46 protein-coding genes (1 of these 46 running past the window's edge) are annotated in these 57,671 nt (G+C 69.3%); 37 read left to right on the forward strand and 9 right to left on the reverse strand.

Translation table 11 applies throughout. The annotated features are described in order from the left end of the window. The 20 genes from VFK57_02955 to VFK57_03050 form a co-directional block, all read left to right on the forward strand. Positions 1-905, forward strand: a 905-nt coding sequence (locus VFK57_02955) for an ATPase, T2SS/T4P/T4SS family (protein ID HET7694639.1), incomplete at its 5' end; no start/stop codon positions are given. Positions 906-1,082: 177 nt separating this feature from the next. After that, entirely contained in the window at positions 1,083-2,222 is a 1,140-nt protein-coding gene (locus VFK57_02960) for a type IV pilus twitching motility protein PilT (protein ID HET7694640.1), read from the forward strand. A 71-nt stretch (positions 2,223-2,293) separates the two neighbouring features. Further along, positions 2,294-3,514: a type II secretion system F family protein gene (locus tag VFK57_02965; GenBank protein ID HET7694641.1), complete on the forward strand. Its 1,221-nt coding sequence runs from the start codon at positions 2,294-2,296 to the stop codon at positions 3,512-3,514. A 40-nt stretch (positions 3,515-3,554) separates the two neighbouring features. Further along, positions 3,555-5,285: an ATP-binding protein gene (locus VFK57_02970; protein HET7694642.1), complete on the forward strand. Its 1,731-nt coding sequence runs from the start codon at positions 3,555-3,557 to the stop codon at positions 5,283-5,285. Between the two features lie 2 nt (positions 5,286-5,287). Next, positions 5,288-6,727 (forward strand): sigma-54 dependent transcriptional regulator, encoded by a 1,440-nt coding sequence (locus tag VFK57_02975; protein HET7694643.1) that lies wholly within the window; start codon positions 5,288-5,290, stop codon positions 6,725-6,727. A gap of 261 nt (positions 6,728-6,988) precedes the next feature. Beyond that, positions 6,989-7,504 (forward strand): prepilin-type N-terminal cleavage/methylation domain-containing protein, encoded by a 516-nt coding sequence (locus VFK57_02980; GenBank protein HET7694644.1) that lies wholly within the window; start codon positions 6,989-6,991, stop codon positions 7,502-7,504. Between the two features lie 270 nt (positions 7,505-7,774). Then, the gene (locus VFK57_02985) at positions 7,775-8,296 is read left to right on the forward strand and encodes a prepilin-type N-terminal cleavage/methylation domain-containing protein (protein ID HET7694645.1); all 522 of its coding nucleotides are present in this window, start codon (positions 7,775-7,777) and stop codon (positions 8,294-8,296) included. A 151-nt stretch (positions 8,297-8,447) separates the two neighbouring features. After that, a complete protein-coding gene (locus VFK57_02990) occupies positions 8,448-10,877 on the forward strand; it encodes a YfhO family protein (protein ID HET7694646.1) in 2,430 nt (809 codons plus the stop codon). 5 nt (positions 10,878-10,882) lie between these two features. Next, positions 10,883-13,882 carry a prepilin-type N-terminal cleavage/methylation domain-containing protein gene (locus tag VFK57_02995; GenBank protein ID HET7694647.1) on the forward strand — a complete coding sequence of 1,000 codons (3,000 nt, stop codon included), beginning with the start codon at positions 10,883-10,885 and terminating at the stop codon, positions 13,880-13,882. A gap of 15 nt (positions 13,883-13,897) precedes the next feature. Further along, a complete protein-coding gene (locus VFK57_03000) occupies positions 13,898-15,118 on the forward strand; it encodes a vitamin K epoxide reductase family protein (protein ID HET7694648.1) in 1,221 nt (406 codons plus the stop codon). Then, positions 15,119-16,075, forward strand: a complete 957-nt coding sequence (locus VFK57_03005; GenBank protein HET7694649.1) for an ABC transporter ATP-binding protein — start codon at positions 15,119-15,121, stop codon at positions 16,073-16,075. Next, on the forward strand, positions 16,072-16,878 hold the full coding sequence (locus VFK57_03010; GenBank protein ID HET7694650.1) for an ABC transporter permease: 807 nt from the start codon (positions 16,072-16,074) through the stop codon (positions 16,876-16,878). The genes VFK57_03005 and VFK57_03010 overlap by 4 nt, the downstream gene beginning before the upstream one ends. Continuing rightward, positions 16,875-17,705, forward strand: a complete 831-nt coding sequence (locus VFK57_03015) for a hypothetical protein (GenBank protein ID HET7694651.1) — start codon at positions 16,875-16,877, stop codon at positions 17,703-17,705. The genes VFK57_03010 and VFK57_03015 overlap by 4 nt, the downstream gene beginning before the upstream one ends. Then, on the forward strand, positions 17,705-18,481 hold the full coding sequence (locus VFK57_03020; protein ID HET7694652.1) for an A24 family peptidase: 777 nt from the start codon (positions 17,705-17,707) through the stop codon (positions 18,479-18,481). The genes VFK57_03015 and VFK57_03020 overlap by 1 nt, the downstream gene beginning before the upstream one ends. A gap of 6 nt (positions 18,482-18,487) precedes the next feature. Then, the gene (locus VFK57_03025; protein HET7694653.1) at positions 18,488-19,750 is read left to right on the forward strand and encodes an ATP-binding protein; all 1,263 of its coding nucleotides are present in this window, start codon (positions 18,488-18,490) and stop codon (positions 19,748-19,750) included. A 142-nt stretch (positions 19,751-19,892) separates the two neighbouring features. Next, positions 19,893-20,303, forward strand: coding sequence for a prepilin-type N-terminal cleavage/methylation domain-containing protein (locus VFK57_03030; GenBank protein HET7694654.1), 411 nt, complete (start codon positions 19,893-19,895; stop codon positions 20,301-20,303). Continuing rightward, positions 20,303-21,112, forward strand: coding sequence for a prepilin-type N-terminal cleavage/methylation domain-containing protein (locus VFK57_03035; GenBank protein HET7694655.1), 810 nt, complete (start codon positions 20,303-20,305; stop codon positions 21,110-21,112). Before VFK57_03030 ends, VFK57_03035 begins: the two co-directional genes overlap by 1 nt. Beyond that, positions 21,112-21,720 (forward strand): hypothetical protein, encoded by a 609-nt coding sequence (locus tag VFK57_03040; protein HET7694656.1) that lies wholly within the window; start codon positions 21,112-21,114, stop codon positions 21,718-21,720. Before VFK57_03035 ends, VFK57_03040 begins: the two co-directional genes overlap by 1 nt. Positions 21,721-21,755: 35 nt before the next feature. Then, positions 21,756-22,313, forward strand: coding sequence for a hypothetical protein (locus tag VFK57_03045; GenBank protein ID HET7694657.1), 558 nt, complete (start codon positions 21,756-21,758; stop codon positions 22,311-22,313). 14 nt (positions 22,314-22,327) lie between these two features. Continuing rightward, entirely contained in the window at positions 22,328-23,704 is a 1,377-nt protein-coding gene (locus tag VFK57_03050; GenBank protein HET7694658.1) for a sigma-54 dependent transcriptional regulator, read from the forward strand. Positions 23,705-23,888: 184 nt separating this feature from the next. On the opposite strand, the gene aroB is transcribed toward VFK57_03050, so the two are convergent. Further along, entirely contained in the window at positions 23,889-24,971 is a 1,083-nt protein-coding gene (aroB, locus tag VFK57_03055; protein HET7694659.1) for a 3-dehydroquinate synthase, read from the reverse strand. Between the two features lie 19 nt (positions 24,972-24,990). Here aroB and nadB point away from each other — a divergent pair, with 19 nt between their 5' ends. Genes nadB through VFK57_03070 form a run of 3 tightly spaced genes read left to right on the forward strand, consistent with a single transcriptional unit; the run spans position 24,991 to position 29,319 of the window. Continuing rightward, positions 24,991-26,478, forward strand: coding sequence for an L-aspartate oxidase (gene nadB, locus VFK57_03060; GenBank protein HET7694660.1), 1,488 nt, complete (start codon positions 24,991-24,993; stop codon positions 26,476-26,478). 5 nt (positions 26,479-26,483) lie between these two features. Further along, positions 26,484-27,947, forward strand: a complete 1,464-nt coding sequence (proS, locus tag VFK57_03065) for a proline--tRNA ligase (GenBank protein HET7694661.1) — start codon at positions 26,484-26,486, stop codon at positions 27,945-27,947. A gap of 22 nt (positions 27,948-27,969) precedes the next feature. Then, positions 27,970-29,319, forward strand: a complete 1,350-nt coding sequence (locus tag VFK57_03070) for a hypothetical protein (protein HET7694662.1) — start codon at positions 27,970-27,972, stop codon at positions 29,317-29,319. 6 nt (positions 29,320-29,325) lie between these two features. Here the strand turns inward: VFK57_03070 and VFK57_03075 are convergent, their stop codons facing one another. The 4 genes from VFK57_03075 to VFK57_03090 form a co-directional block, all read right to left on the reverse strand. Further along, positions 29,326-30,336: a hypothetical protein gene (locus VFK57_03075; GenBank protein HET7694663.1), complete on the reverse strand. Its 1,011-nt coding sequence runs from the start codon at positions 30,334-30,336 to the stop codon at positions 29,326-29,328. Between the two features lie 93 nt (positions 30,337-30,429). Continuing rightward, positions 30,430-32,154, reverse strand: a complete 1,725-nt coding sequence (locus tag VFK57_03080) for an OmpA family protein (protein HET7694664.1) — start codon at positions 32,152-32,154, stop codon at positions 30,430-30,432. 141 nt (positions 32,155-32,295) lie between these two features. Continuing rightward, on the reverse strand, positions 32,296-33,099 hold the full coding sequence (gene tatC, locus VFK57_03085; protein ID HET7694665.1) for a twin-arginine translocase subunit TatC: 804 nt from the start codon (positions 33,097-33,099) through the stop codon (positions 32,296-32,298). A 9-nt stretch (positions 33,100-33,108) separates the two neighbouring features. After that, complete coding sequence (locus VFK57_03090) at positions 33,109-33,420, reverse strand: TatA/E family twin arginine-targeting protein translocase (GenBank protein HET7694666.1); 312 nt, start codon at positions 33,418-33,420, stop codon at positions 33,109-33,111. A 43-nt stretch (positions 33,421-33,463) separates the two neighbouring features. Between VFK57_03090 and VFK57_03095 the strand changes: the two genes are divergently transcribed. The 5 genes from VFK57_03095 to VFK57_03115 all read left to right on the forward strand — a co-directional run bounded on the left by VFK57_03095 (position 33,464) and on the right by VFK57_03115 (position 45,531). Then, entirely contained in the window at positions 33,464-35,089 is a 1,626-nt protein-coding gene (locus tag VFK57_03095; GenBank protein HET7694667.1) for a S41 family peptidase, read from the forward strand. Between the two features lie 248 nt (positions 35,090-35,337). Beyond that, positions 35,338-39,033 (forward strand): chromosome segregation protein SMC, encoded by a 3,696-nt coding sequence (gene smc, locus VFK57_03100; protein ID HET7694668.1) that lies wholly within the window; start codon positions 35,338-35,340, stop codon positions 39,031-39,033. Positions 39,034-39,046: 13 nt separating this feature from the next. Next, positions 39,047-40,093: a M48 family metallopeptidase gene (locus VFK57_03105; protein ID HET7694669.1), complete on the forward strand. Its 1,047-nt coding sequence runs from the start codon at positions 39,047-39,049 to the stop codon at positions 40,091-40,093. Positions 40,094-40,146: 53 nt separating this feature from the next. Beyond that, complete coding sequence (locus tag VFK57_03110; protein HET7694670.1) at positions 40,147-42,720, forward strand: M14 metallopeptidase family protein; 2,574 nt, start codon at positions 40,147-40,149, stop codon at positions 42,718-42,720. Between the two features lie 120 nt (positions 42,721-42,840). Continuing rightward, positions 42,841-45,531 carry a M14 metallopeptidase family protein gene (locus tag VFK57_03115; GenBank protein ID HET7694671.1) on the forward strand — a complete coding sequence of 897 codons (2,691 nt, stop codon included), beginning with the start codon at positions 42,841-42,843 and terminating at the stop codon, positions 45,529-45,531. Between the two features lie 17 nt (positions 45,532-45,548). On the opposite strand, the gene VFK57_03120 is transcribed toward VFK57_03115, so the two are convergent. Then, entirely contained in the window at positions 45,549-47,696 is a 2,148-nt protein-coding gene (locus VFK57_03120) for an LpqB family beta-propeller domain-containing protein (protein HET7694672.1), read from the reverse strand. A 193-nt stretch (positions 47,697-47,889) separates the two neighbouring features. Here VFK57_03120 and VFK57_03125 point away from each other — a divergent pair, with 193 nt between their 5' ends. The 9 genes from VFK57_03125 to VFK57_03165 all read left to right on the forward strand — a co-directional run bounded on the left by VFK57_03125 (position 47,890) and on the right by VFK57_03165 (position 56,240). Further along, positions 47,890-48,630: a radical SAM protein gene (locus VFK57_03125; GenBank protein ID HET7694673.1), complete on the forward strand. Its 741-nt coding sequence runs from the start codon at positions 47,890-47,892 to the stop codon at positions 48,628-48,630. A gap of 103 nt (positions 48,631-48,733) precedes the next feature. Next, on the forward strand, positions 48,734-50,233 hold the full coding sequence (locus VFK57_03130) for an amino acid permease (GenBank protein ID HET7694674.1): 1,500 nt from the start codon (positions 48,734-48,736) through the stop codon (positions 50,231-50,233). A 59-nt stretch (positions 50,234-50,292) separates the two neighbouring features. Beyond that, positions 50,293-50,481: a hypothetical protein gene (locus VFK57_03135; protein ID HET7694675.1), complete on the forward strand. Its 189-nt coding sequence runs from the start codon at positions 50,293-50,295 to the stop codon at positions 50,479-50,481. Between the two features lie 197 nt (positions 50,482-50,678). Then, positions 50,679-52,082, forward strand: a complete 1,404-nt coding sequence (gene lysC, locus VFK57_03140) for a lysine-sensitive aspartokinase 3 (protein HET7694676.1) — start codon at positions 50,679-50,681, stop codon at positions 52,080-52,082. Continuing rightward, positions 52,079-52,795 (forward strand): dihydrodipicolinate reductase C-terminal domain-containing protein, encoded by a 717-nt coding sequence (locus tag VFK57_03145; GenBank protein ID HET7694677.1) that lies wholly within the window; start codon positions 52,079-52,081, stop codon positions 52,793-52,795. The genes lysC and VFK57_03145 overlap by 4 nt, the downstream gene beginning before the upstream one ends. Beyond that, positions 52,792-53,691, forward strand: a complete 900-nt coding sequence (gene dapA, locus VFK57_03150) for a 4-hydroxy-tetrahydrodipicolinate synthase (GenBank protein HET7694678.1) — start codon at positions 52,792-52,794, stop codon at positions 53,689-53,691. Before VFK57_03145 ends, dapA begins: the two co-directional genes overlap by 4 nt. Next, positions 53,688-54,539, forward strand: a complete 852-nt coding sequence (locus tag VFK57_03155; GenBank protein ID HET7694679.1) for a 2,3,4,5-tetrahydropyridine-2,6-dicarboxylate N-succinyltransferase — start codon at positions 53,688-53,690, stop codon at positions 54,537-54,539. The genes dapA and VFK57_03155 overlap by 4 nt, the downstream gene beginning before the upstream one ends. Beyond that, positions 54,527-55,570, forward strand: coding sequence for a M20/M25/M40 family metallo-hydrolase (locus VFK57_03160; GenBank protein ID HET7694680.1), 1,044 nt, complete (start codon positions 54,527-54,529; stop codon positions 55,568-55,570). The genes VFK57_03155 and VFK57_03160 overlap by 13 nt, the downstream gene beginning before the upstream one ends. A gap of 109 nt (positions 55,571-55,679) precedes the next feature. Then, a complete protein-coding gene (locus VFK57_03165) occupies positions 55,680-56,240 on the forward strand; it encodes a hypothetical protein (protein ID HET7694681.1) in 561 nt (186 codons plus the stop codon). Here the strand turns inward: VFK57_03165 and VFK57_03170 are convergent. The 3 genes in view from VFK57_03170 to VFK57_03180 are tightly spaced (at most 9 nt apart) and all read right to left on the reverse strand, a layout consistent with a single transcriptional unit that may run on beyond the window. Continuing rightward, positions 56,175-56,975 carry an urease accessory protein UreD gene (locus VFK57_03170; GenBank protein HET7694682.1) on the reverse strand — a complete coding sequence of 267 codons (801 nt, stop codon included), beginning with the start codon at positions 56,973-56,975 and terminating at the stop codon, positions 56,175-56,177. The two genes, VFK57_03165 and VFK57_03170, sit on opposite strands and share 66 nt — an antisense overlap. Then, entirely contained in the window at positions 56,972-57,610 is a 639-nt protein-coding gene (ureG, locus tag VFK57_03175; GenBank protein HET7694683.1) for an urease accessory protein UreG, read from the reverse strand. The genes VFK57_03170 and ureG overlap by 4 nt, the downstream gene beginning before the upstream one ends. Before the next feature lie 9 nt (positions 57,611-57,619). Continuing rightward, positions 57,620-57,671, reverse strand: partial view of an urease accessory UreF family protein gene (locus VFK57_03180; GenBank protein ID HET7694684.1) — the 3' end only. The gene runs 617 nt beyond the window's last position; the window shows 52 of its 669 coding nt (coding positions 618-669); its start codon lies off the right edge, out of view — the gene reads right to left on this strand; it ends in the stop codon at positions 57,620-57,622.

Consider the following 57,671-nt stretch of genomic DNA (forward strand, 5'->3'; position numbering starts at 1 on the left):
AGGAGATCGACTTCCGCGTCTCGATCCTGCCGACGCTGTTCGGCGAGAAGATCGTCATGCGCCTGCTCGACAAGGACAAGCTGATGCTCGACATGACGAAGCTCGGGTTCGAGCCCGACTCGCTTCGCAAGCTCGAGATCGCCATCGCCAGGCCGTGGGGCATGGTGCTGGTCACCGGCCCGACCGGCAGCGGCAAGACCAACACGCTCTATTCGTCGATCGCCAAGATCAACACGCCGGAAACCAACATCATGACGGCGGAAGACCCCGTCGAGTTCAACCTCGTCGGCGTCAACCAGGTGCAGGTGCGCGAGAACATCGGGCTGAACTTCGCCGCCGCGCTGCGCTCCTTCCTTCGCCAGGACCCCAACATCATCCTGGTCGGCGAAATCCGCGACTTCGAGACGGCGGAAATCGCGGTGAAGGCGTCGCTGACCGGCCACCTCGTGCTCTCGACGCTGCACACCAACGACGCGCCGAGCACGATCAGCCGCTTGATGAACATGGGCATCGAGCCGTTCCTCGTCGCCAGCTCGGTGAACCTGATCTGCGCGCAGCGCCTGGTGCGCCGCCTGTGCACGGAGTGCAAGACCGATCACCCGCACGATCCGCAGGCGCTGGTCGCCGCCGGCTTCACCGAGGAGGAGGCGCACCGCGTCATCCCGAAGAAGGGCAAGGGCTGCGAGCGCTGCAACAACACCGGCTACAAGGGGCGGGTCGGCCTCTACGAGGTGATGGAGATCACCGACGAGCTGCGCGAGCTGATTCTCGTCGGCGCGTCCGCGCTCGAGTTGAAGAAGAAGGCGGTGGACGAGGGCATGATCACGCTGCGGCGCAGCGGGCTGCACAAGGTGATGGAAGGCGTCACGTCGATCGAGGAAGTCGCGAGGGAGACGGTGAAGTAGCAGTGCGCGGTGCGCGGTGCGCGGTGCGCAGTGCGCAGTGCCAGTGCGCAGTGCCAGTGCGCAGTGCCAGTGCGCAGTGCCAGTGCGCAGGCGCAGTGCGCAGTGCCCGGCGGCCGTTGGGAGAGCGGAGAGCGGAAAGCGGAGAGCTGCTACTGAAAGCAGATAACTGAGACAAATATGGCAACCTTACCCGAACTGCTGCAGACGCTGGTCGAGAACAGCGGTTCCGACCTTCACATCACCACCGACACGCCGCCGCAGATCCGTGTGCACGGGCATCTGAAGCCGCTGGACCTGCCGCCGCTCGGGCCGGCCGACACCAAGTCGCTCGCCTACAGCGTGCTGACCGATCAGCAGAAGAAGCGGTTCGAAGAGGCGCAGGAGCTGGACTTCTCGTTCGGCATCCGCGGCATCGCGCGCTTCCGCTGCAACGTCTTCAACCAGCGCGGCGCCGTCGCCGCCGTCTACCGCGTCATCCCCGAGCAGATCAAAGGGTTCCATGAACTCGGCCTGCCGCCGGTGCTGGCGACGCTGGCGGAGCGGCCGCGCGGGCTGGTGCTCGTCACCGGGCCGACCGGATCGGGCAAGTCGACGACGCTGGCGGCGATGATCGACAAGATCAACACCGAGCGGCACGAGCACATCCTCACCATCGAGGACCCGATCGAGTTCGTCCACCCGCACAAGGGCTGCCTGGTCAACCAGCGCGAGGTGCACCAGGACACGCAGGGGTTCGCCAACGCGCTGCGCGCCGCGCTCCGCGAGGATCCGGACATCGTGCTGATCGGCGAGCTGCGCGATCTCGAGACCATCGAATCCGCGCTGCGCATCGCCGAGACCGGCCACTTGACGTTCGCGACGCTGCACACCAACTCGGCGGCGCAGACCATCAACCGCATCATCGACGTCTTCCCGGCGCACCAGCAGGGGCAGATCCGCACGCAGCTCTCGCTCGTGCTCGAAGGGATCGTCTGTCAGGCGCTGCTGCCGCGCGCCGACGGCAAGGGACGCGTCGTCTCGCTCGAGATCATGGTGCCGAACCCGGCGATCCGCAACCTGATTCGCGACGACAAGGTGCACCAGATCTATTCGACGATGCAGACCGGGCAGGAGAAGCTCGGGATGCAGACGATGAACCAGTCGCTGGCGACGCTGTATCAGAAGCGACTGATCACCCTCGAGGCGGCGATGAACGCGTCGTCGCTCAAGGACGAACTGGAGCAGATGATCAATCGCGGCGCCGGCGTGGTCGCGGGCGCCGGCATGGGACACCGGCCGGGCGCTGGTCTTCCGAACCGGCCGCCGGTCGCCCGGTAGCTTTGGGGTTGGGCTTTGGGATTTTCGAACCTCGAACCTCGAACCTCGGACCTCGGTAATCGGAGCATGTGATGCCTACTTTTGCGTATAGCGGACGGACGCGGGCCGGACAGACGGTGACCGGCGAGCGCGTCGCGGAGACGGTCGACGCGGCCATCGCGGCGCTGCGCCGCGAACAGATCCAGGTGACGCGTATCGATCCGGCGAAGGCCGCCGCCGAGCCCAAGGTGAAGGCCAAGAGCGGGGCAAAGGGGGCCAAGGCGCCGGCGAAGAACCTGGCGATCTTCACCCGGCAGTTCTCGGTCATGATCGACGCCGGGCTGCCGCTCGTGCAGTGTCTCGACATCCTCGGCAAGCAGGAGCCCGACAAGGGGTTCTCCGGCGTGATCCTGCAGGTGCGCTCCGACGTCGAATCGGGCGCGGCGCTGGCCGACGCGATGAAGAAGCACCCGCGCGCGTTCGACGCGCTCTACTCGAACATGATCGCGGCGGGCGAGGCCGGCGGCATCCTCGACACCATCCTCAAGCGGCTGGCGGTCTACATCGAGAAGAACGTCAAGCTGAAGGGGCAGGTCAAGTCGGCGATGATCTACCCGGCGGCGGTCATCATCATCGCGACGATCGTGGTGGCGGCGATTCTGTGGAAGGTCATCCCGACCTTCGCGCAGCTGTTCGCCGGCCTCGGCGCCCAGTTGCCGCTGCCGACCCGCGTGGTCATCGCCGCCAGCGACAACCTCGTGGCGTACGGACCGTTCATCCTCGTCGGCCTCGGCGGCGTCGGCTTCGCCATCAAGAAGTACTACGAGACCCCGGCGGGGCGCTATCAGATCGACGCGCTGGTGCTGAAGATGCCGATTCTCGGCATGATCATGCGCAAGATCGCGGTGGCCCGCTTCTGCCGGACGCTGTCGACGCTGCTCTCGTCCGGCGTGCCGATTCTCGACGGCCTCGACATCACGGCGCGCACCGCCGGCAACGCGGTGGTGGAGGAAGCGATCCAGAAGACGCGCTCCAGCATCGAGCGCGGCGAAACCGTGTCGGCGCCGCTGCGCGAGACCAACGTATTCCCGTCGATGGTGGTGCAGATGATCAACGTCGGCGAGACCACGGGCGCGCTCGACGCGATGCTGGCGAAGATCGCCGACTTCTACGAGGAGGAAGTCGACACCGCCGTGGCCGGACTGCTGACGCTGATGGAACCGATCATGATCGCCGTCCTCGGCGGCGTGGTCGGCGGCATCGTCATCGCGATGTACATGCCGATCTTCGACCTGATCTCGAAGTTGACGTAGGCACCGGCATCCAGAATCCGACGAACCGAAAGCACCAGGCATGACAGGGCCAACGAGCCGCGCGGGAGAGTCCGAGGGACGAAGCCCCTCGGCCGAGCACGCCGCACGGCGGCATCGGCTGTTGTGGCTGATCGCCGGCCGCGCGGCGGCGATCACGGCGCTCCTCGGCTCGGCGATCCTCGTCGAGTACCGCGGGCTGGGGGTGTTTCCCATCGACCCGTTCTTCGGGCTGCTCGGCCTCACCTACGCGCTGACGATCGTCTGGATCCTGACGCTGCGGTTCGTCGATCGCCACCCGTGGCTGATCGACGTGCAGCTGGCGTGCGACGCGCTGATCGCGTCGGCGATCGTGTATCTGACCGGCGGCGTGGGGAGCTACTTCTCGACCCTCTACACGCTGCCGATCATCGCCGCGAGCATGGTGCAGTCGTGGCGCGGTGGGCTGACGGTCAGCGTGCTGAGCGCAGCGATCTACTCCGCGCTCGTCATCGCGCAATACCAGCACGTGCCGCTGCCGCTGGTGGTCCCGCCCGAGAGCCTGCCGGCGCCGCGGATGGCGTTCTACTCGGTGGGGCTGAACGTCTTCGGGTTCCTCGCCGTCGCCGCGCTGAGCGGCTACCTGGCGGAGGGCCTGCGGCGGACCGGGGCGCAACTCGCCGAGACGTCGACGCAGCTCGCGGATCTCCAGGCGTTCAACCAGCACGTCATCGACAGCCTGACCAGCGGCCTCGCGACCTGCGACGTGCAGGGACGGCTGCTGACCTTCAACCACGCGGCCGAGGCGATTACCGGCGTTCCCGCGACTGATGCCGTCGGCGCCGACGTGCTGGCCGTGCTGCAGCTGCCGCCGCCGTTCCGCGCGCTGTTCGATCCCGGCCCGCGTCCGGTGCTGAAGCGCCGGGAGTACGGCTTCACCCGACCAGGCGGGCGGCCGATCGAGCTGGGCATCACCGTGGCGCCGCTGATCACGCCGCGCGGCGAGAGCGGGTTCCTGTTCACGTTCCTCGACGTGACCGAGCTGAAGCGCAAGGATCGCGAGGCCCGCGTGCAGCAGCGCCTCGCCGCCGTCGGCGAAATGGCCGCCGGCATCGCGCACGAGATCCGCAATCCGCTGGCGTCGATGGCCGGGTCGATCCAGATCCTGCGCGACGAGCTGCCGCTCACCAGCGAGCAGTCGCAGCTCATGGACATCGTGCTGCGCGAGTCGGACCGGCTGAACGAGACGATTCGCAACTTCCTGGCGTTCGCCAAGCCGCAGCGCTCGGCGGCGACCGACTTCGACGTCCGCCGCGTGGTCAGCGACGCGGCGCGGCTGCTCGAGAACAGCGCCGACGTCACCGCCGCCCACGCCATCGTCGTCGACGTGCCGCCGGATCCGGTGATCCTGCACGCCGACGAAGCGCAGATCCGGCAGATCGTGTGGAACCTCGCCACCAACGGGCTGCGCGCGATGCCCTCCGGGGGCCGGCTGCGGCTCGAGGTCCGGCGCGCGGCATCGGACGCCGCCGAGGGGGACGTGATCGTGGCGGTGCGCGACGACGGGGTGGGAATCGCGCCGGAAGACATGGACACCATCTTCCAGCCGTTCCGCGGCGGTTTCAGGGGAGGGACCGGGCTCGGACTCTCGATCGTCCACCGTATCGCGAGCGACTACGGCGGCGAAGTCCGCGTGGCCTCGGAGAAGGGGAAAGGCACCAGCGTGGAAGTGGCACTCCCGGTCGGCAGGCAGACCACACCGGAATGGGCGGCACCCGCCCGGGAGGAGGTCTGATCATGGCTACGGTGACCGCCGAACGCGCGGCTCCCGTCGAATCGGCCCGCATCCTCGTCGTCGACGACGAGCGATCGATGCGCGAGATGCTCGCCATTCTGCTCCGGCGCGAGGGGCACGAGGTGGCCGTCGCCGAGAACGGCCGCGGCGCGATCGAGCTGCTCGACCAGCGGCCGTTCGATCTCGTCGTCTCCGACGCGCGGATGCCCGACGTCGACGGGCTCGAGGTGCTGCGGCACGCGCGCAACATCAACCCGTCGGTGATCGCGATCATGGTGACCGCCTACGGCTCGCCGGATCTGCTGCGCGGCGTGGCGCAGCTCGGCGTCAACGACTACGTCGAGAAGCCGTTCAACACCGAGGTGCTGCGCTTCCGCATCCGCAAGGAGCTGGATCGCAAGCGGCTGCAGCAGGAGAACGTGCTGCTGAAGCGCGCGATGCACTCGGCCAACACCTTCGAGAACATCATCGGCAACAGCAGCGCGATGCTGCAGGTGTTCGAGCTGATCGAAACCATCGCCTCGACCGGCAGCACGGTGCTGATCACCGGCGAGTCGGGCACCGGCAAGGAGCTGGTGGCGCGCGCCATCCACGTGCGCTCGCCGCGGAGCGATCGGCCGTTCGTCGCCGTCAACTGCGGCGCGCTGACCGAGACGCTGCTCGACTCGGAGCTCTTCGGCCACATGCGCGGCGCCTTCACCGGCGCCGACGGCAACAAGAAGGGGCTCATCGAGGTCGCCGACAAGGGCACGATCTTCCTGGACGAGATCGGCGAGATGAGCGCGATGCTGCAGGTGAAGATCCTGCGCGTGCTGCAGGAACGGAAGTTCCGGCGCGTCGGCGGCACCGAGGAAGTGGACGCGGACATCCGCATCATCGCCGCGACCAATCGCGACCTCGGCCGGATGGTGGCGGAGGGGCAGTTCCGCGAGGATCTGTTCTACCGCATCAACGTCATTCCGGTGCGGCTGCCGTCGCTGCGCGAGCGCGCCGAAGACGTGCCGCTGCTCGCCGAGCACTTCGTCGCCCGGTTCGCCGCGCAGATGAAGAAGCCGATCACGGGCATCTCGGGGGCGGCGATGGCGTGCCTGCAAGGCTATCCGTGGCCGGGAAACGTCCGCGAGCTCGAGAACGCGATGGAGCGCGCGGTGGCGCTCGAGCGCACACCGTCGATCCTGCCGGAGAGCCTCCCCGAGACGGTCCGCGGGATGGAGCGGCCGATCGCGGCGCCGTCAACCGCCGGCGCCAGCGAAATCGCCGCCGGCCCGCGCGTGCTGCCCGAGAAGGGCTTCGACCTGGAGAAGCACGTCCAGCACCTCGAACGGGAGTACATCGCCGACGCGCTCCGGCAGGCCGGCGGCGTCAAGGTGAAGGCGGCCGAACTGCTGGGCATGAGCTTCCGGTCGTTCCGCTATTACATGAAGAAATACAATTTGAAGTGAGCCATCCGATATGACAATAGCTGACAGTTTAGGGCACGGAATCCGCGCCACGAACTGTCAGGTCTGACAAATATTGGCAACATTTTCTGGCACCCCACCCGGCCGGCGCCCTCGCACCGTCGTCCTAATTGCAGCTGCTGCAACACTTAGGCGAATCCGGCGGGCACCGGCGGCCGCGGCACCTGCCTTGCTCAGTCCGGGACCGGCGCAACCAGCGTTGCGAGCTTCCGTTTCTCAAACTTTGGAGGAAGAGGGTTTCACATGCGCAATCAGAAGGGTTTCACGCTCATCGAGCTCCTGATCGTCGTCGCGATCATCGGCATCATCGCCGCGATCGCGGTCCCCGGCCTGCTCCGCGCCCGTATCTCGGGTAACGAGGCCTCCGCCATTGGTTCGCTGCGCGCGGTCAGCAGCGCCCAGTCCACGTTCGCGGCCTCCTGCGCCAACGGCATGTATGCGCAGAGCCTGACCACGCTGGGCAGCGGCCCCTCGGGCGGCTCGGCGTTCATCAGCCCGGACCTCGGCGCGAGCGCGACGGTGACCAAGAGCGGCTACTCGGTCTCGATGACCGGGACCGCGGCGACCGGCACCACGGCGTGCAACGGCGCCACCGGCCTGGCCTCGGGCTACCACGCCTGGGCGGATCCGGTCTCGACGTCGACCGGCACGCGCTACTTCTTCACCAACACGACGGGCACGATCTGGCAGGCGACCAGCTCGATCGGCTCGGGCGGCAGCGACACGGCCTCCCCCTCGGGCGGCACCGCGATCCAGTAGTAACGGACCTCACCTCACTCTGAGGACGGAAGCAAGCCGGGTTCGCCGAGAGGCGGACCCGGCGTTTTCGTGTACCGGTCCGCGCCGGTCCTGCCGACTGCGTCCCCCCGGACGACAATTGCTGTCATGACGCCGCTGGTTGTCACCTCCGACAACCCTGTAAGACCGCTAAGTTCAAGCCGATACGTCTCTTAGCGAGCTTCGGTGCGAACGGCCGGGCTGGCATCGCCGTTGCTCATCCATGTGCATCCTCTTTTCAGGAGATGCAGAATGAAAGTCCGGAATCAGAACGGGTTCACACTCATCGAGCTGCTGATCGTCGTCGCGATCATCGGCATCATTGCGGCGATCGCGGTCCCCGGTCTGCTCCGGGCCCGCATCTCCGGCAATGAGGCGTCGGCCATCGGATCGCTGCGCGCCGTGAGCAGCGCGCAGTCCACGTTCGCGGCGTCCTGCGCCAACGGCATGTATGCGCAGGACCTGACCACGCTCGGCAGCGGCCCCTCGGGCGGTTCGGCATTCATCAGCCCGGACCTCGGCGCGAGCGCGACGGTGACCAAGAGCGGCTACTCGGTCTCGATGACCGGGACCGCCGCGACCGGCTCCACGGCCTGCAACGGCGCCACCGGCCTGGCCTCGGGCTACCACGCCTGGGCTGATCCGGTCTCGACGTCGACCGGCACGCGCTACTTCTTCACCAACACGACCGGCACGATCTGGCAGGCGACCAGCTCGATCGGCTCGGGCGGCAGCGACACGGCGTCCCCCTCGGGCGGCACGGCGATCCAGTAACAGCTGGAGGATCGGGTGATCGGGTGATCGGGTGATCGGGTGATCGAGCGATCGATCACCCGATTTTCCGTTCATGCGATTCGATCGATCCGCCGATAATCCGATCGCCCGATAACCCGATCGCCCGATCACCCGATCGCCCGATCACCCGATGTTCAAGTTCGCTCGCAGCCGCTGGCTGCTTCTCGCCGTCGCCGTGGCGACCGTTCCGGTCGCCGGCATGTTCACGCTTTCGAAGATCTTTTTCGTCCGCGACCTGACGATGGCGTTCCGGTCGCGATTTCTGTTTCTGCGCGACAGCGTCCACTCGGGCACGTTTCCGCTCTGGGATCCGTATCCGGCGCACGGCCAGCCCGCCGCGAACGACGCGCTGTATCAGTTGTTCCACCTCCCGTCGCTGCCCATCCGGCTGCTGCTGCCCGACGTCCTCGCCTACAACCTCTGGATCGCGCTCCCGATCCCGCTCGCCGCCGCCGGCATGTACCTGTTCCTGCGCCGCAGGCTGGGGCCGCAGGCCTCGGCGTTCGGCGCGGTCGCGTTCGCGGTGTCGGGACCGATCGTCTCGACGACGAATTTCCCCAACATGTCGTGGTCGGTCGTCGCCGCGCCGTACGTGTTCTGGGCGCTCGAGCGGCTGTTCGTCGAGCGGACCGCCAGGGCCATGACGGTGCTGGCGACAGCCATCGCGTGCCAGGCGCTGGCCGGGGAGCCGGTCTCGCTCGCCGCGACGCTGGCGATTGCCGCCGGCTATGTGCTGTTCCCGCAGGCGCGGTGGCGCGATCGCCGGCTCGCGATCGTCGCCGCGGCAGGCATGGCCGCCGGACTGCTCCTCGCCGCGATCCAGTACGTGCCGCTCGTCGCCGCCACCCGCGAGTCGATCCGCGGGACGATGGCGCCGAGCGATTTCTGGGCGTTCCATCCGCTGGCGCTGCTCGAGCTGCTGGTGCCGCACTTCTTCGGCGACTACTTCAACTCGAACCTGCGCGAGCTGGTGTGGATGCTCGCCCTCAACAGCCAGCGGGATCCGTTCTACTACACGATGTACGTCGGCGTGCCGATCGTGCTGCTCGCCGGCGTGGCGATGCTCTCGGGACGTCCGGGGACGCGGTTCTGGACGGTGGTGGTCGCCGCCTGCGCGATCGCGTCGCTCGGGCCGCATACGCCGCTCTATCCCGCGCTGCAGGAAATCGTGCCGCCGCTCAAGAGCTTCCGCTTCCCGGTGAAGTACCTGTCGCTGGCGGCGCTGGGAATCGCGACGCTCGCCGCGATGGCGTTCCAGTGGCTGCTCGATCGGCAGGTGCCGCCGCGCGCGCTGCGCCGCGTCCTGATCGTGACCGGGATCGCGGCGGCCCTCACCTATGGGCTGATCGCGTGGGTCCTGATCGCGCCGGAGTTGCCGATTCGCGGCTTCTTCCGCCTGGCGATCTGGGCGCACGTGCCGGCGCCGATTCAGGGAGCCGAGTTCCTGCTGTTCCGGGCGCGCCCGCTGCTCACCTCGCTGCTGTTGAAGATGCTGTGCGCGTCGTTCCTGCTCTGGCTCGCGGCTTCGGCGCGGCGCGAGCGGCGCACGGCGCTGGTCGTGTTCGCCGTCTTCGCGGGAATCGATCTGCTCGCCTCGAACTCCAGCGTGAACCCGACCACCGATCCCACGCTGCTGGAGAATCCGGAATGGTCGCGCAGCATCCCGAAGGACCTGCACGAGCGCGTCTACGTCGGCGGCCGGCTCGAGGGCTACGTGAACACGACGGACGTGGACGCGCCGAAGTACGCTCGCTACCTCGACGAATACACCGAGCTCGAACAGCGGTATCTGATCGTCGGCCAGTTCATCTTTCATCCGTCCGGCCACCGCATCCGCGAGTCGATGTCATACGATCTGCCGGTGCTGTGGCCGACCGACTTCGCGCGGGCCGGAGGGTGGTTCAGGATCGCTCCGCGCGCGGATCGGCTGCGCTTCCTCTCGCGGGTGGGAACGCGCTTCGTGGTGCTGCCGACGCCTCCGTATCCCGGGGCGCAGCCGCTGGCGCGCATGATCGGCGCGGAGCAGCTGCAGCTCTATGACTTCAACCCGAACGCGCGCCGGGCCTACGTCGTCCCCGACGCGCTCATGGGCCCCGACGTGAACTGGCAGATCCAGGGGCTGTTCATGGAGCGCTTCGATCCGGCGCGCGGTGTGCTCGTCAGCGAACCGCCGCCTCCGCCGGCCGGCGTGCCGGGCCGTCCGGTTCCCGCCTCGGCCACTTTTCTCGAAGACGGTCTTCAGCGGGTGGTGATCAAGGCGGGAACGCCGGGGGACGGCTACCTGGCGTTGTCGGACACGTACAACACGGACTGGCGCGTCGAGGTCGACGGGCGTCCTGCGCCGATGATGCGCGTCAACGGGCTCTTCCGCGGCGTGCACCTCACCCCGGGCGAGCACGTCGTCACGTTCACCTACCGGCCGCGGAAGTTCTATCTCGGCGCGGCGGTCAGCGCGCTCGCGGCGCTCGGCCTGGCGCTGGCCTGCGCGATCGAGCCGCGGCTCCGGCGCCGGCGCGCGTCAGCGCACCTGCAGCCAGACGCGGCTCCGGCGGCGCCCTGACGCGCATGGATGCGCGAACCGGCGGCCGCCGCTGGATTCCGCTCGTCGTCGCGCTGTCGCTGCTGCCCGTGCTCGGGCTCTTCACGACCCACCGCATCTTCTTCGTCCGCGACCTGTCGTTCTTCTTCTGGTCGCGGCACCTGTGGCTGCGCCACACGCTCGCCTCGGGGGAGGCGCCCTGGTGGGATCCGTACGTCGCGGCGGGGCAGTCCGCCATCGCGGACGCGCTGAATCAGCTGCTGATGCCGATCACGCTGGCGATCCGGCTGCTTCCTTCCGACGTGATCTCGTTCAACCTGTGGGTGGCGCTGCCGCTGCCGGTCGCGGCGGTGGGCACGTTCCTGTTCCTGCGCTGCCGCGACCTGCCGCCGGCGGCCGCGGCGCTCGGCGCCGCGGTCTTCGCACTGTCGGGACCGTCGGTCTCGATGCTCAACGCGCCGAACCTGTCTTGGTCGGTGGCGCTGCTGCCCTGGGTGCTGTGGAGTCTGACGCGCGGCGTCGGCGCGACCGCCATCGCGTACGCCCTGCAGGCGCTGTGCGGCGAGCCGGTGACGTGGGTGACGACGGGGTTGGTGGGGGGACTGTGGATCTTCCGCCTGAAGGCGGAAGCCGCCCACGGTTCTTTCCGCGCGCTCGCCGGGCTCGTCGCCGGCGCGCTGCTGGCATCGGCGCAGCTCGTCCCGACCGTGCTGGCGGGATTGCGCGCGCAGCGCGGCGCGCTCGCGACGCCCGATTTCTGGTCCGTACATCCCATCGCCTTGTGGGACGCCGTCGCGCCGAACGTGTTCGGCAACTACTACGACGCGTTCCTCGCCGACCTGCCGTGGATGGCCGCGCTCAACTTCGGCCGCGATCCGTTCTTCTACTCGCTGTACGTCGGACCGATCGTGCTCCTGCTCGCGGTCATCGGCACCGCGTCCCGGCTGCGAAGAAACGCGTTCTGGGCTGCCGTCGCGCTCGTCGGCATCGTCGCGGCGCTGGGCGGGTACACGCCGCTGTATCCGTTGGCGCGGAAGCTGATTCCTCAGTTGATGTACTTCCGCTTTCCGGTCAAGTACCTGGTGTTCGCGGTGTTCGCGGTTGCGGTGCTCGTTGCGGAAGGATGGACCGCTCTCGCGTCGCGCCGGCACGACTCCGGTGCGGTTCGCACCGTGCCGCGCGCGGCCGCGCTGCTCGGCGCGGTCGGACTCGCCGCCGCGGCGCTGTCGTTCTTCACGCCGGACCTGGTCTGGCAGGCGGCGCACTGGCTCGCGTCGGCGGCGCATCTGAAGGACCCGCCGGCGGGCGCGGCATTCCTCGCGCGGACCGCCCCGCCGCTCGCCGTTCGCGCATTCGCGCTGCTGCTCGCCGGCGCCGTCCTCGCGATCGCCGCCGAACGGCGGCCGCAGGCCTTCGCCGTGCTGTTCGTCGCCGTCTGCGCCGATCTGGCGGTGACCAACGGCGACATCAATCTCACCATGGACGCGAAGCGCCTGGCGCCGCCGGACTGGTATCTCGCCGCCGCCGGGCCGCAGCGCGTCTACATCGGCGGCCGGATGCGCGGCTTCATGAACGCCGCCGATCCGGACGGCGTGAAGGAATGGCAGATCCCCGCCGAGGCCACCGCCGTGGAGGGGCGCATGCTGCTGAACGCGCAACTGCCGATGGCGCCCTCGGGCTGGCGCGTCCGCGAAGCGCTGTCCTACGACTTGCCATACCTCTGGCCGGCGGAGTACGAAGCGACGCTGCGGCGCTTCGAGGAAGCGGAGCGCGACGCGCGGGCGGCGTTTCTGCGGCGGAGCGGCGTGCGCAAATGCGTGCTTCCGGAGGACGAGCCGCGCCAGTACTCTCCCGTCGCCGCGGTCCCGGACTGGAACATGATCGTCTTCCAGTGCGATCCCGGGGCCCGGCGCGCGTTTCTGCCTCCCACGGTGGAGGTCGCGAACGATCCGGACGACCTCGCGTGGCAGCGGGAGGCGTTGTTCGATCCGGCGCTGTGGGACGATGTCGCCAGGGTGGACCGCATGCCGGCGGTCGCCGGGCGGCCCGGGCCGCCGGAGCCGCCGTCGGTCCGCATCGTCCACGACGGCGCCAGCACGGTCGTGCTCGAGGCCACGCTGAACCGGCAGGGGCTCGTGGTGCTGCGTGACACCTACGATCCCTCCTGGCGCGCCGAGGTGGACGGGCAGCCGGCGGAGATCGCGCGCGTGAACGGACGGTACCGCGGCGTGTCGCTGCCGCCGGGACGCCACGTGATACGGTTGGTCTACCGGCCGCGCGACTTCACAACAGGTCTAATCCTTTCAATGATTGCAGCAACCGGGCTCGGGCTCGGACTCGGGTTCTTCGGGTTCCTCGGGTTCTTCGGGTTCTCCAGGTTCCTCGGGTCGAACCCGAAGAACCTGAACCCGGAGAACCTGAACCCGGAGAACCTGAGGAACCTGAAGAACCCGAAGAACCCGAACAACCCGAACAACCCGAACAACCCGAACACCCCGTCCCCCCCGGTGGACCGCGGCTTTACGCTGATGGAACTGATGATCGTGCTGGCGGTGATCGGGATCCTCCTGACGATCGCGTTCGTTCAGTATCGCGGCATGCAGGCGCGCGGGAACGATGCCTCGGCGGTCGCGTCGCTCCGCGCGATCGCGGCGGCGCAGTGGCAGTTCGCGCTCACCTGCGGGAACATGAAATACGCGACGGTGCTGCCGGATCTGGCCAAACCGGTGCCCGCGACGGGCGAGGGGTTCCTCAGCCCGGACCTCACGACCGCGGACACGTTCGAGAAGTCCGGCTACATGTTCACGATGACAGGCAAGCCGCTGGACGACGCGCCGGCCGCGTGCAACGGGGCTCCCGTGGCCGCCGGGTACGCGGCCACCGCCGACCCGGTGCGGCCCGGGGTGACCGGCAACTACTTCTACGGCGTGAATGCCGACCGCATCCTGTTCGTCGACGAGCAGGAGACCTACACCGGGAACCTGGGGGAATCCGGGGCGGCGGGGCACGGCGGAGAGGTGCGGTAAAATACGAGGGTTCTCATGACATCCCTGTCCCGGAAGCTGCTGGTTCTGTGTGCGCTGCTCGGCCTCGGGGCGTCGAGTGCGGCCACCTACGTCCACTACAACCTGATTCGCAACCCTGACTACTCCAGCTTCTGCGACATCAACGCGACGGTGTCGTGCAAGGCTGCCTATCTGAGCCAGTACGGCTCGGTGATGGGGGTGCCGGTCGCGGTCGGCGGCATCGTTTTCTTCGGGTGGGTGCTGTTGATGCTGTGGGGGGCGGCGGGGAAGAGCCGCATCAAGGACAGCGCGCCCGCATACATCTTCGCGGGATCGACGCTCGCCCTCGCCATCGTCCTGTATCTCGCCTACGCGTCGTTCTTCGTGCTGAAGGAAGTCTGCCCGCTGTGCGTCGCCACCTACGTCGCGGTGATCGGGATCTTCATCGTTTCCGGAGGAGCCAGTTCCGTGCCGATGTCCTCGCTGCCCAAGCGCGCCCTTGCCGACATGCGCGTCCTGATTGCCACGCCGCTGGCGCTGGTGATCGCGCTCCTGTTCGTCGCCGGCACGGCTCTCGGCCTGACGACGTTCCCGCGTGAAGCCGCCTCGGGCGGAGGTGCGGTCGCGTCGGTCGCCGCGGCGGCCGCCGCGCCGGCGGCGCCGCTCACCGCACAGCAGCAGGAGGAGCTCCAGCGCTGGTGGGCGATGCAGCCGGTCTCGCCGGACTTCCCCTACCCGAACGAGGGGGCGAAGGTCCTCATCGTGGAGTTCGCCGACTTCCAGTGCCCGCATTGCCGCCAGATGTATCTGGCCTACAAGCCGATCCTCGACAAGTTCCAGGCGCAGTATCCCAAAGACGTGAAGTTCGTCTTCAAGACGTGGCCGATCAGCTCCAAGTGCAATCCGACGGTGCCGGGGATCAATTTCGTGGCGACGTGCGAAGCGTCGGCGGCGTATCAGATGGCGAAGAAGAACGGCACCGACGATCGGATGAAGGACTGGTTCTTCGTCAACCAGGAACAGATCAGCGTCGCCACCGTGAAGCGCATCGCCGGCGAGATGGCCGGCGTGAAAGACTTCGAAGCGGAGTATCAGAAGGTGATCGGCCAGGTCCGATCCGACGCGGAGGCCGGCTCGAAGCTCGGCGTCAACTCGACCCCGTCGTTCTTCGTCAACGCCAGGCGCATTCCCGGCGGCGGGATGCCGCCGCAGTATTTCGAGGCCCTGCTCGATCTGGAGTTGAAGAAGGCGAAGTAGTTGACGTCCGCCATCCGCATCCGCGAGCTGAGCAAGGACTTCTACGTCGGCTTCTGGCGCCCCCGCCCGTATCGGGCGCTGGATCGGCTCTCCCTCGACGTCGCGCCGGGCGATGTCTTCGGCTTCCTGGGCCCCAACGGCGCGGGCAAGACCACCACACTCAAGCTGCTCATGCAGCTCGTCTTCCCGACGAGCGGCGACGCCGAGATCCTCGGGCGGCCGCTGGGCGACGTCGCGGTGCGCCGGCGGATCGGATACCTGCCGGAGAATCCCTTCTTCTACGACCATCTGACCGCGGAGGAACTGCTCGACTACTACGGCCGGCTGTTCGGCATGCCTGCCGCGGATCGGCGGCGGAAGATCGCGGCGACGCTCGATCGGCTCGGCATCGGCGCCGAGCGCCGGCTGCCGCTGCGCAAGTACTCGAAAGGGATGCTGCAGCGGACCGGGCTCGCGCAGGCGGTGCTCAACGATCCGGACGTGCTGTTCCTCGATGAGCCGATGTCGGGGCTCGATCCGCTCGGCCGCCGCGACGTGCGCGCGCTGATGCTCGAGCTGCGCGATCAGGGCCGGACGATCTTCTTCAGCTCGCACATCCTCTCGGACGCTGAAGCGCTGTGCAGCCAGGTGGGGATCGTCGCCAAGGGACGGCTCGCCGCCGCGGGGCCGCTCAACGAGCTGCGCGAGTTCGCGGTCCACGGATGGGAGCTGGTCATGGCCGGCGTTCCCGCCAGCGCGCTCGACCGCCTGCGCGCGCGCGCGCAGCGCCTCCACGCGATCGCCGGCGATCGCTACGTCATCGAACTCCCGCCGGACGGGCGGCCCGAAGAACTGCTGCGCGAGCTCACCGGCGCGGGGGCCGCGCTGGTCTCGCTGAACCCGCTGCGCGAAACGCTCGAGGACGTGTTCGTCCGCCGCGTCGCCGAGATCGGCGACGGCGCGAGGGCGCAGTCGTGAACACGGCGCGCTGGGTCGCGCTCGCCGTCTTCCGCGAGTCGGTGCGCGACCGCGTCTTCTACAACCTCGTGCTGTTCGCGCTCCTGCTGATCGGCGCGTCGATTCTCATCGGACAGCTGACGGCCGGGCAGGACGTCAAGATCATCAAGGACCTCGGGCTGGCGGCCACGTCGCTGTTCGGGCTGTTCATCGCCATCTTCGTCGGCATCAACCTCGTCTCGAAGGAAGTCGACCGGCGCAGCGTCTATCCGCTCTTCGCCAAGCCGATCCGCCGCTCGGAGTTCATCGCCGGCAAGTACGCGGGCCTCCTGCTCACGCTGTTCGTCAACGTGCTGGTCATGACCGTCGCGCTCTACGTCGTCCTCTTCTTCCTGGCGCGCGGCGTGCCGGAAGAGATTCAGCGCGCCTGGGATGCGCCGGCCCTCGATCCGGCGCTGCTCAAGGCCTTCGCGCTGATCTACGTGAACCTGGCGGTGGTCACCGCGGTGGCGCTGTTCTTCTCCAGCTACTCGAGCCCGATGCTCTCCGCCGTCTTCACGCTCGGCGTCTACGTCGTCGGGCAGTTCAACGCCGACCTGAAGAACTTCGAGAGCATCGTCGACTCGCCGGCGGCGGTCGCGCTCGCGCGGGCGTGCTATTACCTGCTGCCCGATTTCGCGCGCTTCGACGTCAAGCTGGCCGTCGTGCACGGGATCCCGGTATCAGGGGCATATCTCGCGTCCACGGCCGCGTACGCCGCTCTCTACATCGCGGCGCTGCTGTTCGGGGCGATGGTGATCTTCGCGCGGAGGGACTTCAAGTGAAGCCGGCGATCGGCGCGGTGGTGTGTCTCACCGGCGCCGTTTCCCTGCACGCCGTGCAGGATCGCTGGCCGGCGCCCGCGGTCGACCGCCCCGAGCTCCTCTACGTCCGCTCGCCGGCGGCCATGAAGCGCGCGCTGCTCGGGTACGACGCGTTCGCCGCCGACGTCTATTGGATCCGCGCGCTGCAGCACTTCGGCAGCGAACGCCTCTCGCCGCCCGGGCACGTCCGCACCTACTCGCTGCTGTATCCGCTGCTCGACCTGACGACGACGCTGGATCCGTATTTCAGCATCGCCTACAGGTTCGGCGCGATCTTCCTCGGCGAGCCGTATCCCGGCGGGCCGGGGCGGCCGGACCTCGCGATCGCGCTGCTGAAGAAGGGCATCGCGGCGCAGCCCGGGAAATGGCAGTACCTGCAGGACCTCGGGTTCGTCTACTACTGGCACCTGCGCGATCACAAGACCGCGGCGGCGACGTTTCAGCAGGCCTCCGGGATGCCGGGCGCGCCCAACTGGCTGCAGCCGCTCGCCGCCGTCACGCTCGCCGAAGGCGGGCAGCGTGACGCCTCGCGCGCGTTGTGGCAGCAGCTCGCGAAGGCCGACGAGCCGTGGCTGCGCGACTCCGCGCACCTGCGCCTGACACAGCTCGACGCGATGGAGATCATGGACGCCTGGTCGCGGGTCCGCCGCGAGCGCGGCATCACCCCGCCGATGCCGCTCGACCCCACCGGCACCCCCTTCGTGATCGATCCCGCGACCGGGGGGATCACCATCGCGCGGGAGTCGAAGCTGTTCCCGCTTCCCGGTCAGCTGCAGCCGCCGCGATGATGCCGCCCTCCGGGACCGTCGAGATCGTCCTCGCGCTCGCGGGACTCTGCATCGGCAGCTTCCTCAACGTCTGCATCCACCGCCTGCCGCTGAAGCAGTCGGTCGTGCATCCCGGCTCGCGCTGCCCGGACTGCGGCTACGCGCTGCGCTGGTACGACAACGTGCCGGTGCTCAGCTACGCCATGCTGCGCGGCCGCTGCCGATCCTGCTCGCGCCCGATCTCGCTGCAGTATCCGCTCATCGAGGTCGCGACCGCCGCCATCTTCGTCGCGCACTGGTACGCGTTCGGCCCGACGGCGATGCTGCCGGTGCGGCTGGTGTTCGCGTGCGCGCTGATCGTGCTGTTCATGATCGATCTCGAGCATCAGATCCTGCCCGACGTCATCACGCTGCCGGGGATCGTCGCCGGCGTGATCGGCAGCCTCTTCCTGCCGCCGGGCCCCATGATGTCGGTGCTCGGCGTGGTCGCGGGCGGCGGACTGCTCTGGGCGATCGCCGAGGCCTGGTACCGGCTGCGCAAGGTCGACGCCATGGGGTTCGGGGACGTCAAGATGCTCGCCATGGTCGGCGCCTGGCTCGGCGTGAAGATGGTGCTGGTCACGTTCGTGCTGTCGTCGATGCTCGGCGGCCTGGTCGGCGCGCTGCTGATCGGTTCGCGCCGCGCCGACATGGCCACCAGAGTGCCGTTCGGGACGATGCTCGCGGTCGGCGCGCTGGTCGCGAGCATGTACGGGGAAGCGCTGCTGTCGTGGTATCTCACCACGCTGGGGGGCTGACCGCGCATGAACCGCGAAGCGATCGTCCTGCTCTCGCTGACCGCCGTGGTCGCCGCGCTGGCGGCCGGGCTCGCCTTCGTCGTGCTGCGCCTGTTCGCCGCCGCCAAGGGCTTCGGCCGGACGCAGCACGATGCCGGCGCGGAAACCGCGTTCGTCACCGCGGCGATGGAGGAGGCGGTCGCGCGGCTCAAGCTGCGCGAGCAGGCGATCGTCGCCCGCGCCGAAGCGAGCGAGCGCCTCAGCGACGAGATCATCGCCAGCCTGACCTCCGGCCTGCTCGTCGTGGACGACGACCGGACGGTGAAGTCGCTCAATCCGGCGGGGCGCCGGATGCTCGGACTGCCGGAGAAATACGCCGGCGGCACGATCGACGCGCTGCTCCGCAACGCGCAGCCGCTCGCGCAGGTGATCGACGAGTGCATGACGTCGGGGCAGCCGATCCGGCGCCGGGCGGTGCGGATCGAGCCCTACAACGATCGCCCGACGCACCTCGGCGTCACGGTGTCGCCGATCGGCACCGACCCGAGCGTCCAGCACGGCGCGATCTGTCTGTTCAGCGATCTGACCGACGTCGTGGAGCTGGAGGAGCAGCTGCGCCTCAAGGACGGCCTCGCGCAGGTCGGCGAGCTCACCGCGGGCATCGCGCACGAGTTCAGAAACGGGCTGGCGACCATTCACGGCTACGCGCGGCTGCTCGATCTCGATCGGCTGCCGCCCGACATGCGCGCCTACGTGACCGGCATCCGGGAGGAGACCGACACGCTCGGCGCGGTGGTGCGGAACTTCCTCAACTTCGCCAAGCCGACCGAGCTGGTCCTCGGCAAGGTGGACATCCGCGCCGTCGTCGAGCGGGCCGCGGAGGACATCCGCGCCGAGGCGACCGCGAACGGCGGCAGCGTCGCCGTGCGCGGCGAGTTCCTCCGGGTCCAGGGCGATGAGGTGCTCCTGCGCCAGGCCTTCAGCAACCTGTGCCGCAACGCGCTCGAGGCGTGCCGCGAGGCGAAGATCCCGCCGCAGATCCTGATCGAGGCGGCGCACGATCCCGGTCAACCGGTGTTGCGCATTTCGGTGATCGACAACGGTCCCGGCGTCGACCCGGGACTTGCCTCCCGGATCTTCCAGCCGTTCGTGACCACGCGCGCACGAGGCACCGGCCTCGGTCTCGCGGTCGTGCAGAAGATCATCGTCACGCACAACGGCCGCGTCACCGTGCAGGCGGAACCCGGCGGCGGCACGCGCTTCATCGTCTCGCTCCCCGCGGTCGGCTGAGGCCTCGGATGACACGGACGGCCACGGACCACACGGAGCGCCACGGATCGTCGTGACGTCACTGCCGTAGTCCGATCGCTCCGACTGCGCTCCGGGATCCTGGCGGTGCAATCCGCGGCGCGCGCCTTGCACGGCCAGGCGCATGGCCCGCGATCGCCAGGGTTTCACGCTCGTCGAATCACTCGTCGCAATGGCGCTGGTCGTCACCATCGCGCTGGGGACGGCGCAGCTCTTCTCGATCGCGCTCGCCCGCAACCTCTCGGCGCGCGAACAGCTTGCGATGACGCTGCTGGCGTCAACCAAAGTGAACGATCTCGCCGGCGCGGCGGCAGACGGCACGATCGCCATCTCGCCGTCCGATTCGCTCGACTGCGTCAGCGCCGGGTACACCGACACGGTCGTTGACAACGGCCGCCCGTACGTCCGCTGCTGGCGCGTCTCGCGCGTGCCGGGCTTTGCAGACGACGTGGTGGGGATTGCGGTCAGGGTGGCGCCGGCCGGGGGCGTGGGCGACGTGCGCGTCGCGACGATTCGCGAGTGGCGGCGGCCGTGATGCGCGCGGGCCGAAACGAGCGTCCGCCGTCGACGGCGGAGCGGCGGGAAACGGGGTTCAGTCTCGTCGAGCTGCTGATCGCGATGGCGATTACGACCGCGGCGGCAGGCACGCTCCTGTCGCTGGTGCTCGCCGGGCAGTCAATCGCACGTTTGCAGCCGGAGGCGGCGGATCTGCAACAGCGCGCGCGGATCGCGACCCAGGTCATCGGCGCCGAACTGGCGCGTGCCGGTGCGGGGGTCGACGCGGGGGCGCTTGCCGGTCCGCTGGTGCAGCGCTTTGCTCCGATCTCCGTGTCTCCGGCCGGCGAGTTGACGATCTGGTACGTGTCGGCGCGAGGCGCGCGGGGAACGCTGGCCGCCCCGCTGGCGGCGGATGCACTGGCCGCGACGATCGCGCTCGACCCTCCGTGTGCCGGCGCGTGCGGCTTCGCCGCTCAGACGACCGCCATCATTTTCGACAACTCCGGTTGTCACGATTTCGCGAGAGTCGAAGACGCGACGTCCTCGGGGCTGGTGCTCGCGGCGGCCGCGCCGCGCAGCTGCGCGTATCCCTCAGGCGCCGCGATCGCTCAGGGGGAGGCGTGGACGTTCCATGTCGACGCCGCGGCCCGCCAGTTGTTGCGCCGGGACGAGGCGACGGGCATCTCCGTGCCCGTGTCCGACAACGTCGCGGCGATGAGCGTCGAGCCGCTCGACTCAGGACGCCGGATTCGCGTGCGTCTCCGGTTCGTCCCCGCGTTGCTGCGCGAGGTGCCGGATTTCGAGGCCTCGCTCGACGTGCGGCCGCCGAATCTTCAGGTGCCCTGATGGCTGTTCTGTCCGCGATGCTCGCCACCGTGCTGTTGATGGGACTCGGCATGGCCGTCGTGTTGATGGGGACGGCGGAGTCGGAGCTGGCGGCGCACGACCGCGCGGCGCGGCTGCTGCGCGAAGCATCGCTGGCCGCGGCGCACCTGGCAGTGGCGGACTTGCGTCAGCAGCCTTCCTGGTCGGCCGTCCTTGCCGCGGGCGCCGCACCTCTGTCGGCCGCGCCGGGCCGGGCGGTCGACGCCACGGCGACGCCCGCCCCTCCGTGGGGCGGGCCGCCGCTCGATCTGCGGCGGCTCACTGTAGACGTCGCGGCCGAAGCCGATACCGGGAGTGGAGACCCTCAGGCGTGGCGGCTCTACGAGTCCGGGTCGCTCCCCGGGCTGGTGCCGGGGGCGTCTGTGCCGGTATACGTCGCTGCCTGGGTGGCAGACGACCCGTCCGACGGCGATGGCGACCCGCAGGTCGACAGCAACGGCATCCTGTGGGTCCGCGCCGCGGCCTACGGGCCGGGCAGCGCGCGTGCGGTAACGGCTGTTTCCGTCCAGAAATCGCCGCCGCCGGCGGGTCCGGCGGTCCGGATCCTGACCATCCGGCCTCAGCCGTGACGTGCTAAACTATGGATACCCAAGGAGAAAGGTCGATGAAGCTGTCCTGGACGCTGCTTGCCGCCGCGCTGCTCGTTGCCATGCCGGCGTCTGCCCAGTCGCTCGGGGAGCTCGCCAAGCGGGAGCAGGCGCGGAAGAAGACCACGCCGCCCGCGAAGAAGACCTACACCAACGACGATTTGAAGCAGGTGCCGCCGCCGTCCGGCACGCCGGGCAAACCGGCGGACGAAGCGGCGAAGGCCGACGCCAAAGCCGGAGAGGCGAAACCCGAGCCGCAGAAGGTCGACGAGAAGAAGCCCGCCGAGCCTGCGAAGGACGAAGCCTACTGGCGCGGCCGCATCACCGCGGCGCGTGAGGACATCCGGCGGAACGAAGCCTTCAAGGAAGCGCTCCAGTCGCGCATCAACGCGCTCACCGCCGATTTCGCCGCCCGCGACGATCCGTATCAGCGCGCCAAGGTCGCCGACGACCGGCAGAAGGCGCTCGCCGAGCTGGCGCGCGTCTCTGAAGACATCGAGAAGGCGAAGAAGCTCATCGTCGAAATCGAAGAGGAAGCCCGCCGCGCGGGCGTGCCCCCCGGCTGGCTCCGCTGAAAGCGCAAATCCTCATCGTCGAGGACAAGGACTCGCTCCGGACCATGCTGCGGCATGCGCTGGAGCGGCAGGACCATGCCGTCCTCGAAGCGCGCGACCAGCCTGAGGCCGTGCGTCTGCTCCAGCAGGCGCAGCCCGCCGTCGTCCTGTCCGATCTGCGGCTTCCCGAGGGGGATGGCTTCGGCGTGCTCCGCGCCGTCAAGGAGGTCGACGCCGACATCCCGGTCATCGTGATGACCGCGTACGGCAGCATCGAAGACGCGGTCGCGGCGATGAAGGAAGGGGCGATGGACTTCCTGGCCAAGCCCGTCGACCCGGACCACCTGATGCTCCTGGTGTCGCGCGCGCTCGAGCAGCGGCGCATCGTCACCGAGAACCTCCTGATGAAGGAGGAGCTCGCCGTGCGGCGCGGCGCGCCGCAGATGGTCGGCGAGGATCCGGCGCTGCGGAAGATCTTCGCGTCGCTGCAGCGGGCCGCGGCGACCGACGCGACGGTGCTGCTGGAAGGGGAGAGCGGCACCGGCAAGGAAGTGTTCGCGCGGTCGCTGCACGCGCTGAGCCCCCGCGCCGACGCGCCGTTCGTGGCAATCAATTGCGCCGCCATCCCCGAAAACCTGCTCGAGACCGAGTTGTTCGGCTACGAGAAGGGGGCCTTCACCGGCGCGGTGCAGCGCAAGCTCGGCAAGTTCGAGATGGCGCACCGGGGCACGCTGTTCCTGGACGAAATTGGCGACCTGCCAATCGGGCTGCAGGCGAAGATCCTGAGGGCGCTGGAAGAGCGGCGATTCGAACGCGTCGGCGGCACCGCGAACGTCCAGGTCGACGTCCGGCTCGTCGCCGCCACCAACAAGGGGCTGCGCGCGGCGGTCGCGGCAAAGCGGTTCCGCGAGGATCTCTACTTCCGTCTCTCAGTCTTCCCGATCACTGTTCCGCCGCTGCGCGATCGCGCCGGGGACATCCCGGTGCTCGCGCGGTTCTTCGTCGAGCGGTTCTGCCGCGATCTCAAGAAGAGACCGCTCGCTCTCTCGCCCGAAGCGCTCGAGGTGCTGACGACCTATCGGTGGCCGGGGAACGTGCGCGAGCTGCAGAACTGCATCGAGCGCGCGGTAATTCTCGCCGACGGCGACACCGTCTTTCCGCGGCACCTGAATCTCTCGTTTGCCGCGCCGGTCCAGCAAGAAGAGGAGTCGGTGTCTCCGTGGGCGCACGTCGATCTGTCGGGGTCGCTCGGCGAGGTGATCCGGCGCGTGAGCTCGCAGGTCGAGAAAGCCAAGATCGAGGCGGTGCTGGCGGAGGCCGGCGGCAACCGCGGGCGCGCCGCCGAACTGCTCCAGATCGGCTACAAGGCGCTGCTCGCGAAGCTGCGGGAGCACGGTATTCCGGAGAACTGAGTACGTGCGGAGGTTGTCCGCTGCCCAACGGAGGTTGTCGGAGGGAACGGCATTACCACCGGAGGAACGAAGGCAACGGAGGTCAACGGAGGCTCATTAGTTTTTTTGATCTCCGTTTCCCTCCGTTGCCTCCGTTCCTCCGGTGGTAATGCCGTTCCCTCCGTCAGTAATGCCGTTCCCTCCGTCAGCCTCCATTCTCCGTTCCCTTCAGGGTCCGCAGCGCGCGCTCGATCTCCGTTTTCGTCACGTCGGGGACGACCTCGCAGGCGCCGAGCCCGGTCGGCAGCACGTAGTGCAACTGCCCGGCGACGATCTTCTTGTCGTGCGTGATCGCCTCGAGGATCTCCTCGACGGGGATGTCGGCGATGGCGGGCAGCGGCCCCATCTTCACAATCAGCGCCGCGAGCGCTTCGCGGTCGGCGGCGGGCATGGTCCCGCGCGCGACGGCGATCTCGGCGGCCACGAGCATCCCGTAGGCCACCGCTTCGCCGTGGCGGAAGCGCCGGTACCTGGTGACCGCCTCGAGCGCGTGGCCGGCGGTGTGTCCGAGGTTCAGGGTCCGGCGGATGCCGGTCTCGTGCTCGTCCTGCTCGACGATGGCGGCCTTGATCCGGCAGGACTCGGTGACGACGGGCATCAGCGCGTCGGGATCCCGGTTGAACAGCGCCGGCAGCGTGCCGGCGACCCGCTCGAAGAGCGAAGCGCTGGCGATGACGCCGTACTTGATCACCTCGTAGAGACCGGCGCGGAACTCGCGGCGGGGCAGCGTCGCCAGCAGCAGCGGATCGATCACGATCGCGGCCGGCGGATGGAACGCGCCGATGAGGTTCTTGCCCAGCGCGTGATTGACGCCGACCTTCCCGCCGATGGCGCTGTCCACCTGCGCGAGCAGCGTCGTCGGGACCTGCACGACGGGTATGCCGCGGAGGTAGGTCGCGGCGGCGAATCCGGCGGTATCGCCGAGCACGCCGCCGCCGACGGCGATGAGCGTGCTGGCGCGATCCGCGCGGGCGCGAATCAGCGCGTCGTAGATCCGGCCCACCGTCTGCAGCGTCTTGTACCGCTCGCCGTCGGGGAGCAGGATCGGCTCCTCGGGGGTCACGCCGGCGAACGCCGGCTCGTGCAGGCGCCAGACCGTGGTGTTCGAGACGATGAACCGGCGCGCCGGCACGCGCGCCTCGGCGAGCCGCGCGGCGAGGGTGGCGGCCGCGCCGGGCTCGATGTGAATGCCGTAGCGCCCGCTGCGGCTGCCGACCTCGAGAAGCACGGATGATACGATACTGAAATTGCGGGCCGATTTTCTGATTATCGGCAGCGGGATCGCGGCGCTGCGCGCGGCGGCGGCGCTCGACGGCGCCGGCGATGTGCTCGTCCTCACCAAGGCGGGCCCGCGCGCCGGCAACACCGGATATGCCCAGGGCGGTATCGCGGCGGCGGTCGGCCGTGACGACAGTCCGGCCAGGCATCACGCAGACACGATTGCGGCGGGGGACGGGTTGTGCGACGAGCGCGCGGTCGCCGTGCTCGTCGAGGAAGGCCCGCGCTACGTGCGCGAGCTGATGGACTGGGGGGCGCGATTCGATCGCGGCCCCGACGGCGAGCCGGCGCTGGCGCTCGAGGCGGCGCACAGCGAGCGCCGCGTGCTCCACGCGCAGGATGCGACCGGACGCGAGATCGGCCGGGCGCTGTGGGAGCGCGTGTCCGCGATCGCGAACGTCCGCATCCACGCCCACGCGCGTGCGGTGTCCCTGATCGTCGAGAACGGGCGCTGCGCCGGCGTGGAGTTCGTGCAGGAGGGCGGGGGGCGCGCCGCGGTGCGGGCGCCGCGCGTCCTGCTCGCGACCGGCGGCGCGGGCCAGGTGTTCAGCGAGACGACCAATCCGGCCGTCGCCACCGGCGATGGCGTGGCGATGGCGTATCGCGCCGGCGCGGCGGTCGCGGACCTCGAGTTCGTGCAGTTCCACCCGACCGCGCTGAAGATGCCGGGGCAGCCGCGGTTCCTGCTCTCGGAGGCGCTGCGCGGAGAAGGAGCGCGTTTGATCAACGCGGACGGCGACGCGTTCATGACGCGGTACGAGCCGGCCGGGGATCTCGCGCCGCGCGACCGTGTCGCGCGCGGCATCGTCCGCGAGGCGCAGCGCACCGGGCGCGATGTGTACCTCACGCTGCAGCACCTCGACCCGGCGTTCGTCCACGCCCGCTTCCCGCTGATCTCGGAGGCGTGCCGCGGCGCCGGCCTCGATCTGGCGACCGACCGCATTCCCGTCGGACCAGCCGCCCATTACCTCATGGGCGGCGTGGTGACGGACGTCGACGGGCGCACGACGCTGCCGGGATTGTTGGCCGCGGGCGAGGTGGCGTGCACGGGGGTTCACGGGGCGAACCGCCTGGCGAGCAACTCGCTGCTGGAGGGCCTGGTGTTCGGCGCGCGCGCGGGGCTGGCAATGCGGGCGGCAGCCGGCATCGGCAGCGCGGCCGGACTGGAGGCCGCAGGCAGCTCCAGCCTTCAGGTGGGCGATCGGCCCGACGCGGAATCAGCCCGTACGCTGATGTGGGAGCACGCCGGCCTGTTCCGCACGGCGAACGGGCTCCGGACCGCGCTCGAACGGTTCGGCGCGATGCAGGCCGACGAGGACCCGGTCATCACCGTCGGACGGCTCATCGCGCGGGCGGCGCTCCGACGCGAGGAGAGCCGCGGCGGACACTTCCGGCTCGACTTCCCGGACCGGGACGATTTCCGGTGGAAGCACCGGATCATGGAGACTGTTGGCTGAGACTTATGGCAGATCAGAAACAGGGAGAGCAGAAGGGCGGGGTGACCGAGATCACGCCGCAATCCGAGAACTTCTCGCAGTGGTATCTCGACGTCGTCCGCCGCGCCGAGCTGGCGGACTACACCGAGGTGAAGGGCTGCATGGCGATCCGTCCGTACGGATACGCGATCTGGGAGCTGATCCAGCAGGCCTTCGACCAGCGGTTCAAGGAAACCGGCCACGTCAACGCCTACTTCCCGCTCTTCATCCCGTCATCGCTCCTGATGAAGGAAAAGGAGCACGTCGAGGGCTTTGCGCCGCAGGTGGCGTGGGTCACCAAGGGAGGCGATGAAGTGCTCGCCGAGCCGCTCGTCGTGCGTCCGACGTCGGAAGCGATCATCGGCACGCTCTACGCGAAGTGGATCAAGTCGTGGCGCGATCTGCCGGTGCTGATCAATCAGTGGGCGAACGTCGTCCGCTGGGAGAAGGTCACGCGCCCGTTCCTGCGCACCACCGAGTTTCTCTGGCAGGAAGGGCACACCGCGCACGAGACCGCCGAGGAAGCGCAGGAAGAGACGCTGAAGATCCTGGCGCTCTACAAGGAGTGCGCCGAGACCGAGCTGGCGATGCCCGTCGTCGACGGCCAGAAGAGCGAATCGGAGAAGTTCGCCGGCGCGTCGCGGACGTACTCGATCGAGGCGCTGATGGGCGACGGCCGCGCGCTCCAGGCGGGCACCTCGCACAACCTCGGGCAGAACTTCGCCAGGGCGTTCGGTATCCAGTTCCAGGGGCGTGACAAGACGCTGCAGCACGCCTGGACGACGTCGTGGGGCGTGTCGACGCGGCTGATCGGCGGCGTCATCATGACGCACGGCGACGACAACGGCCTGATCCTGCCGCCGCGCATCGCGCCCTATCAGGTGGTGATCGTGCCGATCCCCCGCGGCAACTGGCAGGAGACGGTGCTTCCCAAGGCCAGGGAGCTGCAGGCCGCGCTGCGCGGCCGCGGCGTGCGGGTGTTTCTCGACGACCGCGACTCGCAGACGCCGGGCTGGAAGTTCGCCGAATGGGAGCTGCGCGGCGTTCCGCTGCGGATCGAAATCGGCCCCAAGGACATCGAGAAGTCCGCCGTGATGGTGGCCCGGCGCGACACGCGCACCAAGGAATCGTTGCCGATGGCAGGGCTCGCCGACGCGCTCGCCGCGAAGCTGGAGGAGATCCAGGCGGTGCTGCTGCAGCGCGCGCGCACCTTCCGCGACGAACACACCACGCGGGTGAACGGCTACGACGAGTTCAAGAGCGTGATGGACGGCCGGCCCGGCTTCGTGATTGCCGGCTGGTGCGGCAGCGCGGACTGCGAGGCGCAGATCAAGGCGGACACGCAGGCGACGCTGCGCAACATTCCGTTCGCGGGCGCAGAGGTGCGCGGCACCTGCGTGAAGTGCGGCAAGCCGTCGCCGGCGGAGGCCTGGTTCGCCAAGGCGTATTAGGAAACCGTCGTGGACGGCGGCGGTGCGTGCGGCGCTGGGCCTGCTGGCCTGCGCCCTCGCCGCGCTGGTGTATCAGAACGCCCTCGACATCCCGTTCGTGTTCGACGATCGGGACACGGTCCTTCTCAACCAATCGCTGATCGCGCCGTGGGACTGGCGCGCGGCGCTGCTCTACAACGCGGCGCGGCCGGTCACCAATCTCTCGTTCGCGGTCGATCGCGCGTTCTGGGGCTTCAGCTCCTTCGGCTTCCACGTCACCAACACCGTCCTCCACATCGCGGTGGTCGCCCTCTTCTACGGCTGGTGCACCCGGACGCTGGGGGCGGCCGCTCAGACCGGGGACAGATCCGGGACTGCCGCGTTTCCGTCGCCGGACTGGGCGGCGTTCTTCGCGGCGGCGGTGCTCGCGGTGCACCCGGTGATGGCCGCGGCTGTCGGATACGTGACCGCCCGGTCTGAACTGCTGGCGGCGGCGGGTTCCCTCGCGGCGCTGACCTATGCCCGGCGCGCGATCCTTCGCGGCGACCGCAAGGCCGGCATGCTCGCGGCGGCTTTCGGCGCGCTCGCGATCGGATCGAGCTCCTCCGCCGCGGCGCTGCCGCTCGTCGTCCTGGCGTTCGATGCCTGGGTCCTGCGCGATCCGGGCTGGCCGGTGCGCGCGGCGCGCATCTATGCGCCGGCGACGCTGGCGGTCGTCACTGCCGCCGCCTGGCACGCCATCGCCTCGCCGATGGCCGTCGTCCCCGAACGCGGGCTGCTTGCCAACGTGCTGACGGAGAGCCGCGTCGTGTGGCGGTATCTCGCCCTGCTGCTGGTCCCCCGCGGCCAGGCGATCGTCCACGACGTCCACTGGGTGACGTCGCCGCTCGATCCCGTGTCGATCGTGGCGTTCGCCGCGCTCGCCGCCGCCATTGGCGTTGCCGTCCTGCAGCGCCACGTCCGTCCGCTCGCCGCATTCGGCGCGGTGTGGTTCGTCGGCTCGCTCGCGCCCACCATTCTCGTGCCGGTCCGCGACGCGATGGCGGAGCATCGGCTGTATCTCGCCGCTCCGGGGCTGCTGCTGGCAGTGGCGTCGGTGACGTGGCGCGCCGTCGCCAGCGGACGGACCATTCGCTTCGCGCTTGCCGCCGTGCTGTTCGTACTTGCCGTCGCGACCTATCGGCGCAACGAGCTCTGGTCTCGTCCGGCGGACCTCTGGGAGGAGTCGGTGCGGCGCGCGCCGGGGGCGTGGCAGGCGCACTGGGGGTACGCCGAGCTGCTCCGCGAGATCGGCCGGTGCGATCGCGCCAGGCCGGAGTACGACGCGGTGCTGCGCCTGTACTCCGGACACGCCGGCGCCCGCGCCGGGCTCGATCTCTGCCGGCAGCGGTAGCGATCGCTACAGGCGTCCGAGCAGATCCGCCGCCGCGTCCGGCCAGCGCGACATCGTGCGCTTCACCGCCGCATGACGGCGGGTGAGTCCCTCGCGCTGCATGATGGCGCGGAACGCGGCGGCGACGTGCTCGCGCCACCAGGTGTCGCTGCTGCGCGACGACGCGTCGTAGGCGGCGGCGAGCGGCTCGAGGCAGCTCGCGTCGCCGATTTCCTCGAGCGCCGCCAGGAACGTCACCGGCAGGCGGTCCGCGCCGAGCAGGCTGTCGCGCAGATCGTAGAGCGCCAGCCGGCTGTTGCGGGACGCCAGCGCCTGATGCACCGCCCCGCGCACCGCGCGCCATTCCTCCCGCCGCACCCGATCCGCTTCCCGCTGCTCGTGCGCGCGCAGGTGATCGACCAGCCGCTGAAGGTCGGTCAGCTTTGCCGTGGAGCGTACGGCGGCCAGGGCCGCCTTGAGCGCCCCCGGCGACGCCGGCAGCCGGCCGGCCACCGCATCGCGCCACGTCGCGTCGTCGCGGCCGGGCGTCCCCGCGACGTGCGCGCTGACGTCCGCGTCGGGGTCGGTCGCGAGCAGATCGCGCACCGGCGAGCGGACGTCGCCGGGGAGATCGCGGAGCGCCTCGTACGCCGCGATGCGCACGATCGCGGCGCGGCGGCGATCGAGGGCGACGGCCACGATCGCGTCGAGCGCGTCGCGCGCGGCATCGGGCTGCTCGGCGCCGAGAAACGCGCGGATGGCGGAGATCGCCGCGATCTGGATGGCGGCGGAGTTGTCCTCGAGCGCGGCGCGGGCCGGCGCGAGCGCGCGCGGATCGCCGGCCGCCTCGAACGCGCGGAGCATCCCGGCGCGCGTCCGTCCCGTCGCCCCGGGGAATTCCTGCAGCAGGTGTTCGACCGCCCGCTCCCCGATGACCGCCAGCCGCGCGACCGCCGCTTCACGCCCGACCTCGTCCTCGCCGCCAAGCGCCGAGATCAACTGGCGGATCTCGGCGTTGGCGGACGGGCGGATAGGCATTGGAATTTGGAAATTTGGAGATTTGGGAATTTGGAAATCTCCAAGTTACCCGATTTCACATTTCCAAATTTCCAGATTTCCAGATTTCCAAATTTATTGAATTCTGACCACGAGCGCGGCGCGGCGGTTCAGCCGCCGGGTCTCTTCGCGCGCGTTGTCGAACTTCGGGCGCTCCTCGCCGTAGCTGACGGTGCGCAGCCGATCCGCCCCGATGCCGCGGCTGGCGAGATACTCGCGGACGGCGGCGGCGCGGCGTTCGCCGAGCGCGAGGTTGTATTCCGCCGTACCGATGTTGCAGGTGTGCCCCTCGATCTCGAGGCGCAGCCCGGCGTTCTCCTGCAGCGCTCGCACCGCTTCGTCCAGCGCGCGCGTCGCCTCCGGCCGCAGGCTGTAGCGGTCGAAATCGAAGTGGACGTCCTCGAACACCACTTCCTTCACCGCCTCGCGCATCACCTGGATGGTGACCACGTCCGACGCCGAGCCCCCCTTGCCGTCGCTGACGCGGACCGTGACCGGCACGGGGCCTTCGACCATCGGCGCCGTCCACGGCGTCTGCCGCGCCGCCGCGGTCGTGAGCGAGCCCGCGGGCGCGCTCCAGGCGTACGTCAGCGCATCGCCGTCCGGATCCTGCGCGTCTGCCGCGACCGTCGACGTGCGGCCGACGAACACGGTGCAGGGCTGACACGACGCCCGTACCGTCGGCGGCCGGTTCTGCGGCGCTGGCGGCGGTGGCGGCGGAGGCGGCGGCGGTGCGGGCGCCACGAACACGCGCGCGCCGGGGTGGTAGCCGATGCGCCCGACGACGTCCATGCGATCGCCGGCGCCGTTGGTGAACTGGCGCAGGAACTCGTCGCGCGATCGCGTGGTGGCGCGCCACGTCCAGCCCGCCCCGGCGAAGAAGCCGTTCCGATGCTGCCAGGTCAATCCGAGATTCACGTTCACCGGCGACTTCATCTCGTAGGTGAAGTTCGCCGGGGCGAACGAGCCGTCTTCGCCGAGCAGCAGCATCCTGGTGCTCAGCGACCGGTTCGCATAGGCTTCGCCATCGATTTCCGCAGTGACGCGCAGCGCCCGGCGTGACGGGAAGGCGGCGCCGGCGCCCCAGCGGAAGCCGTTGGTCTCCTCCACTTCGTCCGGCTCGCCGCGAACGATGTATCCGGCGTAGCCGGACAGCTCGACGCGCGCGTTCAGCTCCTTGCTGAGAATCGCGTCGAACGCGAAGTCCGCCTTGCCGGTGCCCGCGCCGCTCTCCGTATCGCCGGTCGGCGCTTTGACCATCAGCCGCAGGGCGAATGCCGCCGGCTGCTGCCGCCATTCCGACAGCAGGTTGATCTTGCCGCCGAGCCACAGATCGCCGACGTTGTTGCCGCTCCACGCTCGCCGCGCGAGCGGGTTCTGCACGACGAATCCGCCCGCCTGGCGGTTGGCCTCCAGCGCCGACCCGCTGGCCGACGCCAGGAACAGCGGACGCACGTCCCGATCGATGCGGTTGACGACGACCAGCGAGCCGAACAGCTCGAGACGATCCTTGACCCCGATCCCGAACGTCACCGGCCAGTTGGACACGTCGGTGAATCCCTGGTCGTCGTCAAAGTTGACGCGATACGCGCTGAGCGACCATTTGCGGTGCGGCAGAATCTCGGCGGTAGGCACGTACCAGAGTCCCGTGTCACCGAGGAAGGTGGTGGTGGCTGGCCGGGTCTCCGTGGCCGCCGGCGGCGCGTCAGGGGCGGTCGTGGCGGGCGCCTGTGCCGCCGCCGTCGCCGACACAGCCAGGAGCGCCAGGAGCGACGCTCCAAGGGACAGGAACCGTCTCATAATCCGACACCTCATCTGTAGCCATGGTAGAGGTTCGCCCGATCTGTGTCAAAACAAACACAACCCCCGACACAGCCGGAAGCCGGTAGCCGGCAGCCGGTAGCCGGTAGCTGGAAGCTGGAAGCTGGAAGCTGGTCGCCGTCAGTCCGCGTCAGGGAGCCGGCGGCGCTGGAACACGAACGCGATGCCGATGCTGAGGATGTAGAGCACGATCATCGGCGCCGCCATCATGACCTGCGACATCATGTCGGTCCCCGGGCTGATGACTGCCGCCACGATGAAGATCGCGAGGAACGCGTACTTGAAATACTTCATCAGGAAGCGCGCCGAGATCACTCCCATTCGCGCCAGCACGAAGACCAGCGTCGGCATCTCGAAGATCAGGCCGAAGCCCAGGATCATCTTGCTGTACATGGAGAACGCTTCGTCGACCTTGGGCACGAAGATCATGTAGTCGTTCGCGAAGCTCCCGAAGAAGGTCCACGTCCACGGGAACGCGATGTAGTGCGCGAACAGGCCGCCGGTGGTGAAGAAGATCGTCGACATGACGACGAAGGGGATCGCGAACTTCTTCTCGTGCGTGTACAGCCCGGGGGCGATGAACTTCCAGACCTGCCAGAGGATCAACGGCGACGCCAGGAAGATGCCGACGAGGAAGCCGATCTTGACGTAGAGCATGAACGGCTCGGCGCCGCTCGTGTACTGCAGGTGCGCGGACGGCCCCAGCACCTGCTGCATCGGCCGCATGATGAAGTCGAAGATCTTGCCGATGAACACGTAGGCGACGACGCAGCCGGCGATCAGGGAGTAGACGATGTAGATGAGCCGTTTCCGGAGCTCGTCGAGATGCTCCAGAAACGACATCTTCGCGCCGGTCTCGTCTAACGACTCGGCCTCGAGATCGTCGTCACCCGGCGTGGCGCTGGGAAAAGGAACGAGCGCCATGGCTGGACGCTACGCAGTGCCGTTCTGGCGCGGGACGGTGCCCAGGTGGTCGTCGGTGCCAGTGGCGGGTGGAGCCTCGCTGTGGACCGGGGCCGCCTGCCGTTCGGCGTTGCGGCGCTCCTCCTCGAGGGTGGCGTTGCGGCGCTCCTCGAGCCGGATTTCCTCGTCGAGCGTATTCTTCAGCTCGTTCGAGGCGCGCTTGAATTCGGCCAGGCTCTTCCCCAGCGATTTGCCCAGCTCGGGCAGCTTGCGCGGCCCGAAAATGATGAGCGCAATCGTGAAGATGATGATGAGTTCCGGGACCCCGACCGAGCCAAACATATCCGCGGATTATACTCCCGAAAAGTCTGCTACGATGCGATCCATGCGTACTCCCCGGTTTTTGTCGGTGGCGGCCCTGGCCGTGCTCCTGTCGGCCCTCGCGGGCGGGTTTTTCGGCAGTTCCGCGCAGGTGACGCAGGACCAGGTCGCCCAGCAGTACCGGGTGTTCACTGCCGCCCTGGATGCCGTCGACCGGGAATACGCCGAGCCCCTCGCCTCCGACCGACTGATCTATGACGCCGTCGGCGGAATGCTCCAGACGCTCGATCCGCACTCCAGCTTTTTCGACCCCCGCAGCTATGCGCAGATGCGCGAGCGGCAGGAGGGCAAGTACTACGGCATCGGCCTGTCGATCCAGGCGATTGACGGGGACATCACCGTCATGTCCCTGTTCGAAGGTTCGCCCGCCTATCGCGCCGGTATCCGGCGCGGCGACGTCATCGCCCGCGTGAAGGGGGAAGACGCCAAGAACTGGACGACCGAGCAGACGGCGCGCCAGCTGAAAGGGCCGAAGGGCACCAAGGTCAATATCTCGATCCGGCGTCCCGGCTACGACAAGCTGATCGAGATGGAAGTCGAACGCGACGAAGTCAACATCGTCACCGTCCGCGGCGCCTTCATGCTCGACGGGCAGACCGGCTATATCAAGCTCGGGGACTTCTCCGAGACGTCCGACAAGGAAGTCGGCGACGCGCTCGAGAAGCTCAAGGGGCAGGGGATGAAGCGCCTGGTGTTCGACCTGCGCGACAACCCCGGCGGTCCGCTCGATCAGGCGATCAAGATCGCCAACCGGTTCCTGCCGCGCGGCGACATGATCGTCTACACCCGCGGGCGCGTGCAGAACGCCGATCAGGATTACCGCGGCACCGACGAGCCGGATTTCACCGGTCCGCTGATGGTGCTCGTCAACCGCCAGAGCGCCAGCGCCTCGGAAATCGTCTCGGGCGCGATTCAGGATCACGATCGCGGCCTGGTCGTCGGCGAAACGACGTTCGGCAAGGCGCTCGTGCAGTCGGTCTACCGCATCAGCGAAGGGGCCGGGCTCGCGCTGACCACCGGGCGCTACTTCACGCCGAGCGGCCGCATGATTCAGCGGCCGTGGGACAACGCCTTCGACGAGTACCTCACCTACTCGCTGCGCGAGCAGACCGAGAAGCGCGAGCACAACCCGGCGCAGCTCAAATACACCGACGCCGGCCGGAAGGTCTACAGCGGCGGCGGCATCGAGCCGGACAAGTTCTTCGTCGGCCCGGTGCAGGGATACAACCCGACGCGCTTCGGCCGCTCCCTCGTGGCGCGCGCCGCGTTCGCGAACTTCGCCGAGCGGTTCTACGCCGAAGGGGACACCCGGATGAGCGCGGCGAGCGAGGGGCGCACGCGTCTGGCGCGCGGCTTCACGATCACCGACACGATGCTCTCGGAGTTCAAGTCGTTCCTGCAGACCGAACAGAAGCTGAAGATCGACGACGCGGCGTTCGCCAGGGACCTCGACTTCATCAAGGCGATGATGCACTTCGAGATCGACGTCGCGCTCTTCGGCATCGGCGAGGCGCAGAAGAACCTGATTGCCAAGGATCCGCAGGCGCAGTTCGCGCTGACGCAGTTCGGCGAGGCGGTGAAGCTGACCGAGCTCGCGCGCAACCGGACGGCGAGCAAGGGCGGTAATTAACGCTTTGGTCGTTGCACCTATTACTGGTGTTCTCGGATAGTACTTGCCCCTAGGTATGGGGCCTTGCTAGACTGACCGCCGTTCGCCGGCCCCAGGGGCCACTTCGCCTGTCGCGGGGTGTGGGGGCTGGCTGTTTCGGTCGTTGTCCAGTCGTTTCCTGACAATCTGTCGCGTCGAAGCGAACCCAGCCGCTTCCGTGCATTGGTGTGTCCGGAGCTGAACGTCCGGCCGGGTTATCCACTATGCGTTTGAACCGCCTCGAAATCGCCGGCTTCAAGAGTTTTCCCGATCGCTCCGAGCTCGCCTTCGACACCGGTGTGACCGCCATCGTCGGTCCCAACGGCTGCGGGAAGAGCAACGTCGTCGACGCCATCACCTGGGTGCTGGGCGAGCAGAGCGCCAAGAGCCTGCGCGGCGACCACATGCAGGACGTGATCTTCCAGGGCAGTGACGCGCGGAAGCCGACCTCGGCGGCGGAGGTGCGGCTGCGGCTGAGCGGCGTCGCGTCGCGCGTGCCCGGCAACGGCAGCGTCACGACGCTGCGCGAGAAGCCGATGTTCGCGGGAGTCGCGGGCGCGCCGGTCGGCGAAGCGATGGCGGTCACGGCAATCGAGGCGGCGCCGGCGGCGGACGCGTCCGGTGAAGCGGTCGACGAGGGGCCGCTGATCGTGCGGGACGTCGAGCTGTCGCGGCGGCTGTACCGGTCGGGTGAGAGCGAATACCTGATCGACGGCGAGGTCGTGCGCCTGAAGGACGTCCAGGATCTGCTGATGGATGCGGGTCTCGGCGTGAAGGCCTACGCGGTCATCGAGCAGGGGAAGATCGGGCAGATTCTGAGCGCGCGCCCGACCGATCGGCGGCAGTTGATCGAGGAGGCGGCGGGGATCACGAAGTACAAGAGCCGCCGCCGCGCCGCGGAGCTGAAGCTCGAGGCGGCCCAGCAGAACCTCACGCGCGTCGACGACATCATCTTCGAGGTGGAGAAACAGCGGGGGGCGCTGAAGCGCCAGGCGGCGAAGGCGCGCCGCTACAAGCGCCTGCGCGAGGAGCTGCGGCGCTGGGAGAAGGTCCAGTTCGCGCAGCGCTACCGCCTGCTGGGCGCCGCCATCGAGTCGGCGCGCGCCCGCCTGTCCGACGCCCGCGCGCGGGAAGCCGCGGCGGCGGCGCACGTCGCCGAGGTGGAAGCGTCGCTCGAGCGGCTGCGGCTGGAGCTGACCGAGGCGGATGCACGGACGACGGCGGCGCGCGAGGCGGCGCATGCCCGCGAGCTGTCGATCGGCCGGCTGCAGCAGCAGGTCGCGTTCGACAAGCAGCAGGTCGAGTCGCTGGCGGCCGCGGCGACGGCGCTCGACGCCGAGATTGCGGCGCTCGAGGCGCGGCGCGAGCCGGCGCGGGTCGAGCTGGACGCGCGGCGCGACGCGGCGTCACGCGCCGTCGAGGAGCGCACCCGCGCCGCGGAGGCGCTGGCGCAGGAAGAAGAAAGCTACGCGATCGCCAACCGGAACATCGAGGGGCTCGAGGCCGACGTCGAGGCGGCGCGCAGCGAGGTCTACGCCGCGGTCAACGCCGCGACCGCGCTGCGCCACGCGCTGGAACATGCCGCGGCCGCGCGGGCGCGGATCGGCGAGCAGCTCGCCAAGCTGGACGTCGAGCGGAACGATCTCCAGGTGGAGGCGCAGCGGGCGGCCGGCGAGCGGGTCGCCGCGGAGGAGTCGCTGCGCCGGTCCCGCGCGTCGATGGAGACGCTGCACGTCGAGCGCGCGGGACGCGAATCGGAGCTGTCGGTGGCGCGCGCCAGCCGGGAGGCGCTGGCCCGCGAGCTGCGGACCCGCGAGCACGATCTCGCCGGGGTGGCGGCGCGGCTGACGTCGCTCCAGGAGCTCGACGCGGCGCGCGCCGAATACGGCGAAGGGGCGCGCGTCATCCTGGCGGAGTCCGGCGAGGCGGTGCCGCACCTCGGCTCGGTGGCGGACTACGTCGAGGTCGAACAGCAGCACGAGCGCGCGGTCGACGCGGCCCTCGGCGACCTGCTTCAGTACGTCGTCGTCCGCACCCATGACGATGCGGCGGCGGGCCTCGCGTTCGCGCGCGAGCGCGGCGCCGGACGGGTCGGGTTCCTCGTGGTTGGCGAGTCGCCCGCCGAGGCGGTGCGGGCGCTGATCGCCGACGTCCATCTCGCCGGCTCTCGCGGCGACGCGGTGGCCTACGCGATCGAGACCGGCGGCATCGCGGCGACGCCGGACGGAGAAGTGTTCCGGGGCGCGCGCCGCGTCGAGGGGGGCACGCCCGGCGAGGCGCGCAGCATCCTCACGACCAAGCGCGAGATCAAGGAGCTGCGCGAGCGCGCCGAGTCGCTCGAGGCGGTGCTCGCGCGCATGCGTGACGAGGCCGGCAATCTCGACGTCGCGATCGCCGCCGCCGAATCGGCGATCGCGTCGGTGCAGGGAGAACTGCACCGCCAGGAAAAGGCGATCGTCGGATTCGATCTGCAGGTGACGGCGGCGGGGGATGCCGCCGAGCGCGTGGCGCGCAAGCAGGAGCAGATCGCGATCGAGCGGCGCACGGCGGAAGAGGAGCTGCGCGCGCAGGAGCAGCGCGCGGAGGAAGCGCGCCAGTCGATCCAGCGGATCGAGACCGAGCAGCGCGCCGCGGACGAGCAGCTCTCGGCGGCGCAGCGCAGGCTGTTCGAGGCCCGCGAGTCCGCCAGCCAGCAGGCCCGCGTCACCGCCGAAGCCAAGGCGTCGCACGCCGCGCTCGTCGAGCGCACCAGCGCGCTGGCGATCGAGGTGCAGCGGCTGGAGGAGGCGGCCCGCGAGCTCGCGGAGCGCGCGGTTGCCCGCGCTTCCGAGCTGCAGCGCAATGCCGCCCGCCGCGAGGATCTGCGCGCCGCCATCGCGGCGTCGGAGCGGGAACTGGACGAAGGACTCCGCACGTTCGACGAGCTGAAGGAGGCGGTGCGGACCGCCGACGAGGCGTCGCAGGCGCTGCGCGCCGTGTTCGACGAGCAGGAGCTGCGGATTCGTGAAGCGCGCCGGGCGCTCGAGTCGGTCCGCGAGGAGGCCGGGCAGCTCGAGGTGCAGCGCGCGACCGCGGAGTCGGACCTCTCGCACCTGGCGTCCTCCTGCCAGGAGAACACGCAGGCGTCGCTCGATGACGTCGCCGCCGAAGTGGCGCAGATGGAAGCCGACGGCCTGCTCGCGAGCCCCAAGGCAGTCGAGGACACGCCGGACGCCGCGGAGCTCGAAGGCGCGGCGCCGGCGCCGGCGGCCGAGCCCGTCGACGCGCCGGCGGTATCGCGCACGCTGACGCCGGACGAGATGGTGGCGGACCTGCGCGCCAAGATCGACCGCATGGGCGCCGTCAACATGATGGCCATCGATCAGTTCGACGATCTCGAGTCGCGCCACACGTTCCTCACCGCTCAGCGCAAGGACCTGGTGGATGCGATCGCGTCGACCAACGACGCCATCCGCAAGATCGACAAGACCACCCGCGAGCGCTTCCAGGAAGCGTTCCGCATCATCAACCAGAACTTCGAAGGGACCTTCACGACGCTGTTCGGCGGCGGCAAGGCGGGGCTCGTGCTGCTCGACGAGAGCGACGCCCTCGAGAGCGGCATCGACATCATCGCCTCCCCCCCGGGCAAGCGGCTGCAGAGCATCCAGCTGCTCTCGGGCGGCGAGAAGGCGCTGACCGCGATGGCGCTGATGTTCGCCATCTTCAAGTACCGGCCGAGCCCGTTCTGTCTCCTCGACGAGATCGACGCGCCGCTGGACGATGCGAACATCGGGCGGTTCGTCGAGATGCTGCAGGGGATGAACGATCACACCCAGTTCATCCTCATCACGCACAACCGCAAGACGATGGAGATCGCGGACCGGCTCTACGGCGTCACGATGGAAGAGCCGGGTGTCTCGAAGCTGATCTCCGTACAGTTGAACTGAGCCCCGGGCGGGCGTGAACGAAGACCGAGGCGCTCGCTACCACCGCCTGCGGCGGCAGGCGGGCGTGGTGTCCACGATCGCGGCCGCCGCGTGGCTGGGCGCGCTCGCGCTCACTGGATGGGCCGCCGGCCTGCCGCTCGCCGCGGCGGTCGCCGTGCTTGCCGCCGGCGGCGAGGCGGTCACCTTCCCCTTCACCGTCTACAAGAGCTTCGTGCTCGATCGCAGGTACGGGCTCACGTCCGAGTCCTTTGCGACCTGGCTGCGCGATCACCTGAAGGCGTTCGCGCTCGGTCTCGCGCTCTCGGAGATCGCCGCGTTCGCCGTTTACTGGTCGATGGGCGCCGCCGGCGCCGCGTGGTGGGGCGTATCCGCGATCTTCTTTGCCGCGGCCGGCATGCTGCTGTCACGCCTCGCGCCGGTGATTCTGATGCCGCTGTTCTACCGGTTCCGGCCGCTGGAGCGGGAGGCGCTGCGCGAGCGGCTGATGCTGCTGTCACAGCGGGCGGGTGTGCGCGTGCTCGGCGCCTTCGAGTGGGGGCTCGGCGAAAAGACGACGAGGGCGAACGCGGCGCTGGTCGGCGCGGGACGCACGCGCCGCATCCTGCTCTCCGACACGCTGCTGCAGCAGTACTCGGACGACGAGATCGAGGTGATCCTCGCGCACGAGCTGGCGCATCACGTCCACCACGATCTGTGGAGCGCCCTCGCCCTCGAGACGGGGGTGGTCGCCGCCGCGCTGCTGATCGGCCACGTCGCGATCCGCGCCGCCGGCTACCAGCTGGCGGACCCGGCGTCGCTGCCGCTCCTGGTGCTGGCTGCCGGCGCCGTTTCGCTGGCCCTGACGCCGATCGGCACGGCGTGGTCCCGCCACAACGAACGGCGCGCGGATCGGTTCGCGCTGGCGCTGACCGGCCGGCACGACGCGTTCATCTCGGCGATGCGCCGCCTCGGGGCGCAGAACCTGGCGGAGACGGATCCGTCGCCGCCGGTCCGCTGGTTCTTCCACACCCACCCCACGATCGACGAACGGATTGCGGCGGCGCGGCAGGCCGGCAGCTAGGATCGCGGACGCCCGGCCCGGGGGGGCTTACCGGTGGCATAGAATGCAGCCCCATGCGGCGTCGAACGACTGTGGGCTGCGCCATTCTGCTCCTGGCAGCGTTGTCGCTCCACGCCCAACGTCCGGGCATCACCACTCCGGAGCAGGCGCTCGGCTTCGCGCTCGGCGACGACTACCAGCTCGCCAACTACACGCAGATCGAAAGCTACTGGAAGACGCTCGACAAGGAGTCCGATCGGATCGTCCTCCACGACATGGGGAAGACCGCGGAAGGCCGCACGCAATGGATGGCGATCGTCACCTCGCCTCGCAATCACCGCAGCCTCGCGCGGTATCGCGACATCTCGCGGCGGCTGGCGCTGGCCGAGGGGCTCACCGACGATCAGGCGCGGGCGCTCGCCCGGGAGGGGAAGGCGGTCGTCTGGATCGACGGCGGGCTCCACGCCACCGAGACGCTCGGCGCGCAGCAGCTCGCGCAGATGGTCTACGAGATGGCCAGCCGTGACGACGAGGAGACGCGGCGTTTCCTCGACGACTGCATCATCCTGTTCGTCCACGCCAACCCGGACGGCAACGATCTGGTCGCCGACTGGTACATGCGCAATGCGGATCCGCGCCAGCGCTCGCTGGCGAACCTGCCGCGCCTCTACCAGAAATACATCGGCCACGACAACAACCGCGACTTCTTCGCGTCGACGCAGCCGGAGACCGAGAACATCAACCGCGTGCTCTACCACGAGTGGCTGCCGCAGATTCTCTACAACCACCATCAGAGCGGTCCGGCGGGCACCGTCGTCTGGTCCTCGCCGCAGCGCGATCCCTACAACTACAACCTCGATCCGCTCCTGATCCTCGGCCTGCAGGCGCTCGGCACCCACATGCACCAGTGGCTCGCCGCGGAAGGCAAGCCGGGCGCGACGATGGCCTCGGGCGGCGCCTACGACGGCTGGTGGAACGGCGGCATCCGCAACACCGGGAACTTCCACAACATCATCGCCATCCTGACCGAAACGATCGGCAGCCCGACGCCGATGCGGATTCCGCTGGTGGCGCAGCGGCAGATCCCGAGCCGCGACCTGCCGTATCCGATCGCGCCGCAGGAATGGCGGTTCAGGCAGTCGATCGACTACTCGCTGTCGTTCAATCGCGGCGTGCTCGATTACGCGTCGCGCAACCGCGAGAACCTGCTGTTCAACATCTACAAGATGGGGCAGCGATCGATCGAGCGAGGCAGCGGCGATTACTGGACGCCGTCCCCGTCGCGCATCAACGCGCTGCCGGCCTCGGGCCAGGGAGGTCGCGGGGGTGGAAACCCGGAGGCGGACGCCGCCGCATGGGCGGCGCTCCGCAGGCCCGAGCTCCGCGACCCGCGCGCCTTCGTCGTTCCGGCGAATCAGCCGGACTTTCCCACGGCGGTGAAGTTCATCAACGCGCTCCGCGAGGTCAACGTCGCGGTGCATCGCGCCACGGCGCCGTTCCAGGCAGCGGGCAAATCCTATCCGGCGGGGTCCTTCGTCGTCTTCACCAATCAGGCGTTCCGTCCGCACGTGCTCGACATGTTCGAGCCGCAGGATCATCCGAACGTCATTCCGTATCCCGGGGCGCCGCCGACGCGGCCGTACGACAACGCCGGCTGGACGCTGGCCTACCAGATGGGCATCGAGTTCGACCGGGTGCTCGAGGGATTCAGCGGCCCCTTCGAGAAGGTGACGGAGTGGAACGTGCCGGTGCCGCGCGTGACGGTGCCGTGCAGCAGGACGCAGAACGACTGTTTCCTGGCGATGAACCGTGCGTCGAAGGCGTCCGCGTCCGCTGCGGCGCGCGGCATGCGCATCGCGCTCTGGGACCAGTACGGCGGGTCGATGGAGTCGGGCTGGACCCGCTGGATCCTCGAACAGTTCCAGTTCCCCTTCGCGCGCGTGTTCGCGCCCGAACTGGACGCGGGGAATCTGAACGCGAAGTACGACGTCCTGATCTTCCCGAGCGGTGCGATCCCGGCGCCGCCGTCTCCCGCGGGCGGCCGCCCGCCGGCAGGCTCAGGACAGACGGGACGAGGCGGCGGCGCCGCGGGACCGGATCCGCAGACGATTCCCGCGGAGTACCGGAGTCAGCTCGGACGCGTCACCACGGACAAGACGATTCCGCAGATCCGCGCCTTCGCCGAGAACGGCGGAACGGTCGTCGCGATCAGCGACGCGGCGATGAATCTCGCGGCGCAGTTGAAGCTGCCGGTGGAGAACCATCTCGTCGAGAATGGCGAGCCGCTGCCGGCGTCGACGTATTTCGTGCCGGGCTCCGTGCTCGCGGCGAGGGTCGATACCAGCCACCCGCTCGCCGCCGGCATGAAGGAGCGGACGGATGTCTTCTTCGACAACAGCCCGGTCTTCAAGCTGGCGCCCGGCGCCGAGGCCGCCGGCGTCCGTGCGTTCGCGCGGTTCGATTCGGCGGCGCCGCTCCGCAGCGGCTGGGCGTGGGGGCAGAAGTACCTGGACGGCGGCATCCTCGCGATCGAGGCGCGGCTGGGGAAGGGGCGCGTGATCCTGTACGGGCCCGAGATCCTGCAGCGCGCCCAGCCGCACGGCACGTTCAAGCTGCTGTTCAACGCGCTGGTCGCCGGCGGCCGGTAACCAGTTGCCAGTGACCAGTTGCCAGTAACCAGTTGCCAGTAACCAGTTACCAGTAACCAGTTGCCAGTAACCCGTTGCCGGTTGTCTCGCCACCTTGCAGATACAATCCTGCTCACCGCCATGCGTACGCCGACAGCACTTCTGCTCGCCCTCGCGCTCTTCGCCTCGACCCCTGTCGCCCAGAGCCGCAGCGGCGCGGTTCCGGCGCCAGAGTCGATCTTCGGCTTCACCGCCGGTGCCGACTACAAGCTCGCCACCTACGACCAGTCGATCGAGTATTTCAAGCAGCTCGCGGACGCCAGCCGCCACCTGAAGCTGTTCGAAGCGGGAAAGACGACGCAGGGCCGGACCATGTACTTCGCGCTGATCTCCAGCCCGCAGAACCTGGCCAATCTGGATCGTCACCGCGAGATCTGGCAGCGGCTCGCGCATCCGCAGGGACTGACCGACGCGGAGGCGCAGAAACTCGCCGCCGAAGGCGTCGCGCTGGTGCACATCGACGGCGGGCTGCACGCCACCGAGGTGGCCGGGCCGCAGCACGCGCCGCTTCTCGCCTACGACCTGCTGCGCAAGGCCAATGAGCCGGCGACCAGAGCCATGCTCGACAACGTCGTGCTGATGTTGTGGCCGACGATCAATCCGGATGGCCAGCAGATGGTCGCCGAGTGGTACATGAAGAACGTCGGCACGCCGTACGAATTGTCTCCGCTGCCGCAGCTCTATCAGGAGTACGTGGGCCACGACAACAACCGCGACGCCTACATGCTCAACATGATCGAGTCGCGCGCCATCGAGCACACCTGGCGGCAGTGGGAGCCGCAGATCGTCTACGTGCACCACCAGGTCGGGCCGTTTCCCACCCGCATCTGGCTGCCGCCGTTCTCGGAGCCGGTCGGCGTCGAAGCGCCGCCGGTCATCGCGCGCGAGATCAACATGATCGGAATGGCGATCGCGAAGGCGCTCGACGAGAACGGCCAGCCAGGGGCGACTCACATGGGCCGCGCCTTCGACGCGTGGTATCCCGGTTACATCGACTACGCGCCGATTTTCAAGAACGTGGCGGCGTACTGGACCGAGACGGCGCTGTTCTCGTATGCCACGCCGCGCCAGTACACGATCGACGACTTCCCGCAGAACATGCGCGACCTGCGGCCGCAGAGCCTGTACTCGAGCCCGTGGAAACCGGGGTGGTGGCGGCTCCGCGACGCGGTCGAGTACATGGAGACGGCGTCGCTCGCCACGATCGAGTTCGCGGCGAAGTACAAGGACTCACTGCTGATGAACCGGTATCGTGCCGGGCGCGATCAGGTCGCGCTGGGCGCGACGAAGCCGCCGTACGCCTACGTCGTTCCGCAGCAGCAGCGGGATCCGGTCGCGCCGGTCGAACTGCTGCGCCGTCTTGCCTTCGGCGGCGTCCGCGTGTCGCAGTTGACCGAGGCGGCGTCGATCGACGGCGTGGCCTACCCGGCAGGCACGTGGATCGTGCCGACGGATCAGGAATTCGCGGCCATGGCGCGCGAGGTGCTCGACGTGCAGCGCTATCCGGATCTGCGTCAGTATCCGGGCGGACCGCCGGAACGTCCGTACGACGCCGCCGGATGGACGCTGCCGCTCCAGATGGGCATTCGCGTCGCCGCCGCGTCCACGCCGCTGTCCGCCGACGTGCGCACGAAGATGAAGCTGCTCGGTCCGCCGCCGGACGTGAAGGTCAAGCCGGTCCCTTACAGCTCCGCGGATCGGGATGCCGCCCCCTACGACAGCGTGCCCGGCGCAGGCTTCGACACCCATCCCGGCGCCGCCGCCATCGTGCCGCCCGGCGGCCGCATCACCGGAGAGGGCGCGGCCCTGGCGCTCGATCCGGCACAGAACAACACCTACCGCGCGCTGAACCGCGCGTGGGCGAGCGGCGGCTCGGTGCACTACGCGGACGGCCGCTATCTCGTGTCCGGTCTCACGCAGCCGCAGCAGGACGCGCTGGTCAAGTCGCTCGCGCTGGTGGCGCAACGAGCCGCGGCCGGCGCATCCGCAGTGGCGAAGCCGCGCATCGGCCTGTTCCGCCCGTGGAGCGGCAGCATGGACGAAGGGTGGACGCGCTGGCTGCTCGAGCAGTACGGGTTCGAGTACGTGACGCTCCGTCCCGCCGATTTCAGGACGCCGCTCTCCGGAAGAGTCGACGCCGTGATCCTGGCGGACGATGCGCGGCTGCCGGTCGAGGGGGCGGCGGGCGGACGCGGTTCTTCGGCGGGGGCGGCGGCGGGGGGTCAGGGCGGCCGCGGCGGCGGCGCGGGGCGCGAGGTGCGTCCCGAGTACGCCACCCGGTTGACCGCGGCGGACCTGGCCACGTTCGAGCAGTTCGTGCGCGGCGGCGGCACGCTGATCTGTGTGAACGCCGCCAGCTCGTTCGCGATTCAGCAGTTCAAGCTCCCGGTGAGGAACGCGGTCGCGGGCATGCGCTCCGACGATTTCTTCATGCACGGCACGATCGTGGAGGTGCTCGTCGATCGCAGCCACCAGGTGATGGCGGGCCTCGAAGAGAAGACGGCGGTGTTCGCTGACAGCAGCCCGGTGTTCGAGACGCTCGACGGCTTCAACGGGCGCGTGCTGGCCCGCTATCAGGATTCGGGGTCGCCGCTCCTGTCGGGATATCTGATCGGCGAGAAGAACCTGCAGGGCAAGGCCGCGGCGCTGGACGTCGAGGTGGATCGCGGCCGCGTGATTCTGCTCGGGTTCCGCCCGAATTGGCGCGGCCAGCCGTTCGGCACGTTCAAGGTGCTGTTCAACGCGGCACTGTTCTCGTCGACAGGAAAATGATCGCGGGCGCAGCCTGATTACTTCGGTGCGGTCACCGGGAGCGGGAGCCGCTGTCGCAGCTCGCGCAGCCATTGCAGCACCACGAGAGCGCGCCCGGCTGTTGCGGGAGCGGCGGCGAGCAGCGCGCGTCCTGTGCTGGTGACGGCAAGCACCTGCGCGCCGGGGCGCGCGGCGATCGTCTCACGCGTCCGGACGCTGCGGCCGTCGAGATCGACGGCCGCGCGGATCACGGTGCCGCCCGAGGCGTAATAGATCGCGCGTCCGTCCCCGCTCCATTGCGGGCGGGTGCCACCGCCGTTCGAGACCGGAATTCGCGCGCCGCCGTCGACGGCGCGCGCCACGATCTCGGTCCGTCCCGATTCGTCCGACTCCAGGGCCAGCCAGCGTCCGTCGGGCGAGAGTGACGGCGAACGTTCGTTGAACGGTCCCGTCTCGAGGATCGCGGGGGCGCCGCCTGCTGCAGGCACGATCGCCGCTGCGGTATGACCGCTGCCCGTCACCGTGGTGATCGCGATGCGGCCGTCCGCGGCGATCGACGAGGGGAATGCGTGCGCGCCGGCGGTGCGCACGACGCGCGCGGCTTCGCCGCCGCCCACGGCACGCGACGCGATCGTGTAAGGGCCGTTCGTGCGGGTTGCGAAGAACAGACGCGTGCCGTCGGGGGACCACGCCGGCGACACGTTGGAACCGCCGTAGGTGATGCGCGTGAGCGCGCCCGACGACAGGTCCGCGATCCAGACGTCCGCGCCGCTGCCGTCCGCCAGCACGCCGGCGACGCGCCGTCCGTCCGGGGCGACCGCAATCGACGACAGACGCGACAGCGCGGCCGCGCCGGCGCCGTCGCTCCACAGCGGCGTTCGCATTCCGGGCGGCGTCGCGGCGACGAGGGTTCCACCCGCGATCGCGAAGTGCGCGATGCCCTCGCCGCCGGTGACCGACGCGAGCACCGAGTCCGCTTCGCCGGTCAGCGCAAGCGTGCGCTCGTCGAACGTCGCCGCCTGCAGATCGCTGCCTGCCGAGAGGAGCAGGTATCCCGGCCCGGCGATCGTGGCCCTGGTCACGCCGGCGCGAAGGATCTTCCAGTCGTTCGTCCGCGCCGGCTTGACGGCGAGCTCGCCGGGCGCGTCCGGCAGCGGCGACGCGGCAATGGTGAAGAGCAGCGCCCCTCCCGGCAGCCATGCCGGGTGCACGTGCCGCAGCTCGCCGCGCTCGCTTCGCGGCGAGGTCAGCGCCGTCACAGCGCCACCCTGGTCGGGCACCACGGCGAGGCCGCCGGCGGGACGTCCGGCAAAGACGATCCGCCCATCGCCAGACCACGCCGCGCCGCCGGGAACCGCGGCGTCCGCGAGGATCGCCGGCGCGCCGCCGGCGGAGGGGATTTTCTTGAGCTTGCCGTCGGCGAAGAAGCCGATCCAGCGTCCGTCGGGAGAGAAGAACGGCGCCGACGCGCCGTCCGTGCCGGGCAGCCGCGCTGGGTCCAGCCGATCCACGCGGCGGACGTACACCGCGCACCCCGCGCCGTCGTCCGCGCACGCGGCCCACGCGAGCGTGGCGCCGTCGGCGGAGACGGCCAGCGCCGGCGCGCGCGTGTCGAACGACGTGCCGTCCGCCGGGCGCAGCTCGAACCGCGCGATCGGCGGTGGTTCGGGCACGGGGTGTCCGGCCGTCAGCCGCCAGAGCGCCGCTGCGGCGGCCGCGGCGCAGAGAATCGCGATGCTCCATGGCAGCAACTGCCACGCGATCGACGGTTTCACAGCCGCCGGGGTCGCAGGAATTGCCCGTGGCTGGCTGGACACGGCAACGTGCTGTTCCGGGGTCCGACCCCCGATCGCGTCCGCGGCTGCCGGATTGGCGTCAGACCCCGAGACGGCGGCGACGAAGCGGTAGCCGCGGCGGTGGATGGTCTGGATGTAGCGGGGGGACTGCGGATCGTCGCCAAGCGCCTGGCGCAGGAAGCTGACCGCCTCGGCGAGCGAAGTGTCGGTGACGAAGGCGTCCTTCCACACCGCGTCCAGCAGATCCTGCCGCGCCACCACCTGGCCGGCGCGATCGATCAGCAGTTCGAGCACACCCAGCACGCGCGGCGGCAGCGCCACCTCGGCGCCGTCGCGCCAGAGCAGGCGGCTCTGACGATCGAAGGCGAACGGCCCGAAGCTGACCCGCATCCCTGCACACGTTATCAAACATGCACTTGGGGAATTCTTCGCACCGGCCGCGGAGAAACCCCCGCGGAACCGCCAGAGCCGGGCGACGATCGCGAAAAATGCGCAGGAATTGCGGCTTCTCCCGCGGCATACCCGTTGCTCCTCGTCGGGCCACCGGCGACAGGCCACAGACCGCGGACTTCGGAGGACGTCGATGCAGCTGCAGACCGGAACCGTGTACGGACCACTCAACTCGATGCGCTTCGGCCACATGCTCGGGGTCAATCTCGCTCCGTCGGGACACAAGGCCTGCAACTTCGACTGCACCTACTGCCAATACGGACCAAGCGAGGCCCGGCAGGAAGGGGAGTTCCCCGAGCCGGCGCGGGTCATCGAGGCGGTGGACGAGGCGCTGCAGCAGCACTCGGACGTCGACACGATCGTCGTCGCCGGCACCGGCGAGCCGACGCTGCATCCCGCGTTCGCGCGGATCGCAGACGGACTGTGGGCGCTGCGCGGGCAGCGGGCGCCGCACGCGAAGCTCGCGCTGGTCTCGAACGGATCCACGCTGAACCGCCTCGACGTCGTGTACAGCCTGTCGCGCTTCGACCTGCGCTGCATGAAGCTGGACGCCGGCGACGCCACGACGTTCCGGGTGATCAACGCGCCGTCGGTGCCGCTCGGGCGGCTGATCGCGGATCTCAGGTTCGTCGGCGGCCTGACCGTCCAGTCCAGATTCGTGCGCGATGCGGCGCGCGGGATCGACAACACCACCCCGCGAGCGGTGGATGCCTGGCTCGAGGCGATCGAACGGGTGCGCCCCGAGGCGGTCGAGATCAGCGCGCTGAGCGCGTCGCCGCGGGGCGGGGCGCTCCAGCCGGTGCCGCCGGCAGTGCTGGACGCGATCGCGGCCCGCGTGCGCGGACTTGGCGTCGAGGCCAGGGTTCTCGGCTGAGAACGCCCGCGCGGGTTCGGCTTGAGAAGAACTTAAGACTTTCTTCCGGCGTTTTGAACCCGCTTTCAATACTTCCTGCAGCCGGATCGCGCACGGTCTGGCGATGTCCATATTCGCGACCAAGTCGATCGAACAGATCAAGCAGGAACAAACCGGATCGGGCGACGCCACGCTGAAGCGGGTGCTCGGCCCCGGCCAGCTGACGATGCTGGGCGTTGGGGCGATCATCGGCACCGGCATCTTCGTGCTGACCGGACAGGCGGCCGCCGCCAACGCCGGGCCGGCCATCGTGATCGCGATGGTGCTCGCGGGCCTCACCAGCGTGCTCGCCGCGCTCTGCTATTCCGAGTTCGCCGCCAGCGTCCCGGTCGCCGGATCCGCCTACACCTATGCCTACGCGACGCTCGGCGAGTTCATCGCCTGGGTGATCGGCTGGGATCTGATCCTGGAGTACGCGCTCGGCGCGGCCACCGTCGCGGTCGGCTGGTCGGGGAACCTGGTCACGCTTCTGAATCAGCTCGGCATCGGCTTTCCGGCCGCCCTCAGCGCCGCGCCCGGGACGGCGATTCAGCTGGCCAACGGCGCGACCGTCACGGCGGTCTTCAACCTGCCTGCGGTGTTGATCACCGTCCTCGTGACCGCACTCCTCATGGTCGGCGTCAGCGAGTCGGCGCGCGTGAATTCGGTGATCGTGGTCGTCAAGGTCGCGATCGTGCTGGTGGTGATTGCCGCCGGCGCGCTGTTCATCGACACGGCCAACTGGCATCCCTTCATCCCCGAGAACACGGGCACGTTCGGCGAGTACGGGTGGAGCGGCGTTCTGCGCGGCGCCGGCGTCATCTTCTTCGCGTTCATCGGCTTCGACGCGGTGTCGACGTCCGCCCAGGAGGCGCGCAATCCCCAGCGCGACATGCCGCTCGGCATCCTCGGATCGCTGGCCATCTGCACCGTGCTGTTCGTCCTGATGTCCGGCGTGATGGTCGGCGTGGTGCCCTATAAACAGATGCTGAACGAGCCCGCTCCGCTGGTCATTGCGATGGAGGCGGCGGCGGGGCGCGCCGCGAATACACCCTGGGCGCCGCTGATGAATTCGCTGAGCATTCTCCTGACCGTCGGCGCGATCGCCGCGCTGACATCGGTGATGGTGGTGATGATGCTGGCGCAGCCGCGCATCTTCCTGGCGATGGCCAGGGACGGCCTCCTGCCGCGGTGGGCCGGCGTGGTGCATCCGAAATACAAGACGCCGCACCTTTCGACGCTGGTGACCGGGTTCGTCGTCGCGCTGGCGGCCGGGTTGACCCCGATCGCCACCCTCGGGCAGCTGGTGAGCATCGGCACGCTCATGGCGTTCGTCATCGTCTCGGCGGGGATCATCGTGCTGCGGCGCACGCGTCCCGATCTGCCCCGCCCCTTCCGCATGCCGCTGGTGCCGCTGCTGCCGATTCTCTCGGCGGTGGTCGCGCTGGTGCTGATGCTGGGGCTGCCCTGGGCGACCTGGGAGCGCCTGATCATCTGGATGGGGATCGGGGTTGCGATCTACTTTGCTTATGGCTACCGTCGCAGCCGGCTGCGGCTGCCGCAGCCGACCTATTCCGAAAACTGATGGAGCCCATTCATTAATTCTGTTTTGGGTGGTGCGGACGCAGCGTTACTCTCTCGTTCATGAGCAACAACACCAGCCGCTTTCTCGCCGTCAACTTGACCGAGTCCGAATGGCAGGCGCTGCGTGCGGTCACGCCGGACCCCTGCGGATGGATCAAGCAGCAGATCCAGACCCTGCTCGAGCAGTCGGGGATCAACGTGTCCGAGGATGATCACGACGGGGCTTTTGCCGTAGGATTTGCGGACTGATGTTCCACGCCGTCCACGTCATCGCTCGAAAGCGGGCCAAATGGGGCCAGCCGGCGGGACGTGTGGACGCGTACGTGACCTAGACGAATAAGCTCGAGCGCGCGACCCACTCAGAACAGACCGCCGGCTCACCAGGGCCGGCGGTCTTTTTTTGTGTCGGCGGCCGGTTCGATGCCGGCCTGTAGGAGGATCGGGGTATGCCTGCGGTTGTGATGAAGTTCGGCGGATCGTCCGTCGTCGACGCGGCGGCAATCGACCGCGTGGTGGCGATCGTCGAGCGCGAGCGCGCCAGGGGAAACACCCCTGTCGTGGTGGTCTCGGCGCTCGGCGGGGTGACGGACACCCTGCTGTCGCTGGCGAAGAGTGCGCGCGGCGGTGCCGCGGCCGAGGTGCGCGACGGCGTCGCGGCGCTGCTCGCCCGGCATCGCGCGCAGGCGGTTGCGCTCGGGGCGGACCGGGATCCATCGCTGGCGGCCGCCATCGACACCCTCGTTCAGGACCTGCAGCGCGTGCTGGACGCGATCCAGCAGCAGCCAGGGAGCGAACCCGCGGCGTTGGACGCCGTGGCGGCGACCGGCGAACTGCTGAGCAGCCGGCTGGTCGCCGCCGCGATGACCGGACGCGGCCTCCCGGCCGTGTGGATCGACGCCCGCGACGCGGTGCGGACCGACGATCGCTACACCTGCGCGGCGCCGCTCGTCGAGCAGACGAACGCCGCGGTGGAGGCGGCGATCGGACCGGTGGTGGCCGCCGGCCGAATCGCGGTGCTCGGCGGGTTCATCGGCCGCGCGCCCGACGGGAGCACCACCACGCTCGGCCGCGGCGGATCCGATTACTCCGCGTCGCTCGTCGGGGCCCCCCTGCATGCGGCGGAGATTCAGATCTGGACGGACGTGGACGGCATGCTCACCGCCGACCCGCGCATCGTTTACGATGCCGAGGTCGTGCCGCACCTGTCGTTCGCCGAGGCGTCCGAGCTGGCCTATTTCGGGGCCAAGGTGCTGCACCCCAGCACGATCTTCCCGGCGGTGTCGCGCAACATTCCGGTCCGCATTCTCAACAGCCGGCGTCCGGAGGCGCGCGGCACGCTGATTACCGCCGACCCGCCCGTCAACAGCCGGCCGTTCGCCGCGCTCGCCTGCAAGCGCGGCATCACGGTGATCGACATCACCTCGACCCGCATGCTGATGGCGCATGGCTTTCTCCTGCGTGTCTTCGCGGCCTTCGAGGCCGCGGAAACGGCGGTGGACGTCGTCACCACGTCGGAGGTCAGCGTCTCGGTCACGATCGACGACAACCGGCGCGGGCCCGAGATCGTCGCCTCGCTGCTGGAGTTCGCCGAGGTGACGGTCGAGGAGCAGATGGCCATCCTGACCGTCGTCGGGGATCGGCTGGCGACCAACTCGACGCTCGCGGCGCGGATCATCGGCGCCATGACGGGATTCCCGCTGCGGATGATCTCTCAGGCGGCATCGCGGAAGAACGTCACCATCGTGCTGCCGGAGGCGTCGCTCGCGCCGGCGATGATGCACCTGCATCGCGAGCTGTTCCGATCTCCGGCGCTCGCCGAGGCGGCGGCAGGGCAGGAGCCCGCACGGTGAGCCAGCGGCTGCTCCTCGTCGGGCACGGCCGCATGGGGCGGCTCGTCGAGTCGATCGCGGCGGAATCCGGTTTCGTCGTCGCCGGCACGATCACCAGCCGCACGGCGCACCAGCGCACGGAGTGGCCCGAAGCGGACGTGGTCGTGGACTTCTCGGTCGCGGATGCGGTGCCCGGAACCGTTGCCCGCCTGGCCCAGAGCGGCACACCGGTGGTGATCGGCACGACGGGCTGGCACGCGGATGAACCGGCAGTCCGCCTGACGGCAGCGTCGGGAAATCTCGGGGTGGTCGCCGCGCCGAACTTCGCGATTGGCGTCAATATCTTCCTGGCCGTTGCCGGCCAGCTCGGCGCGCTGATGGCCGCTCAGCCGGCATTCGGCGCGTGGATCCACGAGCTGCACCACGCGGCAAAGCGCGACGCGCCGTCAGGCACGGCACTCGCGCTCGCAGCGAGCCTGCGCGAATCGGGATACGACGCCGACGTCCCGATCGCCTCGACCCGCGCCGGGGCGATCCCCGGGACGCATACGCTGGGCTTCGACGCGGCCTCGGAAACGATCACCTTCACGCACCAGGCGCGCGACCGCGCGGCATTCGCGCGAGGCGCGCTCGCGGCGGCGCGCTGGGTGATCGGGAAACATGGCTGGTTCACCATGGCGGACGTAGTAGGGTTGGGTTCGCAGGCGAACGAACCCCCAAGGAGGACACGATGAGACGCCCATTCACTGGATGCGGCACCGCGCTGGTGACCCCGTTCCGCGGCGACGGATCGCTCGACGAGGCAGGGGTCTCCAGGCTCGCGCGGCGTCAGATCGACGCCGGGATCCATTTCCTGGTGCCGTGCGGCACGACCGGCGAAGTGCCGACGCTCACGGACGAGGAGCAGATCCGCGTCGTCCAGCTGGTCGTGGCCGAAGCGAAGGGACGCGTCCCGGTGCTTGCGGGAGCAGGCGGGTACAACACCCGTGAAGTCATCCACGCTGCCAGGCGCATGCGCGATGCCGGCGCGGACGGCATTCTCTCGGTCACTCCCTACTACAACAAGCCGACGCCCGAGGGGCTCTATCAGCACTACCGCGCGATCGCCGAAGCGGTGGGCCTGCCGATCGTGGTCTACAACGTGCCCGGACGGACCGGGTGCAACGTCGATCCGGCGACGCTCGTGCGCCTCAGCACCATTCCCAACATCGTCGGGGTCAAGGAAGCGTCGGGCAACGTCACGCAGATGTGCGAGATCTGCGCCAGCGTTCCCGCCGACTTCATCGTGCTCTCGGGTGACGATGCGCTGACGCTGCCGCTGATGGCCATCGGCGGCCGCGGCATCGTCTCGGTTGCGTCGAACGAGATTCCCTCGGAGATGAGCCGCATGGTGGAGCTGGCGGAGCGCGGTGACTTCGCCGGCGCGCGCGCGCTGCACCAGCGGCTGATGCCCTTGCTGCAGGTGAACTTCATCGAGTCGAATCCGATCCCGGTGAAGAGCGCGATGGCGATTCTCGGCCTGCTGGAAGAGGTGTATCGGCTGCCGATGGTGCCGCCGCGTCCCGCGTCGAAGCAGAAGATCGAGGCGGTCCTGCAGGCGCTCGGCATCACTGGAGGGGTTCCGGCGTGACGACAGCCGTGCTCGAAGAGACCGTCGAGCGGCTTGCGGCGGCCGGCGCCGAGGCGCCGCGCGAGGAGGCGCGCCAGGCATTCGCGGCCCTGCGCGCGGCCCTGTCGGACGGCACGGTGCGCGCCGCGGAGCCGGATGCCTCGGCCCCCGGCGGGTGGAAAGTGAACGCCTGGGTCAAGCGCGGCATCCTGCTCGGATTCCGCTTCGGGGACATCATCGACATGTCGGCGGATCACGGGCGCTGGCCGTTCTTCGACAAGGACACGCTGCCGCTGAAAGCGATCGGCGCGTGGTCGGCGGTCCGCGTCGTGCCGGGAGGATCGACGATTCGCGACGGCGCATGGCTCGGACGCGGCGTGATCTGCATGCCGCCGATGTTCGTCAACATCGGCGCCTACGTCGGCGACGAGACGCTGATCGACTCGCACGCGCTGGTCGGGTCGTGCGCGCAGATCGGATCGCGGGTGCACCTGAGCGCGGCGGCGCAGATCGGCGGCGTGATCGAGCCGGTCGGCGCGCTGCCCGTGATCGTCGAGGACGACGTGCTGGTCGGCGGCAATTGCGGCGTCTACGAAGGGACCATCGTCAAGCGCCGGGCGGTGCTCGCCGCGGGCACGATTCTGACGGCGTCGACGCCCCTCTACGACCTGCCGAACGATCGCATCGTGGAGCCGGTGGCGGGCCAGCCGCTGATCGTTCCGGAAGCGGCGGTGGTGGTGCCGGGAACCCGGCCGGTGACGTCAGGCAAGGGGCGCGAGTGGGGGCTGTCGATCGCCGCGCCGATCATCGTGAAATATCGCGACGAGAGGACTTCGGCGAGGACCGCGCTCGAATCATGGATACGCTAGCAGCGGTGGCGTTCGCGCGGGAACTGATCGACATCGACTCGACGACCGGGCGCGAACAACAGGCGGGGGAATGGCTCGCGGCGCGGCTGGACGCGCTCGGATACCGCGTCGAGCGCCAGCCCGTCGCCGACGGGCGGTTCAATGTGTTCGCGCGCCTCGACGATCCGGTCGTGGTCCTCTCGACGCACTTCGACTGCGTCCCGCCGTTCTTCCCCAGCGACGTCCGTGACGGCACGCTGTTCGGCCGCGGCTCGTGCGACGCCAAGGGGATTCTCGCCGCCCAGGTGGCGGCGGCGGAGCAGATGCGCGCGCGAGGCGAGCGGCGCATCGGCCTCCTCTTCGTCGTCGGCGAAGAACGCGGCAGCGACGGCGCGGCGGTGGCGAATGCCGCCGCGCCGGGATCGGCCTTTCTCATCAACGGCGAGCCGACGGACAACCGGCTCGGAACGGCGACGCGAGGGATGCTGCGGCTGCGTCTCTCGGCGGCGGGGCGCGCCGCCCATTCCGCCGCCCCGGAGCAGGGCATCTCCGCCATCGACAAGCTGCTGGATGCTCTGGTCCGGATGCGCCAGCTGAAATGGCCGGGCGATCCGGAGCTGGGGGAGACCTTCTACACCATCGGCCTGATCGAAGGCGGCGTCGCGCCGAACGTCATCTCGCCGGCGGCCTCGGCGGAGGTCATGTTCCGCATCGTCGGATCTCCCGACGACGTGCTGCAGGTGGCGCGCACGCTGGAGCCGGCGGTTGCGGTCGAAGAAGTGCTCCGCGTTCCCATGGTGCGCCTGCATACCATCCCCGGGATCAGGAGCGCGCTGTTTCCGTTCACGACGGATGTTCCGCTCCTCGATCGCTGGGGGGCGCCGCTTCTCTACGGCCCCGGGTCGTTTCTCGACGCGCATACGGCGCAGGAGCATCTCACGATCGCGGCACTGGAGCAGGCGATCGCGGGATATCAGACGCTCGCGTCGGCGTGCCTGGCAGCGGATAGAAAGCACGCATCGCCGTCATCATCGGCGCGCATCTCGAACTGAAACTGCGGGAAGTTCACCGATTGGCGCGCAGTACACATGCGCGCAATACCGACAATGTATCGAAGCGATCGCGGCGCAGGCGCTAGCCTCGGAATGAGGAGGCTGTTTCATGCGCCGTGTCCGTTCGCTCGCCGTTCCGCTGGTGCTCGCTGCCGTCGTGCTGCCGGGTGCTCCGGCGGGATCGTCCGCTGCCGCCGTCTGTGAGTCCTCGCTGCCGATCAACATCGACGCGGGGGCCCTCGAGACCTTCGCCCTTGGGCTTCTGCAGCAGTCGCAGACGTTCCGGCAGCAGTGCCAGCGCCTCGCGGCGGTGATCGTCCTGCGCGTGCAGGTGCGGCTGGTGCCGTCGCGGTCGGGCAGCCGCGCCGAGACGACGATCCGGCGGTTCGACACCGGCGCGCTGCGGGCCGACATTCAGCTGTCGTTCGGCGAGGATTACGCGGAGCTGCTCGCCCACGAGTTCGAGCACGTGCTCGAGCAGGTGGACCGCGTCAGCCTGGTGAAGCAGGTCGAGACAGGCCAGGCGTGGCTGACCGAGCGAGGAGCCTACGAAACGGCGCGCGCGATCCAGACCGGCGCGCGCGCGCGGCACGAAAGCGAACTGTCAGCAGCGGAAGCGGTCGAAGCGAACGGCCGGGCGGTTCCACGCCAGCGCCACCCGTTCCAGTGATCGCTGGACCGCGGCGTCGAGCGCCGGCGCATCGTCGGCCAGCACGCGCAAGTAGGCCAGGCCGGGGCGCGACATGGCGAGCGCGGCGTCGGGGTGCGGGTCAGGCGCGGCGATCGCGTCCACGCCCGTGAAGAAGCCGGCGGCAAGATAGCGCCGGCCGTCGAGAATGCCGGCGTTGGCCACGTCGTGCTCCGCGGGCTCGAGCTGCAGCGCGTCGGCGTAGAGGAGCGTGCCGCCGGTTGTGAACCGTGTCCGGCTCGACAGCGAGCGGAACTGCAGGTACTCGCCCCGCGCGCTGCGGCCGAGCGCCCAGCTCTCGACGACCGCGACACGCGCGCTTTCATCGGCGTCGATCGTGAGCGACTGGGTGAGCGCGCTGCCGGGAAACGGGATGGCGGGCGCCGGGTAGTACTCGAGCGACGCACCGGGCCCGGCGCGCAGCGCGACGTGCTGGCTGGCGCGGTCGCCGGGAGACATGCTCATGACGCGCGTGGCTGCCGTCGTGGTGAGGACGAGCGCCGCTCCCTCGTCGACGGCCACGTCCACGTGCACGGCGTCGCCGCCGCACAGTCCCGGTCCCAGCGTCACGAGCTGAATCACCAGCCGGCCGTCCGGCAGGTCGAACGGCCGGACGATCGCGAGCGGCGCGCTGACCTGTGAATGGGCAAGCCGTGTGTGCCGTCCGGCGCGCGCGAAGCGCAGGGTGGCGCGTCCGGCCGCCTGCGTGGCGATCATCTGCCCGCCGGAGCGCCCGGCGCGGAGCCGGACGCCTCGAACAGCACGTCGTGCCTGATCCAGCCGATCACGGCGTCGAGCCCCTCGCCGGTCTTCAGATTGGTGAACAGGACGGGTTTGCCGCTGCGGACCGCACGCGCATCGCGCTCCATGACGGAGAGATCGGCGCCGACGTAGGGAGCGAGATCGATCTTGTTGACGATCAGCAGGTCGCTGCGCGTGACGCCGGGTCCCCCTTTCCGCGGCACCTTGTCGCCGCCGGCGACGTCGACCACGTAGATGCTGACGTCCACCAGTTCCGGGCTGAACGCCGCCGCGAGATTGTCGCCGCCCGACTCGAGGAAGACAATCTGCACGTCGGGGAACTTCGCGACGGCGGCGTCGATCGCTTCCTGGTTGATCGACGTGTCTTCGCGGATCGCGGTATGGGGACAGCCGCCGGTCTGGACGCCGCGGATGCGGTCCAGCGGCAGCGCGCCCGACCGCATCAGGAACTCGGCGTCCTCGTCGGTGTAGATGTCGTTGGTGATCACGGCGAGGCTGTAGCGTTCGCGCAGCCGCTTGCACAGCGCATCGAGCAACGCCGTCTTGCCCGATCCCACCGGTCCGCCGACGCCGATCGTGACCCTGGCCACTGCCTGCTCCTATGTCTGAAACAGCCGCGTGTGCAGCGACGCCTGCTGGTGGCTGCGCAGA

This window comes from Vicinamibacterales bacterium, assembly GCA_035699745.1.
In the GTDB taxonomy this organism is placed as follows: Bacteria; Acidobacteriota; Vicinamibacteria; order Vicinamibacterales; family 2-12-FULL-66-21; genus JAICSD01.

Excerpts from the sequence above, each read along its gene's own strand:
- VFK57_02960 (HET7694640.1), top strand. The coding sequence starts at position 1,083 with ATGGCAACCTTACCCGAACTGCTGCAGACGCTGGTCGAGAACAGCGGT.
- VFK57_02965 (HET7694641.1), top strand. The coding sequence starts at position 2,294 with ATGCCTACTTTTGCGTATAGCGGACGGACGCGGGCCGGACAGACGGTG.
- VFK57_02970 (HET7694642.1), top strand. The coding sequence starts at position 3,555 with ATGACAGGGCCAACGAGCCGCGCGGGAGAGTCCGAGGGACGAAGCCCC.
- VFK57_02975 (HET7694643.1), top strand. The coding sequence starts at position 5,288 with ATGGCTACGGTGACCGCCGAACGCGCGGCTCCCGTCGAATCGGCCCGC.
- VFK57_02980 (HET7694644.1), top strand. The coding sequence starts at position 6,989 with ATGCGCAATCAGAAGGGTTTCACGCTCATCGAGCTCCTGATCGTCGTC.
- VFK57_02985 (HET7694645.1), top strand. The coding sequence starts at position 7,775 with ATGAAAGTCCGGAATCAGAACGGGTTCACACTCATCGAGCTGCTGATC.
- VFK57_02990 (HET7694646.1), top strand. The coding sequence starts at position 8,448 with ATGTTCAAGTTCGCTCGCAGCCGCTGGCTGCTTCTCGCCGTCGCCGTG.
- VFK57_02995 (HET7694647.1), top strand. The coding sequence starts at position 10,883 with ATGGATGCGCGAACCGGCGGCCGCCGCTGGATTCCGCTCGTCGTCGCG.
- VFK57_03000 (HET7694648.1), top strand. The coding sequence starts at position 13,898 with ATGACATCCCTGTCCCGGAAGCTGCTGGTTCTGTGTGCGCTGCTCGGC.
- VFK57_03020 (HET7694652.1), top strand. The coding sequence starts at position 17,705 with ATGCCGCCCTCCGGGACCGTCGAGATCGTCCTCGCGCTCGCGGGACTC.
- VFK57_03025 (HET7694653.1), top strand. The coding sequence starts at position 18,488 with ATGAACCGCGAAGCGATCGTCCTGCTCTCGCTGACCGCCGTGGTCGCC.
- VFK57_03030 (HET7694654.1), top strand. The coding sequence starts at position 19,893 with ATGGCCCGCGATCGCCAGGGTTTCACGCTCGTCGAATCACTCGTCGCA.
- VFK57_03035 (HET7694655.1), top strand. The coding sequence starts at position 20,303 with ATGCGCGCGGGCCGAAACGAGCGTCCGCCGTCGACGGCGGAGCGGCGG.
- VFK57_03040 (HET7694656.1), top strand. The coding sequence starts at position 21,112 with ATGGCTGTTCTGTCCGCGATGCTCGCCACCGTGCTGTTGATGGGACTC.
- VFK57_03045 (HET7694657.1), top strand. The coding sequence starts at position 21,756 with ATGAAGCTGTCCTGGACGCTGCTTGCCGCCGCGCTGCTCGTTGCCATG.
- proS (HET7694661.1), top strand. The coding sequence starts at position 26,484 with ATGGCAGATCAGAAACAGGGAGAGCAGAAGGGCGGGGTGACCGAGATC.
- VFK57_03075 (HET7694663.1), bottom strand. The coding sequence starts at position 30,336 with ATGCCTATCCGCCCGTCCGCCAACGCCGAGATCCGCCAGTTGATCTCG.
- VFK57_03080 (HET7694664.1), bottom strand. The coding sequence starts at position 32,154 with ATGAGACGGTTCCTGTCCCTTGGAGCGTCGCTCCTGGCGCTCCTGGCT.
- tatC (HET7694665.1), bottom strand. The coding sequence starts at position 33,099 with ATGGCGCTCGTTCCTTTTCCCAGCGCCACGCCGGGTGACGACGATCTC.
- VFK57_03090 (HET7694666.1), bottom strand. The coding sequence starts at position 33,420 with ATGTTTGGCTCGGTCGGGGTCCCGGAACTCATCATCATCTTCACGATT.
- VFK57_03095 (HET7694667.1), top strand. The coding sequence starts at position 33,464 with ATGCGTACTCCCCGGTTTTTGTCGGTGGCGGCCCTGGCCGTGCTCCTG.
- VFK57_03110 (HET7694670.1), top strand. The coding sequence starts at position 40,147 with ATGCGGCGTCGAACGACTGTGGGCTGCGCCATTCTGCTCCTGGCAGCG.
- VFK57_03115 (HET7694671.1), top strand. The coding sequence starts at position 42,841 with ATGCGTACGCCGACAGCACTTCTGCTCGCCCTCGCGCTCTTCGCCTCG.
- VFK57_03120 (HET7694672.1), bottom strand. The coding sequence starts at position 47,696 with ATGCGGGTCAGCTTCGGGCCGTTCGCCTTCGATCGTCAGAGCCGCCTG.
- VFK57_03125 (HET7694673.1), top strand. The coding sequence starts at position 47,890 with ATGCAGCTGCAGACCGGAACCGTGTACGGACCACTCAACTCGATGCGC.
- VFK57_03130 (HET7694674.1), top strand. The coding sequence starts at position 48,734 with ATGTCCATATTCGCGACCAAGTCGATCGAACAGATCAAGCAGGAACAA.
- VFK57_03135 (HET7694675.1), top strand. The coding sequence starts at position 50,293 with ATGAGCAACAACACCAGCCGCTTTCTCGCCGTCAACTTGACCGAGTCC.
- lysC (HET7694676.1), top strand. The coding sequence starts at position 50,679 with ATGCCTGCGGTTGTGATGAAGTTCGGCGGATCGTCCGTCGTCGACGCG.
- dapA (HET7694678.1), top strand. The coding sequence starts at position 52,792 with ATGAGACGCCCATTCACTGGATGCGGCACCGCGCTGGTGACCCCGTTC.
- VFK57_03160 (HET7694680.1), top strand. The coding sequence starts at position 54,527 with ATGGATACGCTAGCAGCGGTGGCGTTCGCGCGGGAACTGATCGACATC.
- VFK57_03165 (HET7694681.1), top strand. The coding sequence starts at position 55,680 with ATGCGCCGTGTCCGTTCGCTCGCCGTTCCGCTGGTGCTCGCTGCCGTC.
- VFK57_03170 (HET7694682.1), bottom strand. The coding sequence starts at position 56,975 with ATGATCGCCACGCAGGCGGCCGGACGCGCCACCCTGCGCTTCGCGCGC.